Below are 45,472 nucleotides of genomic sequence, written 5' to 3'. Positions count from 1 at the left end.
AAATATTAAAGTGACGGAAAATAGCAAGTAACTTGGACCAGTGTTGATCATTTAGCATTGTTCGAGGCATAGCGAGTGTAAAATTGGGTTTGGCGATTTAATTTTACTATCTCGCTATTTTTTTAATCAACAAATGTCAACAGACCCTAAACTAGATATTTAAAATAATTATAATTTGGATGACTTTCGACATAGACATAATTCTGTTTTTGATAGAATTTTGCAGCATTTTTAAGCTCAGTATTTAAGCACAGTGCAGAAAAGTGTTTTTTTGCACCCTTTTCCAATTCCACCAATAGCTGCTTACCCACGCCATGCTGACGATACTGCGGATGCACATAGAAACGGCGAACTCGTCCAATCCGTTCTTCTACACCAGTATCACCCCATTGCTGATTTAAACCGCCACAAGCAATTAATTTATCGCCATCATAAGCAAGCAATAATTGCTCACCCGTTTGGTCAAAACGATTTTTACCACTTTGATATTCTTCAATTAAACGGTGTATAAATGTATAGCCTTCATGCTGCGCCAAAGCAGCAATATTTTCGATTTGAGCAGGAAGTTGCTCTGCTGGACGAATCGTAATTTCCATATATTCACACTTTTAATCTGTTATCTATTTATGATGACCAAATCATCTTGATTCAGTCTGAACACCCTATAGCTCTATAAAAGTAAAATTTTTCGATTTGCACAATAGCAAAGCTGATTAAAACGGCAACTAATTCAAAAAAAATGTAAAAATATAATGGATTTGCCCGATTTTTATACACACTTGTCCTTTAATTGAATTTTTTTCAACAAACTACAGCAATCCTGAGCATTCGTGTAAACTTAGCACTTTCATTTTTTTGATGTGAACATACAACATGGCAACTGTTGACCTTTTTGCAATTGGTAATGCACTTATTGACCAAGAATTTAAAGTCTCTGACGAATTCCTAATTCAACACAATCTGCAAAAAGGTACGATGCAACTGACAGATGGCGATACTCAAGCAGCCCTTTATAACAATCTAAAAGCCACTCAAGAATATAAAGGTCAAGCTTCTGGTGGTTCTGCAGCAAATACAACGGTTGCTTTTAGTGCTTTAGGCGGAACTGCATTTTATGGTTGTCGTGTCGGCAATGATGACTTAGGTCAAATTTACCTAAATGGTTTAAACGACGCTGGCATCCAAACTGCAACTCAATCAATCAGTGAAGGTGTAACTGGCACATGTATGGTATTGGTCAGCCCTGATTCTGAACGTACGATGCATACTTACCTCGGTATTACTGCGGAATTGACTGATAGCCAAATTGATTTTGGCAGCTTAAATACTGCGAAATGGTTATATATCGAAGGTTATCTTTCAACATCAGACAGCGCACGCCTTGCGGTAAAACAAGCACGCCAAATCGCCAAAGCCAATGGTGTACAAATTGCATTGACCTTATCTGATCCAGCAATGGTGCAATATGCACGTCAAGGTCTAGATGAATTACTCGATGATGGCGTGGACTTATTGTTCTGTAATGAACAAGAAGCACTGATGTATACAGAAACAGATCATTTAGATGCTGCACTTACGAAATTGCAATCACTAAGCAAACACATTGTCATTACATTAAGTGCCAAAGGTGCCTTAATTCATAATGAAGCCGCAACATTTACCGTGCCAGGTCGTAAAGTTACCGCAGTAGATACCAATGGTGCTGGTGATGCTTTTGCTGGTGCTTTCCTATATGCACTCAATGCAGGTCATGACTATCAAACGGCTGCTGAACTTGCCATCTTGATCTCAAGTGAAGTTGTGGCTCAGTTTGGTCCACGCCTAGCAGTTGAAGACTATGCTCAGCTTTTACAATCATTTCAGAAGGAATGTGCTTAATGTTTAAAATTTGCATGACGGATGATGTGCCTGAACGTGAAGCACGATCATTCGAAACGCCTGAAGGTGAAACGATTTTTATCACCCAACGTGATGGCATGTTTTACGCTTATCAAAATAACTGCCCACACTTGCACGTGGAACTTGAGTTTCTTGAAAATCAGTTTCTAGATCGTGACCAAGAGTTTATTGAGTGCTCAACACACGGCGCACTGTTTATGGTCGACTCTGGGGAATGTATTTCTGGCCCATGCCAAGGTCAAGCCCTTGAAAAAGTGAACATTAACGTGCATTCTGACGGTGGAATCTACCTCACAGAAGAATAAACACTGGAATACAACCATGTCCGCATTTTTAACAGACTATAACTTAATACCCTTTCATTTAAGTTTATTGGCCGTACTGTTATTGGGCATGGTTGAAACCATTGGCTATTACATCAATATTAGTCCTAGCCAAGTTTTGAAAAGAATTGCCCCACAGCGCATACAAGAATTGGCATTATTGAATGTCAAATTTTCCAAGACTCTGATTTTGTTCTTTCTACTGATGAATTTTAGCTTTGCAGGCTATGTACTTCAGTTCTGTATTCACGCTAAAGAAGGTCAATTCGTTCCCGCTTATTATCTTATTTTACCTGCGTTGATTATTGCCATATTCTTTACGGTATTTATGATTCATTGTTTGGATCAGGTTGTACCGCCCAAATATAAAAAACAAACCGTTAACCTACTGGGTCGTCTAGCAACCATTTCAAGTGGAAATGCCCGTCCCGGCTTTTCGGCTCAAGCGCGTGTGCGTGATGAGTTTGGTCAACTACATTATGTGCAAGTTGAACCAGAGTTTGGTGAGTTAGAATTTCAGTCAAAAATCATTTTGATTCGTCAAAAAAAATCACACTATATTGGCAAAAAAATCAGTGTGTCGAACCGTTTATTTAATCCATCTTAGCGTCACATTGTTATCATTTTTCAAATCATAAAAAAGCCAGAATTCTCTGGCTTTTATTCAATCTAATACCATCAAATAATATTGTGATTAACGCTTAAGAAAACCTGAGACCAAATTCATCACTTGTTGAATATCAGCATTCGCTTCTTGCTGATTGGTTTGTCCAGCTTGTGGCGTCAATGAGTCAATAATTTGTGGCAATACCGTTGAAATTGCACTATACACATCTTGTTTCTGAGTTTGTGTTTCTTGTGCAACTTGCTCCACTTCGGCATCATCAAATAAATTTTGTACTTGTTGATTATTCACAGCAGCATTATCGCCAGGGCCTGTAGATACCCAATCATCAACCTGACTGCTCAAGCCCTGTCCACGTAATTTATCCAAAGCACCTTGTAGGCCACCTTGTTTTTGAATCCAAGCCAGCACCAGAGGTAACACTGCTACTAAAATGGTTGAAGCATTGCCACCACTACTACGTTGCTGCGGCTGCGCTGCACCACCTAGTTGGCCCAACACAGAGCCAAGAATTCCACCCAAACCACCCGCTTGGTTTTGAGCATTGTCTTGGGTATTTTGAGTGCCTGCATTTGCACCCAATTGACCCAGCACCGAACCTAAAATACCGCCCAAGCCACCTTGTTGATTTTGATTGTTTGCACCACCAAGGGCCTGCTTTGCTAAAATCTCAACAATATTATTTAAATTTGTCATTTTATTTTTCCCAGTGAAACCTAGATAAACTTAATTACAGCATACGTGGGAAAAGACAAATTTTTCATAAATGTTTGTTAATTTTTTGCAATTTTTCACAGGCTAAGTATTTGTTACCAACGGAATTTATCCCAGTTTTCAGGATTTGCCCAAAATTTAGAGTTAAACCAATCTGGAATATGTTTATAAGTCAAAATATTAAACTGCCATAAAGCAAAATCACTTTCATGCGTGGTTTTATCAATGAGCTGAGTAAAGCCTAAAGCACGTAATAATTGTTCATCGTGTAATTTACTCACCACCACGATGCGTTTAGCAAATAGGTCTCGTAATTTTACCAACATCTGCGTTTTCTGCTGCTGATCCAAACTCAACATGGTTTCAGTATCAAGAATCACAAATCCAAGGTCAAAACGCTGGGTAAAAGGCAGATTTAAAAACTCAGTTACGTTAAAATGTTGCCATTGAATTGGATGAAATTGATTGTATTGCTCAAGATCTTGACCAATGCAGATTGCGGTTGAAATGGGCTGCTCTTTTGACAAATCGTCTAGCATAGAAGTGATGACATTTTGTTCAGCCATTGACCGCATCCTTAATAATGAAGTGAGTATTCGTATGGAACTACAAGGCATTTGCCATAAAATGCATGCAGGTCTTAAAGACCTTAGTGTAACTGATCAACATACACACAAGGCAAATGTTGAGTATAAATTTATTCTAGATCGCTCAGAAGTTGATCTACCGTTTAGCCTTGGCCAAGAAATTGAAATCGAAGCCACGGGAAATATCTACTGCATTTCTTGCGGCGCAAAAACGCCTAAATCGTATTCACAAGGTCATTGCTTCAAATGCATGAAGACTAAGGCTTCTTGTGATATGTGCATTATGAAGCCTGAAACCTGTCATTATCATCTCGGGACTTGCCGTGAGGATGATTTTGCCCATGAAGTTTGCTTTCAACCGCATATTGTCTATTTAGCCAATTCGAGTGCCCTAAAAGTGGGGATTACCCGCTTGGGTCAAATGCCTACACGTTGGCTAGACCAAGGTGCGACGCAAGCTTTGCCTATTATGAAAGTTGGTTCACGTCGCTTATCTGGTAAGCTTGAAGTCATGTTTGGTACGCAAGTGGCCGATAAAACCGATTGGCGTAAATTGCTCAAAGGTGAAGCAGAACCAATCAACCTGATCGAAATTCGCGACCAATTGGTAGAAGAATTCGCACCAAAAATTCAAACCATTCGCGAAGAATTTAGTCAAAACTTAGAGTTTAATGAAACTGTTGAACTGCTAGAAGATGAGTTGCCACGCCAATTTATCTACCCGGTAGAAGAATATCCTGAAAAAATCAAATCGCATAATTTGGACAAAACACCGATTATTCGCGGAAAATTACAAGGGATTAAAGGTCAGTATCTGATTTTGGATACCGGTGTGATTAATATTCGAAAATACACTGGCTATGAAATTAAAGTACGTACTTAAATCGACTCAAAGTATCTAATTAAGTTTAAAAAAGCGAGATATTTCTCGCTTTTTTACACCTACTCTACCAATCTGATTCATTGAACAGTTGAAAGAAACTTTAAATATGGCAACGCCATTAACTGCTCCGCTTCTAAGATTGGCATATGACCAACATGGTCTAAAATCAGAGGCTTTTCGGCTTTTTTAAATAAGCTTTTCAGTTCTTCTACCACTTCAACATTGATAATCTGATCTTGCTTCCCCCAGATAATGAACACAGGTGCATCAATGCCTCGTGCAGCCAAAGCAAAGGACTCTGGTGTATACAAGGTGGCCATTTTTTGCAGTTGCTCCACCATTTTATTGGTTTGCTTAGACTGAACTATCATCAGCTTTTCTTGCCCAGTTTTTAATTCTTGTGGAATAAAAGGCGGAGATTGCATCACGATCTTCATCACGCGATCAAAATCACCAGTTTTTCTGACCACTAGCTCTGCAAGCTTTGCCGTATCTTTTAGATACGCTGTATTGCTCGACTTAAAGACACCAGCCGAATCCACCAACAATAAAGATTTCACTTCTAAGGGATACTGAGCGCTATAGAGCATGGCAATTGCACCACCCATCGAATGCCCTGCGATATGTAAATTTGGATCAAACTTTGCAGCATCAATAAATCGTCGTAATTTTTCAGTTAAATTTGGAATTGATAGATCAAATTGATCTGCGACAATAGTTTCTCCATGTGCTGGCAGATCTGGAATAATGACATGATAATTGGGCGTTAAATAACGGGCAACTCGGTTCCAATTATCACGCGTGCCTGACAAACCATGCAGCAACAGTAGCGTCGGTTTTCGTGGATCTCCTCCTTCACTGTATGTCCATTCGATTTCATTATTTTTGACTTTTTTACTACTCAAGCCCGCCCAAGCTCTTTCCTGCTCTAAAACTTTTTGAAAGTTTAGTTCTGCAGCTTGAATACTACTGGCAACGCAAATCGTTAGTAGCATCTGTATCATGTGTTTAAAATAATGATCCATCCATCGCAATAACGGGTTCTTTAAACGTTTACATTGAGGCATATACAGAGATATCATCCACTTAATCCTTTGTCGTGATGAGTTATTTTTTTCATATTATTTTTTGAGAACACCAATCTACGATGCTAGAGTCAATATTTCATTTGCCAAATCTTTTAAATAAAAATTATATCTGTCAATTTAAACCAAAAAAAACCAGCTCGGAAGCTGGTTCATATTTCTAAGCAAGCCAATCAGACGGTGTCAGTGGAGCTTCAATGAGTAAGCTTGGATATTCAAGCGCAGGAAGTATAGCGGGCGGATTTGAAACGTCGCTGCCCAATGCGATCAAATCCTGTTCATCGGTGTGCAATACAATTGGGACTTCATTCGCATCCTGTAAAAGCGTATCTAGATTGATCACAGATTGAATCGGCTCAATTTGACTGTCATTTTGGTTTTCACTTTGCTCATCACTTGCCAATAAAATCTCTGTAAGTTCAACAGATGATTCAGGTTGTGCAAGAAACAGTTTAGCTATTGAGATTTCAGGCGATTGAACACCACGACTGTCCTCCGCCACGATTGTTGCAAAGCCACCATTTTGAATCGGGTTATCCATCGACCAAAAACCACTTTCATTGGCATACGTCACGTACTCTTGACCATTGGCTGTCACAATGATTTTAGCCTGTTGAAATGCATTGCCTTCGAGTTTTTCAGTATTTAGCGTCACTTCTGGCGCCGGCAGTAGATAGCTTGGATTTTCAGGCGAGGTCTGAATAAATGGAAATACCAAGCCAATCGCAGGAGATTGCTGACCAAATTGATCTTCCACAACAATCATCAACATGCCACCATTTGCCACTGGATTTTCTATTGACCAATCACCATTTTCATCGACCTGAATACGATAGACCGCTTGATCCGACTAAATCACAACAGTCGTATTTGGTGCGGCAGTACCTGATATCACCGCGCCAGACTCTAAAATCGTAACAGCTTGCGGTAAAATGATTTGCGCTGTATGCAACGCCTCAGAACGATTACCGTCCTGATCAATTGCCACAACACTTATTGCACCTGTGGTCGTTAAAGGATTGAGCATCGACCAATCGCCATTTACATCAGCAACTGTTATAAACTCTTGCTCACCATAGGTCACAACCACCGTATTTCCTGCATCAGCTTTACCAACCAAATATTCGCCTTTTTCAATTATTTCCGGCATCTTGGGTAGCACACTTGGCTCTGCAATTGGAGCAATCATTATTGCCTCTGAGCGTAAGCCATGATGATTTACCGCATAAATTGTGGCAACTCCACCATCCTTCAGTGGATTATCAATCTGCCGATGTCCTTGTTTATCCACTTTGACACGTGTAACAGTTTCACCGACCGAAATGATCACCCATGTTTTTGGCTCTGCCGTGCCAGTTAAAAGGTCATTTAGTCCTGTCACTTCTGGTGTTGAGGGAATATGCTGATGCTGTGATTTTCCCTGAATCAGCAACTGCTTTATTTCAACTTGTCCCAAAATGTTTTTTAAAATACCGTTTAAATCTCTCATCTTTTGCATAATACCCTCAAATCACATCATTATATTTATTTGGGAAAATGCCTTCCCAAACTCAATTTAAGAGAATTATTTAAATAGTCAATTTTATTTAATCTTTGTTTTTAAAAGTTTTTCTTAAAGTGTGATGCATTAAACTTAAACATAAAAAAACCAGCTCGAAAGCTGGTTTTTTTTAAAGCTGCCTTAATTATTTAATTTTGGCATGATCTTTTAGATAACGTGTGTAGTCATCAAATTCTTGTTGACCACGAAGCTGTTGATAAAGTTTTGTTAACTCATCTAACTGCTCACCCGTTAATGCCGCATCAGATTGTTTGTTCACTGCAGTCACAGCAACCACAACCAATTCATTTGGTAGATTAGTCGTAGTAACAGACCAATGACCTGCTTTCGGCGCTTTTACACTAAATGCAGCACGTTGAATTTCGCGTTTTAACAAACCATCCGCACGAGTGAATGTACCCGCATTTTCAAAGTTTAAACTGCCTTTTGCAACTGAAGCAGCAGGTTTTGCAGCAAACTCTTTTAATGTCGCTTGAATCTGGGCTTTTGCAGCATCAGACGCTTTCTTTTCAATCAACTGAGTTTTCACATGCGCTTTCGCTTCAGCTAAGGTTTGAACACCCGCAGCATGATAGTTACGCACTTTCACCCAAACCACATCACCGTTTTTCAACTGAATGCTCGATGAAACATTACGTTCACCATTTTTAACATCATCGTTAAACAATTTAACTTTGACGTTTGCATCACTTAAAACTGGATGTTGCGATGCTAATGTTAAGCCATTCAATGATTGTACTTTTACGCCTTTCACTTCTTGACCCACGACATCAAGGGCATCACTGCTCACGACCATGTCATTGAGGCTGTTTACAGTGTCAGAAAAAACATTGGCTTTTTTCGAAGCAGCAACTTCAGCTTGTAGACGTGCCTTTTCCTGTTCAAATGAAGCCACTTTTACAGCTGGTGCCACTTTTTCGATCAAGTGATAACCACTGTCTGTTTTCACTGGAGCAGTCACTTGACCAGCTAGAGCACCTTCAACTGCTGCATCAAATGCATCACCAAATACACCTTTTTCATAAGCAACCAGTTCACCACCTTTTGCTTTAGATTCCGGATCTTCAGAGAATTGCGCTGCAGCTTGGTCAAAGCTTAAACCCGCTTTAATTTTAGCTTGAACACTTTCAGCCAGTTTTTTAGCTTCGGCATCTGAACGATTGTCCGCAGTGATCATGATGTGCTTAACGAGTGGTTTAACTGACTTCTGTGCATTCTCAACAAAGCTGTTATACGCTTCTTTCAATTCAGCATCAGTTGCAGCTTCTACTGGTGCAGTAATATTGGCAGGTGTTAATACGACAAAATCTGCATCAACACTGGTTGCTTGCTTAAATTTGTTTTTATGCTGCTCATAATAAGCCGCAATTTCAGCATCAGATACTTTTACATTTTTCTTGTAATTTTCAAGATTAATGCTCGCCAACTGAATACTACGTTGTTCCGTTTGTAAGTTCGCAATTTGCAAGATATCAAGCTTACTCACCAATGCATATTCCATAAATGTTGTAGACAACATTTTTAAAGCATGGTCTTTACGTAAATTATCAATGAATGTGCGATTCGTCATACCAATCGATTCGAGGTATCGCGCAAACGCTTCATCAGAAAATTGACCATTGACTTGAAAGCTTGGCTGTTGATGAATCATTTGCACAATTTGTGCATCACTCAAGCTAATGCCTAATTTATCAGCTTGTTGCAATAGCAATTGGCGTGAAACCAAAGTATCCATCGCTTTATTGCTAATGAAATTTTGATTCAATAATGTTTCATCACCCTGAGCATATGCCAGATATTGTTCTTTTAATGAGTTCGTCAGTGCTTCGAGTTCTTTTTGAGAAATTTCAGTACCGTTTACAGTCTTTGCTGCATCTTTAGATCCACCACTAAAATATCCTTCAATACCTACAAGTGCTAAAGGGGTCAAAAACAAAACGAGCAAGACCTTGCCCAGCCAACCCTTAATGACTTTACGAAACGATTCCATAAGTATTCCAATATTTTATTTGCGGTGAATTTTAACCGAAAACCCGAGATGAATGAATGCGATATATCAATTAATCACATTTACCAATAAAAAACGCGCCAAATAATGGCGCGTCTCATGTGCTTAATAAGATTAAGCTACAGAATCTTTCAAGCCTTTACCAGCTTTGAAGCTAGGAACTTTGCTTGCTTTGATTTCTAAAGTCGCACCAGTTTGTGGGTTACGACCAGTACGTGCAGCGCGTTCTTTAACGCTGAAAGTACCAAAACCAACTAAAGTAACTGTATCACCAGCTTTCAATGCATTGGTAACTGCAGCAATTGTAGCATCTAAAGCTTTACCGGCATCGGCCTTAGATAATCCCCCATTTTCGGCAATTGCATCAATTAATTCTGATTTATTCATGAAAATTACGTCCTCTTAATATCGTTTATTTAAGGTTCAAGAATTTGTATAAAACGCCATAACGCCTTTATAGCAATGCTTTAGGGTTAAACGCAATACTCCTCAACCTCTTTTTATAGAATTTTTTGACGAAAAAAACCTTGAAAATTCGATAATAGTAAAAAAGTTAGTGTTTTTTTAGTATTTCGGCCCTCAGTTGGGCATTTTCTTCGGCCAATAGGTCAACTTTAGTATGTAATTGAAGTATAAGCCTTTCTACGTGCTGTAAATCCTTTACAGTCACCAATCCTAAACGGTTTAAGGAATGATTAACACCATTATCTAAAATTTTTTCTACTTTATCTTTCGTATCAGTTACAGATTCTTTGGCTTTTTCTGAAACTTTTTCGACAGTTTGATCTGCAATATCAATCGTTTTGGACTCAAGCTCCTCTCCAACTTTGACTAAAGAGTCAAAAAGCTTATTTCCTTCACCCTCAGCACGTGAAAAAGCACCTAATCCAGCCAACCAAATCTGTTTGGTATATTTGCGAAAATCCATTTTAGAGCGACGGTCAGAATGACTACGTACGCGAGTTTTAGCCGGCTTTTCTGCTTTTTCTTGTGCATCATCAATTATGCTTTCTGTATTTTCCATAATCCGCACTTCTCCTGATTATTTTATGTGCACAGCAACATGTGATTCTTCATTTTAACAACATAATAGCAAACATATGACTTGATAGATTGATTAAACTGTTCTACAAAGCTGGTGAATTACCAACTTTTTGGTATATTCTAAGTTCCTCTAGAGCAGGATGCTCAGTTTCCAGTGCTTTCAGATTTTAACAAGGACATTTTTTTTATGAGTGATACGCAACAAACACAAGCTCAACCACATTTGTTGCTTACTATGACCCTGATTGTTTTAGAAACGATTTTTACTTTCATTTTAAAACATGACCGTGTTGTAGCATTACAAGCTAAAAAATTTGTTGATCAAAAAGTCGCACTGAAAATAAATAGCTACATCCCTTATTTTGACTTTTATGTTCAGTTTACTGAGCACGGTATTCTGTTCGACACGAAATCTCCAGATAAAGCCATCGACCTTGATGTCCGCACGACATTAATGGATTTGGTGAAAATTTTTGTATTTGGTAATCGTAAAAGCATCAAAACCATGCGGATCGATGGTGATGTGGTTCTGAAAGATGAATTTCGCGATCTGGTTTCATCATTTAGTGTGCCGAAAATTTTATCTGACTGGAAACACTGGCTGTCTGAACCTGTCGAAGAAAACGATATCGTTGCGTCTAAAAAACGTATTGCCCCACTTTTAGAAAAAATTGAACAGCAACGCTCTAAAATCAACACACTGCAAGTTGAAGTTAAACAATACAAAAACCGTATTAAGCGTATCGAACGCCGTCAAAAGCGGATTAATTTCGCTTTTAGTCTAATATCTGTTCTTTTAATAACGTTATTAGTGTATAATGTGTGGTTCAAATAAATATATAATTTTTCAGACAAAATAAAACAAATAAACAATCTCAAAAAAACTTGACTATTTTAGTCAGGATTCATAAAATCTGCACATCTAGACTTAACATGTGTATCGAATCATGCGCTTAACAACTCGCGGTCGCTACGCAGTGACTGCTCTACTTGATCTAGCTTTGCAGCCAACTGAACAAACGATCACTCTTGCAGAAATTGCAGCTCGTCAAACCATTTCAGTGGCCTATCTTGAGCAGTTATTTGCAAAATTAAAGCGTCACGGCTTAGTTTCCAGCATCCGTGGAGCAAACGGTGGTTATCACCTTGCTCGTAGTGCTGAAGACATCACTGTTTTGGAAATTATTGAAGCTGTAAATGAAACAGTTGATGCAACCCGTTGTGACCACAAAGGCAACTGCCAAAATGGTGCAATGTGCTTGACTCATGATTTATGGCAGGAACTCTCCCACCACATTGCCGATTATCTTGCAAAAATCACCCTTGCTGACCTTGTAGCACGCGATAACGTTCAAACCGTATCTATTCGTCAAAATTCAGCAAACTTTGATTCAGCCCTTTTATCGGTTACAGGTATTTGACATGAAGCGTCCTATTTATCTTGACTATGCAGCAACTACACCTGTAGACCCTCAAGTCGCAGAACGTATGATGGAATGTCTAACGTTTGACGGTACTTTTGGTAATGCAGCTTCTCGTTCTCATGCTTACGGCTGGCAGGCAGAAGAAAAAGTAGAATATGCACGTGAACAAGTTGCTAATCTAGTAAAAGCTGATCCACGCGAAATCGTTTGGACTTCTGGTGCAACTGAATCTGACAACCTTGCGCTTAAAGGTATTGCTCAGTTCTATGCATCTAAAGGCAAGCACATTATTACAAGTAAAATTGAACATAAAGCAATTCTTGATACTTGCCGCGAGCTTGAAGAAGAAGGCTTCGAAATTACTTATCTTGAGCCAGAAGCAAAAACAGGTTTAATCACACCTGAAATGGTTCAAGCAGCCCTTCGTCCAGATACAATTCTTGTATCTTTGATGATGGTGAACAATGAAATCGGTACAACTACAGATGTAGCTGCAATCGGTGAATTGACTCGTGCAAACAAAACTTATTTCCATGTAGATGCTGCGCAAGCTGCTGGTAAAGTAGAAATTGATCTTTCAACAATGAAAGTTGATTTGATGAGTTTCTCTGGCCACAAAATCTATGGTCCTAAAGGTATTGGTGCTCTTTATGTACGTCGTCAACCACGTGTACGTATTAAAGCGCAAATGCACGGTGGCGGTCATGAACGTGGTATGCGTTCAGGTACGCTAGCGACTCACCAAATCGTGGGTATGGGCGAAGCGTTCGAACTTGCAGGCAAAAACTTACATGCCGAACAAACTCGTATTCGTGTACTTCGTGACAAACTTTGGAATGGCTTGCAAGGTCTTGAACAAGTCTTCCTGAACGGTCACCCAGAATACAACGTTGCAAACTATCTAAACGTCAGCTTTAACTTCGTTGAAGGTGAATCGTTAATGATGGCACTTAAAGATTGCGCAGTATCTTCTGGTTCTGCATGTACATCAGCAACTTTAGAACCATCCTATGTACTTCGTGCATTGGGTCTTTCAGATGAATTGGCTCATAGCTCGATTCGTTTCAGCTTTGGTAAATACACCACTGAAGCCGATATTGACCATGTACTTGAAATTACCAAAGCAGCAGTTGAAAAACTACGTGATCTTTCACCGCTTTGGGATATGTACAAAGAAGGTATCGACCTTAATTCTGTAGAATGGGCTGAACACTAATTCATCCCGGTGAGATAGCTTTTATTTTAAGGCTATCTCATTGATTAACGTAATTTCACCCCCATATTAATCTTAAGGCTGACCCCGAGGTTTGGAGAAGCGTCATGGCTTATAGCGAAAAAGTAATTGATCATTACGAAAACCCTCGTAATGTTGGTGTTTTAGACAAAAATGCAGAAAACGTTGGTACAGGTATGGTCGGTGCACCAGCTTGTGGCGATGTTATGCGTCTACAGATCCAAGTTGATGACAACGGCGTAATTGAAGAAGCTCGCTTCAAAACTTACGGTTGTGGTTCAGCAATTGCATCTAGCTCATTAGTAACAGAGTGGCTAAAAGGCAAAACTCTTGATGAAGCTCAAGCAATTAAGAACATTGATATTGCAACTGAACTTGCACTTCCACCAGTAAAAGTACACTGCTCTGTACTTGCTGAAGATGCAATCAAAGCTGCTGTAGAAGACTACCGTAGCAAGAAAGTAAAAGCTTAATTGTTTACGTGTTTTAAAAAAGATTAACGGAGTTTTCATGATTCATTTAACTGAAAATGCTGCAACTCATATCAGCAATTACATCAAGAATCGCGGTAAGGGTGAAGGCATTCGCGTTGGCGTGAAAACTTCTGGCTGTTCTGGTTTAGCTTATGTACTTGAGTTTGTCGATGATATTGACACGCATGACCAAGTATTCGATCAGTTTGGCGTAAAAGTATTCGTTGACCCAAAAAGCTTAGTTTATCTCGAAGGTATGGAGATGGACTATGTGAAAAATGGATTAAACGAAGGTTTTGAATTTAATAACCCAAATAAAAAAGGCGAATGTGGCTGCGGCGAATCGTTTACGGTTTAAGCCTTTTCCACACTCCTTTTTCGCATTAAAACAGTGTAAAATTCACTGTTTTAATTGCATTTAAAGCAACACTTTTTGCACCTCTATTGCGGACACCATCTCCCATGAATCATTTTGAGTTGTTTAACTTACCTGTAGCACTCGATATTGATTTAGCAGTTTTAAAAGCTGAATTTTTAAAGTTGCAGCAACAATATCATCCAGATAAAGCCGAAGACAAAGATCTAGCCCTGATTAAATCCAGTGAGATTAATCAAGCATTTAAAGCTTTATCCAATGTTGATAGCCGCGCTGCATATCTATTAAGTCTCAAAAAACAAGATTATCACCTTGATCAATCAATTAGTGATTTTGAGTTCCTACAAGATGCCTTAGAAATTCGTGAACAGTTAGATGAGGCATGCTCTGCTGATGACCTCACTTCACTTAAAACTGAAGTTCAGCAATGGATAGACGGTTTGGTTCGTGAATTTAAGATTGATTATGACGACGAAGACTGGGCAGAAGCACGTGATACCGTACGTAAATTACGCTTCTTCCAAAAAGTTATGGCTGACATCGATAAAGCTGAAGATCGCTTCTTAGACGACGATAGCTTTGATTTAGACGATGATTTTTAATTTATTTTTTATATTTGACGTTCAAAGGATGTAACACACATGGCTCTCTTGCAAATTGCAGAACCTGGTCAATCAAGTGCGCCGCATGAACACCGCATTGCAATTGGTATCGATCTTGGGACTACACACTCTTTAGTAGCCACGGTACTTTCTGGTAAAGCGAAAGTGCTTAACGATGAGCATGGTCGTGTGTTACTCCCTTCTATTGCACACTATGGCGAATCCACTACGCAATATGGTGACGACGCAAAGGCATTCTTAACGACTGATCCTAAAAACACCATCGTTTCTGTAAAACGCTTTATGGGTCGCTCTAAGGCAGATATCAAATTCCAGCATCCGTACAACTTAGTCGGTGAAGCGAATGAAATGCCTGCTTTTGAAACTGCACAAGGTCGTAAAACACCCGTTGAAATTTCTGCAGAAATTTTAAAACAGCTTAAAGACCTTGCAGAAAGCAGCTTAAATAATCCTGTTAATGGTGCTGTGATTACTGTACCTGCCTATTTTGATGAAGCACAGCGTCAAGCAACGCGTGATGCGGCTCAGCTTGCAGGTTTAAATGTACTCCGTCTATTAAATGAACCGACTGCTGCTGCAGTGGCTTATGGCTTAGACCAAGACACCAATCTTGCACATGATCAAAACTATGTGATCTATGATCTGGGTGGTGGTACTTTTGACGTTTCAATTTTACGTTTCTCTCAAGGCGTTTTTGAAGTTCTAGCAACGGGTGGCCACACGGCGCTTGGTGGTGATGACTTAGACCGTCTGATTGTAAAATGGGCAAAAAAACAACTGAACATTGAAACTTTAGATGATGCTGAATATGCGCATTTCATTGTTTCTGCACGTAAAGCAAAAGAAGCTCTAACCGAGGCTAAATCTGTAGAGCTTAAAGTTCTTGATCAATCATTGACTTTAGACCGCCCTACTTTTGAATCAATCATCAAAGTTGCTTTGGATAAAACCATCAGCGTTTGTAAACGTGTCATGCGTGATGCCAAGCTTGAGCTCAGCGATATTCAAAATGTGGTATTGGTCGGTGGTTCTACCCGCTCGTATGCTGTACAAAAAGCCGTTCAAGATGTCTTCAATCAAGAACCTCTTTGCACCATAAACCCTGATGAAGTTGTTGCCATTGGCGCGTCGATTACAGCGAACCAACTTATTGGTAACTCTAAAGATGGTTCACTGCTTTTAGACGTCACGCCGCTTTCTTTAGGTTTAGAAACCATGGGCGGTTTGGTTGAGCGCCTTATTTCGCGTAACACAGCCATTCCTGTGGCGCGTCGCCAAGAATTCACAACCTATCAAGATGGTCAAACAGCGATGTTGATTCATGTTGTACAAGGTGAGCGTGATTTGGTTGAACATTGCCGTAGTCTAGGTCGTTTTGTACTTCGTGGTATTCCACCGATGACTGCAGGTCAAGCACGTATCGAAGTGACTTTCCAAGTTGACGCAGATGGTTTATTGACGGTGTCAGCCAAAGAAACCACTTCTGGTGTGCATGCTCAAATTGACATCAAACCTTCTTATGGTTTATCTGATGCCGACACTGAACGCTTACTGATTGATGGTTATAAGTTTGCTGAAGAAGACAAAAACTTACGCCATCTTCAAGAAACCAAAGTGGAAGCAAAACGTGAACTTGAAGCACTTGATCAAGCACTTAAAGTGGATGCTCAACTTCTCAGCCAAGAGCAACATAGTTCCCTCACTGCAGCACGCACTGTTTTAGATGCTGCACTTGAAACGACAGATATTAAAGCTATTGAACATGCTGTAGAACAGCTTAAAATACATAGCGATGCATTTGCTGCAGCTCGTATGAATCAGCACATTGATGCCGCATTGAAAGGCACAAAACTCGATGACTGGTCAAACTCAAATTAATTTATAGGTCAAGATTATGCCACGTATTAAAGTACTGCCTCACGCAACAATCTGCCCAAACGGCGCTGAGTTTGAAGTCGAAGCAAATGCTAACCTTTGCGAAAGCATGTTAAAAAACGGCATCAAAATTGAACATGCATGTGATATGTCTAAAGCATGTACCACTTGCCATGTGGTTGTACGTAAAGGTTTTGATGGTCTAGATGAAATGGATGATGTCGAAGCAGATCTTCTCGATCGTGCTTGGGGGTTAGAACCAGACTCTCGTCTGTCATGCCAAGTAAAAATTGAAGATGAAGATTTAGAAATTGAAATTCCCAAATACACCATCAACCATGCTTCAGAAAATCATTAATTTATAGATAATTTTCTATAATCAAAAAGCCAGTTCATCGTAACTGGCTTTTTATGCATAAAACTATTCAACAATTCAAAAAAAAGAAGACGTTTTGATAAAAGAATGAATTGAGTTATTTTTACAATTTAAGGCAATACGATTAGATCTAATTTTTATAATGTATATGTGAAATTAAGAGTGAGATTCAGTTTTTTTGACTTCTTCGATCACTTCGTCTTCTAAATTCAGTTTAACAATACCAGCAGAGTTGGTCATTTTTTGCTGAGTTTGTAAGCGTTGAATCATACGTTCTAAAACATGTATTAGTTCAGGATATTCAAAGTTTTGTACTTCATCTAAGTTCAACAATAGATTAAAGCCTTTATATTCGTAATCGAACCAACGTTGATAATCTGTTTTCTGTGAGGTGTATTTTTCCATCACTTGCCAAGTACGTACTGGGCCTTTGATGCCTTTTAAGAAGATCGGTGCTTTAGGTGCACATAAATAGTCATTTTTCACTAAATGATGCGTATCGTCTGAAATCAAAATTTCATCGACTTCGGCCGCACTTTGCAATCGTGCAGCCAAATTCGCATCACGACCCACGATGGTATATGCCATACGGTGAGCTGCACCATAGTTCCCAACGTGGCAATACCCTGTAGAAATACCCATACGAATGTGTAGCGGCGGATAACCCATTTTAATCCAGCGTTCACGCAGTAACTTCATTTGCTGACGCATGACCATTGCCATCTCTAAACAGGTTTTTGCATCTTGCTCTACGCCTTGGCTATGTGGATCACCAAAGAAGATTAGAATTGCATCCCCCATAAATTTATCGACAGTCGCTTCATACTGCTTGGCAATTTCAGTCATATGACTCAAATAGTCATTGAGTAGAAATGCTAAATCGTCTGGGATTAATGTTTCAGAAAGCTCGGTAAATCCTTGGATATCTGAAAAGAAAATCGTGAGTTTTTTACGTTTATATTCGATTTTAGCTTCAGACTCACCTTTCATAATCGATTGCCAAAGTTGCATTGGCGCATAACGACTCAGCTGATTGGCGAATTCCATATAACGATTCATCTGATCATAATAATGGTTCTTTTTATTACTCAAAGACTGAACTTGGGTATGTTGATAAAAAGTCCCCACACTGAAATATGTAATTAAGCACAGAAAGCCAAGAACGGTTAATTCACTACTGGTCGATTCAAAATATTCTTGAAAACCAAATATATAAATATTACATAAATAGAATACAGTGACGCCTACAATCCCTGCCAACGACATCATTAAGAAATTGATCTTGTTATAGATTGTTGTGTATAGCAGCGCAAAAACCGCAAGAAAGGTTAAAACAAGACTTAAATGTACCGCAGACATCAGTACAGCAATAACGATGATATCGATCAGAAACAGCACATTGCGTTTAGTTTGATTGCTATATCGATAAATTAGCCAATGAGAAAACTTAGGAACGACTAAAATCAGAAAAAATAAAAATGCAGGAATATAGATTTGATAATGCGTATCTGGCTGAGTGTAATGATAGACAACAATCACCAAAGACAGCATGATATATCCCATCAAACGATGAAAATATTCAAACTGTTTAGGCTCTTTGCTGATTAAATTGTCTAACGGCACTCGATCGCCCCCATACGGACACTCATTCTTCTACTATCCTGATATTGTCCGTAAATCGGGATTAGTCCATACGCCAATCGAAAGGCATATCGCCTTGACCACGTAGTGCAAGCATTAGTGTTTGGCGCATATGTGCCAAGACATCATTGTTATAAGGAACTGCTGGCGTACCCCAAACTGGTTTCGGCCAAGCTACATCATTTTGATAACGAACAACATGATGAAAATGTAATTGTGGAACCATATTACCCAATGCAGCTACATTCATTTTGTCTGCACGGAATACACGTGACAATTGGCTTGATAACCAGCTTGATTCACGTAAAAACTGCTCTTGGTCTGCCTGACTTAATTCATAAAGCTCTGTAATTCCCGGAACACGTGGAATCAAAATAAGCCACGGGAATTGCATATCATTCATCAAACGACATGTTGACAGAGGAAAGTCGCCTACATAAAACGTATCTTGAGCAAGTTGTGGATGTAAACTAAACATATCTTTATAAATGATGCAAAATTAGAATGATGGCTAATACTATCACATCCTTATGGGTGTGAATATTCTGTACAGAACGTTTCATTACAAATAAACCGCATTTGAATAAAACGTTGCTTGCTTATGACTCTAATAAATTTTTCAAAAAAATCAAGCGTTTCTTCTATATAAAAAACACGCATAAAAATCTACTCATTCTAAACAAGCAATTTATACGCCAAATCTAGTGATTTGGCGCTAATTCCTTCAGTAAACTGTCTAATAAGTCATTTATAAATTGAATGCGTTTGTCATATTCTTCGAGCATGACCATCACTTTTAGACGCTGTCCACCTTCCATTCGGAAGAAAGTCGGATGCTTTTGCATCATTTGGATGATGGATATGGCTTGAACTGGTGTATCTGGCGAGAACTCAATACTGCCGCCATGTGAGCTGATATCAATTTTAGTAATACCCAATTGTTCCGCTTTTAAACGCAACTGATGGACAGAGAATAACTGCTTAACTGCTTGTGGTGGTAAGCCAAAACGATCGATCAACTCCATACGAATGTTATCGAGTTTCTCTTGAGTATCCGTATTACTAATGCGTTTGTAGAACAATAACCGTTGATGTACATCACCTAAATAATCATCTGGAATTAAGGCTGGCATATGCATGCTAATTTCAGCCGTTAATGATAATGGTGAGTCAAAATTAGGTGTTTTGCCTTTTTGAATGGCTTTGGTGGCTTTTTCAAGCATTTCCATATATAGACTATAACCGATGGTTTGCATTGAGCCACTTTGCTGTTCACCCAGCAACTCACCTGCACCACGAATTTCTAAGTCTTCTGTAGCCAACATGAAACCCGCACCCAAAGTCGAGGCACGCGAAATGGCATCTAGGCGTTTTTCAGCATCACCCTTTAAGCCTTTGAGCGAAGGTACAAGTAAATAGGCGTATGCTTGATGGTGCGATCGACCAACACGACCACGTAATTGGTGCAACTGCGCAAGCCCCAGTTTATCTGCACGTTCAATCAAAATGGTATTGGCGTTTGGCACGTCAATCCCAGTTTCAATAATGGTTGAACACACCAGCACGTTATATTCTTTGTGATAGAACTGCTGCATGATTTGCTCTAGCTCACGCTCACGCATTTGACCATGTGCTACCGCGACTCGTGCTTCAGGAACCAATTCACGTAAAGTCTCTGCCGTGCGTTCAATGGTCTCGACTTCATTGTGTAAGAAATACACTTGCCCGCCACGTAATAGTTCACGCAAGATGGCTTCTTTAATCGAATCCCCAGTGTGTTCTTGCACAAAAGTTTTCACGGCAAGACGACGTGCAGGTGGCGTTGCAATAATAGATAGATCACGCATACCACTAAAAGCCATATTCAGCGTACGTGGAATAGGCGTTGCAGTTAGCGTTAGCATATCAACATCGGCACGTAAAGCTTTAATTCGCTCTTTATCACGCACACCAAAACGGTGCTCTTCATCCACGATCATGAGACCGAGATTTTTAAATTGCACACTTTCCTGCAAGATTTTATGTGTGCCAATCACGATATCCACTTTGCCTTCTGCGAGGTCTTCAATGGTTTTGGTATGTGATTTTGATGAACCAAAGCGTGATAGGACTTCAATACGTACAGGCCAGTCCGCAAAACGGTCTTTGAAAGACTCGTAGTGCTGCTGCGCCAACAACGTGGTTGGCACAAGTACAGCCACTTGTTTGTTATTTTGTACTGCCACAAATGCAGCACGCATGGCCACTTCTGTTTTACCAAAACCGACATCACCACAAACCAAGCGATCCATCGGCTTCGCTTGTTGCATGTCATACAGTGTCGCTTCAATAGCATTGGCTTGGTCTAAAGTTTCTTCATAGGCGAAGCCACTGGCAAACTGCATATACAGACTTTGATCCAGTTCAAATCCATAACCCGGCTTCGAGTGACGACGGGCTTGAATATGTAAAAGTTCGGCCGCCACATCATGGATTTGCTCTAAAGCCTTGCGTTTGGCTTTAGACCATGCATCTGTGCCCAATTTATGTAATGGTGCTAGATCTGGGTCACCACCACTGTATCGGCTAATTAAATGTAGGTTTGTTACAGGGACATACACCTTAGCTGCATCGGCATAGTCTAACTGCAAAAATTCATGGTCTTGCTCATCGATACTCAAGGTAATTAAACCTGCATATCGCCCCACACCATAATCAATATGAACCACAGGTGCGCCAATACTTAGCTCGGTTAAACTACGAACAAGGAACTCTTCTGATACTTCCTGTTGGCGTTTACGACGACGTTGAACCACACGGTGTTCATAAAGCTGATTTTCAGAAATTACACTGAGCTTGTCAGTTAACAATAAACCACGATCTAAGGGCGCATTGGTGATCGCAATCGCATGCATAGAATGCATAAAATCATCAAAACTTTCGACCGTTGGGATATCACCCAAACTTGGACGCAATGCATCTTTTAAAGTTTCACGTCGACCAGCGCTTTCAGCCACCAAAAGCACTGGATAATTTGCCGCATCTATATATTGCTTAACCGCAGAAAATGGCTTTTCACGTTTTGGATCGACAGGTAAACGGGGTGGAATCTCAGCTGCAAGATTGATCACGCCATTGCGTTCATCAAAAGCCTCAGGCGAAGCCACGATACGACGACAGAGATTTAATTGTTCTAACACTTGATTTGGTTGTAGGAAAATCTGCTCTGGCGGCAAAATCGGTTGGTCGACATTATGACGACGGTCTTCATAACGACGCACAATGTCTGACCAAAACTGAATCAATGTGTCATCTATGGCTCTGTCTGTAATGACAATGCCATTCTCAGGTAAGTACGAAAACAGGGTACTTTGCTCTCTCATGGCTTGTTCAGAGAAGAACAACGGAAAATAAAACTCAATACCCGGTGAAGCTATACCATCTTGTACATCTTGATAAATTGGGTTTTTCTTTGGATTTGCTGTCGGAAAATTTTCCGCATATCGATCACGAAACAGTGAACGTGCTTCTTTTAATGGAAATTCTTTTGCAGGTAAAACCGTAAAATAATCTAAGTTTTGGGTGGTTCGCTGAGTTTCAGGATCAAAGAATTTGAGGGTATCGATTTCATCATCAAATAAGTCAATACGAATCGGTGAACTTTGCCCCGAAGCGTAAATATCCATGATGCTGCCGCGTACTGCAAATTCACCATGATCATAAACGGTATCCACCAAGTGATAGCCCGCTTGTACTAATCTTAATTTTTGTTGTTCGATATCAAATTTTTGACCCACTTTAATATCAAAGTGTTCACCTAATACCCAAGATGCCGGTGCAACTCGCTGCGCTAAAGTTGTTGCTGAAACCAACAACACACCTTGCTGTGGCATATTGGACAAAATCGCCAAGCGTTCAGAAACAATGTCTTGATGTGGCGACAGCCGGTCATAAGGTAAAATTTCCCAATCTGGGAAAATAGTTGGCTTAATTCCGTAAAATTCCAGCTCACTTTCTAACTGCCCGAGATGCTGATTATTACGTGCAACAATCACAAACAACTGTTTGGATTGTTTGCTAATTTCTTTAAATAATAATGCAGCAGATGAGCCTTGTAAGTTTCCGACCCACCGCTTTTCGCCAGCTTTAAGCTGTTTAAGATTGAGTTGTGAAATTTCTTGCTGGAACATGATGTAAATAGCTTTTAATGTTTTAATCACTTGGTGATCATATTAACACGATGCTTTTTACATTCCGAGATTTAAGCAACTATATACAGTGTTTTAACCAATATGGATTTGCGATTGTATTTTCTATTGATGAGTACCCTTAACGCACCCATCAAACTCAAACACTGCAGTCCATTCACTTACTTACGATCACGGATGAATTGACGATAATAATCATTCAATAGTTTGACATAATGTTTAAATTGCAACAGATTTTCTTCAGTATTGCCTAATCGTGCAACAAAGCGTTGATTTGCAATTTCCAAGTCTATTTTTTCATTGATAATCATTGCAGTCGCATAGAGCTGTTTTAAATCATCGAAATTTGTCATTTTTCTATTCGACAAATATTCCATACGTTCAGACAAAGTATTTAAAACTACGCCTTCAATGATATAGCCCTGAGTTTCATCATATTGAATGTGGTATTGTTCTAAGTAAAGTTGCTCAGGCGACTCTTTAGCGCCTTTGAATAAATCGACTAACTTATTAAACATCTGACTATCTACAACATGATAAAAAACCTATTGTACTTCGATTACATCCTTTTTTGGGCAAGTTAAAGCTTTTCTGACTTTATCTATGCACTAAATTTTTCATCCAAACCTTCATGACTATATATAGAACAATAATTACAATCCTAAGCAAATATAGCGTTTTATTCTCAACCTAATACTTTCTTTTAGAAATCTAAAACATCACTGCCATCAGATTAGTTTTCTAGATTTACCACTAATTTCTTCAAATAAAAAACGAAGGATTAACCTTCGTCATTTACTCATCATTTACTATTTAAAAGTCTTAAATAAGCATTTAACTCACTTGAGCGAGTGGCATACTAAATGGTGTCACTTCAGAAACTAAATTTTCAATCGAGAAAATTTCATCCAATTGACTTACAGTTAACAGCTCTTGCTCTAAAACCACTTGGCGAATGGTTTTATTTTCGGCAATACATTGCTTACCGATTTCATCACATTTTGCATGACCTAAATATGGATCAAGTAAGGTCACAATACCTACACTACGCATCACAGCATCAAAACATGCTTGCTCATTTGCCTGAATCCCTTGAATACATTTGCTGTCTAATGTTTTTACTGCATTCACCAAAAGCTCAATCGATTCATTCATGGACAATGCAATCACAGGCTCCATGACATTTAATTGTAATTGCCCTGCTTCTGCAGCCAAAGTGATGGTTAAATCATTCCCCATTACTCGAAATGCAATTTGGTTGACCACTTCTGGGATCACGGGATTGACCTTTGCAGGCATGATCGACGAACCTGCTTGTAACTCAGGTAATCGAATTTCCGCTAAACCTGTACGTGGCCCAGAACTTAAAAGACGTAAGTCATTACAAATTTTAGAAAGTTTGACAGCTAAACGTTTTAAGCAACTCGATAATAAAATAAATACGCCACAATCGCTGGTTGCTTCGACATAGTCTTCTGCACCTTGCAATTTTAGACCGGTCAAATGAGCTAGATTTTCAACGGCCTTGGCTGCATAACCCGCAGGAGAATTCACGCCAGTGCCAATTGCCGTCGCACCTAAATTAATTTCCAATAGAAGCTGTCGATTTTGCTCAATCAACTTCAAATCTTCTTTTAATAATGTTGCAAATGCTCGGAACTCTTGCCCCAAAGTCATCGGAACTGCATCTTGTAACTGTGTACGCCCCATTTTGATGACATGTTTAAACTCATCAGCTTTGAGATGTAAGCTTCCTATAAGTTGATTTAGCACCACAAATAAAGCATTAAAAGCACTATATGTCGCTAGACGCAGCGCTGTTGGATAGACATCATTAGTCGATTGTGACTTATTGACATGGTCGTTGGGATGAATCCTTTGATAACTGCCTTTCGCATCTCCGAGCAACTCAAGGGCAATATTGGCAATGACTTCATTGGCATTCATGTTAATAGAAGTGCCTGCTCCACCTTGATAAATATCAATTGGAAATGAATCTGCCCATTGTTCAGGATGAACAATCAATGCATCACACGCCTGCTGAATCGCTTGGCGAATATCATCTTGTATTAAGTTAAATTGATAATTGGTTTCTGCTGACGCTTTTTTTACCTGAGCAATAGCGCGTACAAAGTTTAAATTTTGTCCGACATGCTGCTTTGATATTTGAAAGTTTTCGATGGCACGCAATGTATGTATACCGTAATAACATGACTGCGGGACTGCTTTATCCCCCAATAAATCATGCTCTATTCTCGTTTTTTCCATTTGAACCGTTGTCACTGCGCATTCCCTCTAATTACGCACCAAGACTGTGCATACCTCATATTCGACCTGTTCAAATCATCTCACTACAGATGATGTGATGCACATTTGCAACCAAATATTTCAAATGCACATTTCTTGTTCACTATGTAACATTGTGTAATTTTTACCTAATTTCATTAGTTCTCTTTTTGTGATGAAAAGTCTTAGGTAGATTTACTTAACAAAATTTAAATTCCCTTCTGGACAACATTTCAACAGTACAATAAAAAATTCGATTTGTAATAAGAAAAAATAGTGTTTACACAAAATATACATAAAATATGCTTAAAGGTTACAGAGTGTAATTTTTAAATCGTGCTTGAATCTGCGACTTACGACAGAAGTACAAATTTTCATCTAGGACAGAGATGATTTGCTTTCATTAAGGACGAACCGCCTATGAGCCATTTAAACCCGACATTAGTCACCTTTATTTTTTATATTCTTGCAATGCTTGCCATTGGTTTGTATGCCTACAGAGCTACGCATAACTTTGACGAATACATTTTAGGTGGACGAAGTTTAGGAAGTGTTGTGACTGCACTTTCAGCAGGTGCATCCGACATGAGTGGTTGGCTACTCATGGGTCTCCCTGGTGCAATTTATCTATCTGGTCTTTCCGAAGCTTGGATTGCAATCGGCTTAATTATCGGTGCTTGGTTGAACTGGTTGATCGTTGCTGGTCGCTTGCGTGTTCATACCGAATATCAAAATAATGCCCTGACCCTGCCCGATTATTTCACGAGCCGTTTTGCAGACCGTAAAAAGATTTTACGTATCATTTCAGCTGTAGTGATTTTAGTGTTCTTTGCGATTTACTGTGCTTCTGGCATGGTGGCTGGCGCACGACTTTTCGAAAGTTTATTCGGTTGGAACTACACAACAGCACTGTGGATTGGTGCAATTGCAACCATCAGCTATGTCTGTATTGGTGGATTCTTAGCGATCAGTTGGACCGATACTTTCCAAGCGGGTCTGATGATCTTTGCACTGCTGATCACACCGATCATCACCTACCTTGCTTTAGGTGATAACAGTCAAAATCTTGCTGCTATTTTGGAAACAGCTCGCCCGCAAGCTTCCAATTTATTTGAAGGCTTAAGTACAGTTGCGATTTTATCCAGCATGGCGTGGGGCTTAGGCTATTTTGGTCAGCCGCATATTTTGGTTCGCTTTATGGCAGCCGATTCTGTTAAATCCATTCCGAATGCACGTCGCATTGGTATGACATGGATGATCCTATGTCTAGGCGGTGCTGTAGCAGCCGGTTATATCGGTATTGCTTACTTCCAAGTTCACCCAGAACTGGCAAGCGTCGTTAATGCAAACCCTGAAACGGTATTTATGGAATTGACTAAAATTCTATTCAATCCGTGGATTGCTGGGATTATTTTGGCCGCAATTTTAGCTGCGGTGATGAGCACACTTAGCTGTCAGTTATTGGTGTGTTCAACCACCTTGACGGAAGATTTGTACAAAGGATTTATTCGTAAAAACGCATCGCAAAAAGAATTGGTTTGGATTGGACGTGCGATGGTCTTGGCAATTGCCGTATTTGCAATCACCTTTGCAATGAACCCTGCAAGTAAAGTTTTAGGCTTAGTGGCTTATGCATGGGCAGGTTTCGGTGCTGCATTTGGCCCGCTGATTATTCTTTCATTGCTGTGGAAACGTATGACGCTTAACGGAGCTATCATTGGCATGATCGTGGGTGCTGTGACTGTCATCGTGTGGAAAAACTACTTAGGCCACCTTGGTTTATACGAAATCATTCCAGGCTTTATTTTCTCTGCGATCAGTATCGTTGTCGTGAGCTTATTGGGCAAAGCACCAGAGGCGGATGTGGTTGAACGCTTTGAAAAAGCCGAAGCGCAATATCAAAAAGAAATGTCTGAAATCTAAAATTTTTGACACTAAAAAGGGGCTAAATGCCCCTTTTTAGTACTCAATTATTGATGATTAGCTACTTCGGCCGAGCCGCAGGTTTCAGCTTAATTTGCATACTTTCTTTGATTACTTCCATCACAGGATAACTGCGCGTTTCCTTGATGCCGGGTAGCTGCCAAAGCACCTGCCCTGAAATTTTTCTAAATTCTTCCATATTTGCACAGCGTATTTTCACTACAAAATCAAAACCACCGCTGATCATATGACATTCTACGATTTCTGGAATTTGACGCACTGCATCCGAAAAATATTCCAATACATTGGGCGTGGTTTTATCTAGTAAAATCTCTACAAAAACCACAAATCCATTGTTGAGTAAGACCGGATTTAAACGTGCTTCATAGCCTAAAATAAAGCCTTCTTTCGATAACTTTTGCACACGTGCCAACGCCGCAGTGGGTGATAAATTCACCATTTCTGCAAGCTTAATATTGGACAATTTTCCGTCTTCTTGCAGCAGCTCTAAAATTCGAATATCTATTCGGTCTAAGCTCAAATATGGGCTAGTCATCTGAATTTTTCTCTAAATATTATTAAAACTATAGTGAGTTATTCGCTAAATATTCTGTGATGATAAATTAAATAAAGGATCAAGCTCAAGATTTATTTGCTCGTCATAGAACTTTGACACGGAAAATTGAAACATGAATGGAAAAGTATTTGAAGTCACGGGAAGCGATGACTACATCACTGAATTTAAAGACAAGAATAGCTTTGAACAATCGATTAATACAGCATGGCGTCGTGCTGAAACTGAGTGCATTGAAAACTTATTAGCACACAGTGAAATCCCTTCCCCGATCAGCGATCAAATTCAACAATTGGCTTTTGACTTAGCCCATTCATTACGTGAACGTAAAAGCGGTACAGGTAAAGCAGGCATTGTACAAGGCTTGCTACAAGAGTTTTCATTGTCTTCTCAGGAAGGCATCGCGCTCATGTGTTTAGCTGAAGCGCTACTCCGTATTCCAGACAAAGCAACACGTGATTTACTGATCAAAGATAAAATCAACCAAGGTAACTGGAAAGATCATGTTGGCCAAAGTAGCCTCATGTTCGTAAATGCCGCTGCTTGGGGATTAATGCTGACGGGCAAACTGATGGAAACCCCTCAACAAAAAAGTCTGTCTAGCCTACTCACCGGTATTTTAGCACGCAGTGGACGTGGCATTATCCGTAAAGCTGTAGACGTGGCTATGCGTATGATGGGCGAACAGTTTGTTACAGGTGAAACCATCAATGAAGCGCTTAAACATGCAGAAGTATTAGAAGACAAAGGCTTCCGCTATTCATATGACATGTTAGGTGAAGCAGCATCAACTGAACCTGATGCAGAACGTTATTATCAAGACTATACCGATGCGATCCACGCGATTGGTCAAGCTTCTGAAGGAAAGGATGTTTATAACGGCGCAGGTATTTCGATCAAATTGTCTGCCCTACACCCACGCTACCAACGTTCACAGATCGACCGTGTGCATAATGAACTTTATGGCAAAGTGCTAGAACTTGCTGTATTAGCTAAGCATTACAATATTGGTTTAAACATTGATGCTGAAGAAACTGACCGTTTAGAAATTTCTTTGGAACTACTAGAACGCCTGTGTTTTGAGCCTAAATTAGCGGACTGGAAAGGTATTGGATTTGTGATTCAAGCCTACCAAAAACGCTGTTTCTATGTGGTCGACCATATTATTGACCTCGCTAAGCGTAGCCAAAAACGTTTAATGATCCGCTTAGTGAAAGGTGCATACTGGGACAGCGAAATTAAGAAAGCGCAAATTGAAGGTATGAGTGACTATCCTGTATTTACGCGCAAAGTTCATACCGACCTGTCTTATATTGCATGTGCTAAAAAGCTCTTGGCAGCACCTGAGCAAATTTATCCTCAGTTTGCAACACACAATGCGCAAACCGTAGCTACGATTTACCAACTAGCACAGCCAGAGCTTTACTATCCAGGCCAGTATGAATTTCAGTGCCTTCACGGCATGGGTGAACCCCTCTATGAACAAGTGGTGGGTTCGAAATCTGACAACAAACTGGGTGTGCCGTGTCGAATTTATGCACCAGTGGGTAACCATGAAACCTTATTGGCCTATTTGGTTCGACGTTTACTGGAAAATGGTGCGAATACGTCTTTCGTTAACCGTATTGCAGATAAAAATTTAAAAATTGAAGATTTAATTGAAAATCCAAGACAGACAATATTAGCGACGGCTGAAAAAGAAGGTATCACTGGAGCGAAGCATCCTTCTATCCCATTTCCGCAAGATTTGTATGGCACAGAACGTCGCAACTCAAAAGGACTCGATTTAGCCAATGATCGCGACTTATCTCAGCTCAATACCACGGCAGTACAGCATGCACATACCCAGTGGCATGCTAGTGCAATCGGCGCTAATTTAGAAGAAATTCATACTGCAAGTATCAACATTACAACCCCTGCAAACCGTAGTGATGTGGTCGGTAGTGTCAGCGAAGCCAGTTTAGAACAAGCTGAAATCGCTCTCAATAATGCGGTAAATGCCCAAGCTTCATGGAAAACTTTAGCCAAAGATCAGCGTGCAGCATGCTTAAACCGTGCGGCAGATTTGATGGAAGCACAATTGCAATCTCTCATGGTGTTGTTGTCACGTGAAAGTGGTAAAACTTATGCCAATGCTATTGCTGAAGTCCGTGAAGCTGTAGATTTCCTACGTTATTATGCAGCTCAAATGATTGATCTAGCAGAAAATACGCAAATTGAACCTCTTGGCACTGTGCTGTGCATTAGCCCATGGAACTTCCCGCTTGCTATTTTCACAGGTCAAATTGCTGCAGCCTTGGTTGCAGGTAATACCGTGATTGCCAAGCCTGCTGAACAAACGCCACTGATTGCTGCTCAAGCTGTACATATTTTATGGGAAGCAGGTGTTCCCTTCGATGTATTGCAACTCCTTCCTGGCCGTGGCGAAACCATTGGTGCCAAACTCAGCGCGGACTCACGTGTCCAAGGCATCATGTTTACTGGCTCAACGGAAGTCGCACGTATCTTGCAAAAAACCGTGGCACAGCGCTTAAACCAATTTGGCGAAAGCGTGGTATTGATTGCTGAAACTGGCGGTCAAAATGCCATGATTGTTGACTCATCAGCATTGACAGAACAAGTGGTATTGGATGTCGTTAACTCTGCCTATGACAGTGCAGGTCAACGCTGTTCTGCCCTACGTATTCTCTGTGTACAAGAAGATAATGTGGACGTTGTCCGTACCATGTTACAAGGTGCGATGAAGCAACTTCGTGTCGGAAATCCCGCACTATTAGCAACTGACATTGGCCCAGTGATCGACCTTGAAGCACAGCAAAATATTGAAAAACATATTGAGAAGATGCGTAGCAAAGGCTATCCAGTACATCAAATCATGTTTAATGCTGATAGCAATGCCTTAAGTACGGGAACCTTCGTTGCACCAACTTTGATTGAACTGCCAAATTTAAATGATTTAGAACGCGAAGTTTTTGGGCCAGTATTGCATTTAATCACCTACAAATATGGTGAGATTGAAAACCTATTAACACAAATTAATGCCAAAGGTTATGGTTTAACCATGGGCTTGCATACACGTATTGATGACACGATTCAAAAAGTTATCGGTCATGCAGAAGTCGGTAACCTGTACATTAACCGTAATATTGTAGGTGCTGTGGTTGGTGTACAACCCTTTGGCGGCGAAGGCTTATCAGGTACAGGTCCAAAAGCGGGCGGTCCTTTATATCTCTACCGTTTAATGCATCAAGTGTCTGTGAAAAAACTGGCTACACCTTATGCGGCTCAGGCAGAAACGCAAGCTACACACTTCCCTGCATATGAAGCTTTTAACACTTGGGCGAAGCAGCATTTTTCAGGCATTGCGATTCAAGCACCGCAGGCCATAGCCGCTGGACAAAGTTTTGAGCTACAAGGCCCAACCGGTGAAAACAACCAATATGCCATTTTGGCACGTAAAGGTGTACTTTCACTAGCCAATAATGATGCAGATCAACTGAATCAAATTGCTGCGATTTTATCGGTGGGTAGTCAACCCGTGGTACTTGCAGACAATACTTTTGTGTTAAAACACTTAAATAGCATGCCGAAAATCCTCGTGGACCAATTTAAAGTGATCACGGATATTTATCATGGCAATTTTGATGCGGTTTTACACCATGGTGAACAAACTGAGTTATTAAAAATTCAACAAGTCATCGCGTCTCGTGAAGGTGCAATTATTGGCATTACGCATTTAGCTTCTGGCCAATATGACATCCCTGTAGAACGTTTCGTGATTGAGCGTGCAACTAGTGTCAATACAGCTGCAGCCGGTGGTAATGCCAGCTTAATGACAATGAATTAAACACTGAATTGAACTCCAACTAATCAGTTCCTCACTTAGCTCAATCTTTATGAATGTTCCATAAAGATTGAGCGTTTTTTTAACTTCCCCTCGATAAAAGTTCTGTTTAGCGTATTCAGATTCATCTTCTCTACAGATAAATACAGCCAAAAGTGGAATTAATTTAGTCTTATAAGGTGAATTTTGCTAACATGACTTTTTTAATATGTTTGCGATTTTTTACTGCATATGACTTCAACTTATCAGCAACAACTTGATGCCAAAGTTGCCCGCATTACGGCTCAATTTTCAGAATACAACCCTCCCTCTTTAGAAGTTTTTCCTTCTGCTGAACAAAACTTTCGTATGCGAGCGGAATTCCGAATTTGGCATACTGAAAATGATATGTTCTATGCAATGTTTGAACGCAATGCAGACAATGAAAAACAAGTTGTAGAAATTAAAGATTTCCCTATTGCAGATAAAAGCATTAATGACTTAATGCCAATATTATTAAATGAACTCAAGGCACAAGAGATCTTATCGAGCCGTTTATTTGAGGTTCATTTCTTAGCAACCCTGAAAGGTGAAATGCTGGTTTCATTGGTTTACCGTTGCCCACTCAATGCTGAATGGGAAATTGCTGCCAAAGCCCTGTCTGACAAGCTCAATATCAAGATTTATGGTCGTAGTCGTGGTCAGCGTGTGATTTTAACTGATGACTATGTGGTTGAAGAACTCCAAGTATTTGACCGTAAATATCAGTACAAACAAATTGAAAGTAGTTTCACTCAGCCCAATGCTGGCGTGTGTCAAAAAATGCTGGAATGGGCGTGTCAGGCTGCCGATCACTCAGACAAAGACTTACTTGAGCTCTACTGTGGTAATGGTAATTTCACACTGCCTCTTTCTACACGCTTTAATCGCGTTTTAGCAACAGAATTAGCTAAGTCTTCAGTCTATGCAGCACAGTGGAATATTGAGCAAAATGGCATTGATAATATCCAAGTAGCTCGTCTATCTGCTGAAGAGTTTACCCAAGCCTTCAATGCTGAACGTACATTCCGCCGCCTTGAAGAAGCCGAAATTGAAATTTCAAGCTATTACTTCGATACGGTATTTGTCGATCCACCGCGTGCAGGTATCGATGATGAAACACTAAAACTGTTGCAACGTTTTGAACGCATTATCTATATTTCATGCAACCCAGATACTTTGCATGACAATCTCAAACTACTTTCACAAACGCATAAAATCAGCAAATTTGCCTTGTTTGATCAGTTCCCTTATACACACCATGTAGAGTCTGGCGTGTTTCTTGAGAAGATTTAAACAAATTATTTCAAGTCATGTTGTTGTCATAAAAGGAGCTTTCTAAAAGCTCCTTTTTTATATACTAAAAAAGCTTTATATTCTCGCCACATGCGGTGTAATGGATACCTTTCTATATCAATTAAGCAAAGATTCTAAAAGTCCAATCGAAAAAATGATCATTCAACTGGCTAAAATTTCACTTTAGTAGTCTTGCTTTATTTATTGGATTGGTTATATTTCGTTCTATGTTAGGTCGCAAATGAAGGCTCTATGAGTTTTTGGCATAAGTTGTTCGCTAATGAACAGCAAAACGGGCATAAGAATCAAATTGCCTGTGTTGAAAATGATTGCTCTTGTAAAACCAATGAACAGCTTATTGCTGCTCTTACAAAGGCAACGGATGAAGATGTTATCCTCGGTATTAAAAAAGTACTCGCTTCGCGCGGTTATAGCCGTAAGGAATTAAATGAAATCCAGCATCTACCTCTACAGTAGAGTCTGAACATTCAATGTTCAAACAAGGCATTCTGTTTTACAGAGTGCCTTTTTCATTTTTAAAATAATCATAATGATGCCGCTTATTTACAGATCAGGTTTTGTGAGTCGGCCACATCGTAATTTACAACTTTTATGCTATGCTCCAAGGTAACTCAGTGATGTCTAATTTTTAAACACACGACAATAAAACCTAATATTGCATCAAATATGATGCCGAAGACCTCTAAACAGCATTGATATAAAAATTAAAGGAATGAACATGAATAAATTAACAAGTTGCCTTATTGCCTGCTGCATACTTAGTCTAAGTGCTTGTAGCCAAATTCCCAAAGAATGCGAAGAATCTTGGGACAAACTCGAAGCCTTGTCGAAACAAATGGGCTTAAACGAAGAACAAATCAAAGAACAGAAAAAACAGTTTGAAGAAAGTATCAAGCAACAATCTAAAGAACAAGCCATTCAAATGTGCCAAACCCAAAGTACCTTTTTAGGTTTAGTCGGCAAATAAACAGTTGTTTCTATCAATCTAAACACTGTACAGATGAAGCCCGACCATTCGGGCTTTTATTGTTTGCATTGAGATCCTGTTGTATACGCTACAATTGGCCCTAAAGCTTTCAAACTTGAATCATGTCTATTCAATGCTTGAATATCTGCACTAGACACAGATCCATCTAAATACAAGGCATTGTTAATCGATAATTGCTGCTTAAAATATTGTGCAAATGCATAAAACGACACGCCTTCACGACTGATCACAAAATACAACTTACCGTTTTTGATCCCCACACCATTGCGGATTTTCAATGAATCTGACTGTGGGATAAAGTTTGAATTGATTTTTCCATCTACCACTAGCATCGGGCCTGACTGCGTCGCATAACGTGCATTAAAATTTGTGGAAGCATATTTTTGTGTAGTTAATATCACCGCTTGCTTGCCATTCCATGCTAGAACACCATTCGGCTGAATTAAAAAATTACCAAAGCCTCGTGTTGCACGATTCAAGGCTTTTTTCTGCACTCCATTTTCAACGTATAGACCAACAGGTGCTAAGTCTGCATGATACATCCCGGCATTCATTGCGAAGTTCATCGTATTACACTTACGCGCTAATACCTGCTTTAGTCGCTGTAGGTCTTGATATGGCTGCTGCTGTGTATCATATAAATAGAGCTTCAGTTGACTCAGATCGGAAATTTCAACCACATCCACGGCAATAGGCTGACTGACACGTTTCGCTTGAATATTGGCATAGGAAATACTCGGTGAGAAAATCAGACCGAGCAGCATCATAAAGCGCATTTTTTTAAACATTGAGGTTAATTGAAGACCAAGCATGACCCTATCCATAGCGCACGTTAAAAATCGAACAAATTTTAGCTAAATCATCGCTAAAATAGTCGATTAATTCACAGATTAAAAGTAGACTAATCTTTAAAAATAATTCGGATTTAAAGTAGGACTGGTAAATTCATGCACGTGCAGAAAGATGGTTTTCCTCTTGGAACACATCTTATTGTTAAACACTTCGGTTATAGCCATCATGGCATATATGCCGGCCGCGGTAGAGTCATTCACTACTCTGGTTTTGCACACCTTTTCAAAAAACATCCAATTGAAATGACTTCGATCGAAAAATTCAGCCACGGCAAAAAAATTATCGTTCAGTCATATAGCAATCCAAAATTTAAAGGTCGTAAAGTGGTGCGTCGCATGCGCTCACGTATGCATGAAAACAACTATCATCTGATTATTAATAACTGTGAACACTTATGCACATGGGCTATTACCGGCGTTGAAAGTAGTCCTCAAGTGTTCCGTATGATGAACCGACTCACCACGATTGGCTATGTCAGTTCTCTGATGAGTTTTATGAGCAGTATGATGCTGACCGTGACCACTACTTGCTTTGCACTGGTGTTCTATATCAAAAAGAAACTGCGCGAAAAAGCCAAAATGCAGATGCCGGTTTATACCTATTTAAAGCGTGAAGAACATAAAAATCGTTAATTCACTGCAGCAGCATTGAACCGTGGCTTTATCAAATTTCAATACATCAGCACATTGCTTAGAAATACTGCGCTAATACACAAGCTTTTCCTTACGGCGTATCAGATGTCATGCTTAATTTTGGTCACGCTTCACATTGCTAAAAGTTCGCATTGCTAAAAGGTGGAAATTTATCTTCAACCAAATTGCTTTGCAGGCCATGTTCTAAATAAATTTTGGCTGCATCCAAAACCGTTGTAAAACCACCTGTACTATCGATAATAAAATCAATCAATGCCTGACCTTGCAGAGGAATCTTTGAATTTTTGATGCGGACATAGGTTTCCATCGGGCTAATTTGCTCAAAAATAAAATCGACCTGAGTTTTTGGTTCTCCCCACTGTATTTGAATTAATTTGTTTTCCTTAATACTCAGCACGTCTACATCGGCGACTGCATTATATTTTTGCCAAGTCCATTGCACCGTTTTACCTTCTTCTAGATATCCACTCGATGCACTAAACCAAAAATGCTGTGTTATTAAAGGATCAACAAAAGCATTAAATACGATATTGATGGACTTACGAATTAACATCTGGGTTTCAATCACGACACTCATCAGCATTCCTACAGTATTTTAATTTTATTCAGTGATAGCACAGAGAACTGATCATTGCCTACCACTGAATTGTTATTGCCCTATTATGCTGTATGTTCTGTAATAAATGCTGATGTCACTAGCGTGGGATTCTTCTCTGTAAATTGCCCATTCCAATAGGGATAGTATGGATAAGGTGGATACACTGCACTGACTGCGTCTAATCGGGCTAACTGCTCTACGCTTAACACCCAATCTTTCGCCGCAAGGTTATCCAACAGTTGCTGTTCATTACGTGCGCCTATCAAAATACTAGACACAGTCGGTCTGGTTTTCAGCCAATTCAATGCAATCTGCGGGATAGAGTGCCCTGTTTCCATGGCAATTTCTTGCATTACATCTAACACTGCAAATAACTTTTCATGTCGAACTTGCGGTGCGAATTGTGCTGTTTCATGCAGCCGACTTTGTTTTGGAATCGCATGCTCACGATCAAATTTTCCTGTTAATCTCCCCCAGCCCAACGGACTCCAAACTACTGCACCAATGTGTTGATCATGCTGCGCAGGCATCAACTCCCATTCATAGTCACGTCCAATCAAAGAATAATAGACTTGATGCACACTTAGCTTTTCATAGCCATGCTGTTGGGCAATCGACTGTGCTTTCATAAGCTGCCAGCCTGAAAAATTCGATGCACCGATATAGCGAACTTTTCCACTATGTACCAAGTCATCTAAACTGCGCATCAGCTGCTCAAGTGGCGTCGTGCTATCAAACTGATGCAGCTGCAGCACATCAATATAATCTGTGCCTAACCGTTTTAAACTCGCCTCCACGGCTTGTATTAAATAGCTTCTAGAATATCCACCTTGATTGATTCCATCATTCAATCGGATACCCACTTTGCTGGAAATAATCACCTCTTGGCGTTTTGAATGAAGTAATGCACCTAGCATCTGCTCTGAGGCACCATTTGAATAAGCATCTGCGGTATCGAAATAATTCACGCCTTGATCAATACAGAGATCAATCATGCGCTGAGCATCATTTAAGCTCGCTTGCCCCCATGCAGAGAAAATAGGGCCTTGCCCGCCAAATGTACCTGCACCAAAGCCGAACTCTGAAACTTGTAAGCCAGATTGCCCTAGGTTGTGATAGTTCATGGTGATTTCCTGTGTTTAATTTATACACAGAATAGGCACAGATATTTATCAGAAAAACCCTGAATATCGAGAAAGACTTTCTTGATTATATTGATAATGCTGACTGAAGATTTCGACTTATTCACACGAATGGCGACACTGGGTTCAATCAGTCAAGCCGCCAAAGAAGCCAATCTCTCTGTTTCTGTCGCTAGTAGCCGTCTACACAGACTTGAACAAAGTTTAGGGCTACGCCTATTTCATCGCACCACACGGCAACTACATTTAACACAGGAAGGTGCTGTTTTATTGCAACAAGGATTTCCCTTACTCGAACAATTTAATTCGCTACTGAGCCAATTTCAGCCTGAACCACAACAACTCAGTGGCGTATTAAAAATCACATGTTCAGAAGTTTTTGGAAATCGTATTTTAGGGCCAGTATTTGCAGCCTTTGCCAAGTTGCATCCAACATTGACTTTGGATATTGAACAGACCGATCAAAATTTAGATTTGGTCTCGGCAGGTATCGATGTTGCGATACGTATTGGTCAACTAGAAGACTCATCGCTGATTGCTAAACCACTTAGCTTAAACCGTCGTATTTTGTGTGCCTCGCCAAACTATATCGAGCAACATGGCGAACCTCGCTCTCTAGAAGAGCTCTCTATACACCAATGCATTTTACAGAAATACCCTAAGGGTGTTTCGCAGCTTTGGACATTCGTCCAAGATCAACACAACATAAATATACCTGTTTCAGGACAAGTTCATATCAACTCAGGTGAAGGCGTACGCCAAGCAGCACTTGCAGGTTTAGGCATCTCAAACCACTCCATCTGGCATGTGGATGAAGATTTACAATCTGGCCAGCTCATCCAAGTTCTACCCAAGATCCCTGTTCAAAGTACTGCAATCTATGTGGTAATTCCGCATCGACATTTTGTTCCGCCTAAAGTACAGGCTTTTATGCGACACTTGGACGATTTTTTCCAGCATCAATATGCGTGGTATGTATCGCCCAATTTATCTGAAAATTAGGCCAAAACTTATCTTAGGTTACTGTTAAAAGTCTTAATCAGCGGTGGCAGATCCACCTCTAAACTACTAAATATTTCACGCTCAATATTCCGTACAATCGAATCCAGCGGTAAATCATTTTCCTGCAAACCAAAAGGCTCCTCCAGCTCTGCACTTAACGCATCCAACCCTAAAAATAAATATGCAATCAATGCCACAATGACAGGTGTCCATATCCCTAAACTGGCCTCTAAGCTAAATGGTAAAATCAGACAAAATGAATACACCGCGCGATGTAAAAGCACCGAATACGAAAATGGCAATGGCGTGGTCATAATACGGTCACAGCCTGCATGGATATCACCCATCGCTACGGTATGACGTGTGAGCGTGCTGTAGATAATGTCTGTAATCTGACCTTGTTTATAGGTTTTGACTAAATCTTTTTGAATAATTTCAAGTAAATACTGTGGTGCATTGATATTGTCTCGGCATTGCTGCCATTGCTGCTCCGTTAAATCTACACCGTCTTTAAAATGTACAATATCTTGTGATTCATAGCGTAAGCGATCACGTAACAAATTGCAAAACAGCATGATGCGGTACATCAACACGGTTCTTTGCTCATCTTCAAGTACATGACTATCCCGAATCATGTGGCGTGTATTGGCAATCAATGTGCCCCAAAGCTTGCGACCTTCCCACCAACGGTCATAACAGGCAGTATTTCGAAAGCTCAAAAAAATCGACAGAATTACCCCAAAGATAGTAAACCCGATGGCTGGAACTTCGGGCGTATTCAGGTAATGTGCAGCACTTAGATACACCAAAATCGCCGACAAACTCACGACGACAGCCAACGCAGGCATGACTTTTGGGAGTATCGTGCCATGCCATGCAAATAAAAGTTTAAAGCTATTATTTTTATTTCGAATGATCACTTATTTCCCCTCTGTACTGCCTTAATGAACCATCTCAAGCATGAAAAAAGCCCAACCGAAGTTGAGCTTAATCTTAACCTACTTGATCTTAACCTATTGGGGATTCAAAGATGAATCCCTTTAAAAACTAAGATTTTATTTACCCGGTTTAAAACTGTCTTTCAAATCTAAGATGCGGTTAAACACTGGTTTTTCAGCTGTATGATCAAACTGATCTGCAACAAAGTAACCTTCACGTTCAAATTGGAAACGATCTTCAGGTTTTGCTTCTGCCAATGCAGGCTCAATGACCGCTTGAACCACTTTAAGTGATTCTGGATTTAAGTTTGCAAGGAAGTCATCACCCACTTCAGGGTCTGATTCAGTGAATAAACGGTCGTAGATACGAACTTCCGCTGCAATACCCTTGCTTGCAGAAACCCAATGTACAACACCTTTCACTTTACGGCCTTCAGGGTTTTTACCTAAAGTTTCAGGGTCAATTGAACATTTCAATTCAACCACTTCACCGTTCTCGTCTTTAATCACTTCATCACACTTAATCACATACGCATGACGTAAACGCACTTCACCGCCCGGAATCAGACGTTTAAAGCCTTTAGGCGCAACTTCTTCAAAGTCTTTACGATCAATGTAAATGTCTTGAGTTAACGGAATGATACGGTCACCCATGTCTACGTTTGGATGACGTGCATGCACCAAATCCATCGCTTCAGGCAAGTTAGTTAAAGTCACTTTGAGTGGATTCAACACAGCCATGCCACGCGAAGCAGTATTTTCTAAAGACTGACGGATGCAGTATTCAAGCATTGCAACATCTACGATACTGCCATCAACTTTCGTTACACCTACACGTTTGCAGAAGTCACGTAGACCTTCTGGAGTAAAGCCACGACGGCGCATACCCACAACGGTCGGCATACGTGGGTCATCCCAACCATTCACAAATCCACCTTCAACCAATTTACGTAATTTACGTTTAGAGGTAATGGTGTAATCCACATTTAGACGGCTTGATTCGTACTGACGTGGTACAGATGGGGATTTAACTTTCTCTACAACCCAGTCATAGAACGGACGATGATCAACAAACTCTAGTGTACACAGTGAATGCGTAACTCCTTCAATGGCATCTGATAATGGATGCGCATAATCGTACATTGGGTACATCTTCCATTTATCACCAGTTTGGTGATGTTCAGAATGCAAAATACGATACAAAATAGGATCACGCATATGAATGTTAGGTGAAGTCATGTCAATTTTGGCACGTAGTACTGCCTGACCTTCTCCCAACTCACCATTACGCATTTGTTCAAAACGCGCTAAGTTTTCTTCTACGCTAGCATCACGTTGCGGCGAGTTTTTACCCGGCTCAACAAAATTACCGCGGTTTAGTTTGATTTCTTCAGGGCTTTGCAAATCCACATAGGCATCACCTTGTTCAATCAATTGAACTGCCCAAGCGTAAAGCTGATCAAAATAGCTCGATGCATAACGCGGCTCGCCGTTCCACTCAAAACCTAGCCATTTCACGTCATTGGCAATACCATCTACATACTCTTGTTCTTCGGCATCTGGGTTTGTATCGTCAAAACGGAGGTTACATAGACCCGCGAATTCTTGAGCAATACCAAAGTTCAGACAAATGGCTTTTACATGACCAATATGTAGGTAGCCGTTTGGCTCTGGTGGGAAACGTGTTACAACTTGTTCTGTACGACCTGCAGATAAATCATCGGTAATGACTTGACGTACAAAATCTAAGCCTGGCTGTTGTTCCTGCTGCGCAGCTTCGACAGGGGCATTGTTCTTGGTTGTCGGATTGTTAGGCAGGGATGAAACAACATCGTTTGGCTTCATGGTAATAAAATCACTTCTATAAAGATAAAATTAGGATAATTAAAACGCTTTTCTTTATTTTTAACAAAGAAAGTAACGTTTTTACTTGCCTTGTAGTTTACAGTTTGCTTATGCTTCTCACAACCAAAAAACCCATGGCTTTCATGTCCATGTACAGGAGATTACACAATGAGTTTTCCTCAAGTCGAATTAAACACCAATAAAGGTCGTATTGTTCTTGAGCTTAACACTGAAAAAGCACCTAAAACTGCTGAAAACTTCTTACAGTATGTTCGCGATGGTTTCTATGACGGCGTGATTTTCCACCGTGTTATTGATGGTTTCATGATCCAAGGCGGCGGCATGGATGAAAACTTCAAAGAAAAAACAACTCGTGATTCTATTGAAAACGAAGCTGACAACGGTTTAAGCAATGATGTTGGTACGATCGCTATGGCACGTACTCAAGCACCTCACTCTGCTTCAGCTCAATTCTTCATTAACGTGAAAAACAACTCTTTCCTTAATCACACTGGTAAAACAGCGCAAGGTTGGGGCTATGCAGTATTTGGTAAAGTAGTTGAAGGTCTTGACGTTGTTGACGCAATCAAAAGCGTTCGTACTGGTAACCGTGGCTACCACGCAGACGTTCCTCTAGAGAACGTTGTAATCGAATCAGCTAAAATCATTTCTGAATAATTTTTAAATTCTCCCTGAGTAGCATTGCTGCGCAAGTCCCTTTAATAAAGGAGGGAGTTTCAATATGAAATAAATGTCGGAACTCCTCCCTTTTCCAAAGGGAGGCTGGGAGGGATTTTTAGAATAAGGAAAAGATTCGTGACCTATCTGTTTATCGCTGATTTACATTTGTCACCTGAACACCCTCGACTCGTTCGGGGGTTTTTAGCTTTGTTAGAACAATACAAAACTCAAAATACCCAGCTGTATATTTTAGGTGATTGGTTTAATGCTTGGATTGGTGATGACTTTACTGCCCCATGGTTAGACGAAATCATTGCAGCGCTTAAAGATTTTACTGCTTTGGGAAATCAAATTTATTTCCAAGTAGGTAATCGTGACTTTGCATTGGGTCAAAAGTTTTTAGATAAATTTCACGGTCAATTATTACAAGACGTTGATTATCTCCACATTAGCAACTATAAAATTCGCCTCGAACATGGCGATTTACTTTGCACCGATGATGTGTCTTACCAAAAGTTTCGTAAAGTGATTCGTAATCCTTTGCTTTTAGGTTTCTTAAAGAGCTTACCGCTTAGCATTCGACAAAAAATCGCCAATGGCTTCCGCAAAAAAAGTACAGAAACCAAGCAAGTTAAATCTTATGAAATCATGGATGTAAATGCCGAAGCTGTAGAAAAAGCTTTAGAGCATGCCGATCTACTGATTCATGGACATACCCACCGCCCCCAAATACACGATGTGCATGGCAAACCTCGTATCGTTTTAGGGGACTGGCGTACAGAACAAGCTCAAATATTAGAGATGGGTGAAAACCCATCTGTGAGTGATTTAAAATTAAAAATATGGTCTTACTAGTCCATAGCTTTCTAATCGTTAGACTTTAGAAAAACTTACCATCATATCTGATTAATGTACGTATCCAGACCATGCAAACGTAGACTTTTAATTAAGCAAAAAAAAAAACAGCAGATGATCTGCTGTTTTTTGCTTTTAGGCTAAGCGATATAGCTGGTTTGGGCCAGTATAGAAGCTTTTTCCATCTAGATTCAGGTTAAAGGTCTCGCCTGTTTCTAATTCAATCATTTGCCCAACATCAACCCAAATTAAACCAGCATTGGTATTTTGTTGACGTTTCAAAGGCACCAGTTTTACATTAATTTCGTCGCCATTTACGGCTTTGGCAGTTTGCCAAGTATTTAAAATATTCAAAAGATTTACTCAACATGTGAGCTTTTTGTGACAGAACAAAGAGATTAATCAATCGGGTTTGGAATAATAATTCTGTAGTTACAAAGATATGATTCAAGTCAGAAGCTTGAATACAGATAAATCACAATCAGCTAAATAAAAAAAGATAAGCAGGAACATTACCCGCTTCGAGTTAAGCAGAAGTATACAATATTGCGCTTTGATTAGCAAAAGTAGGGCTTATATACGTTATAAATACCTGCTTTTTCAATAGTATTCAAAAATCTGTGTCATTTCAATAAACTGAATCAAACAAGAAATGACACATCATGGCAAGCAACTTTGATTTCAAAGCTGTTTTTAAAAACAATTACAGTCAAGCCCTCCTCACTGGTGAAAACGGTATCTTAACCCCACCCCTCAAACAACTGACAGAAGCAGCTTTAAATGCTGAAATTGAATTTAGAAGCCCCCACTAGCCAATTGTAGGAATAGCTATTCTCGTAAGACTGTAAAATCATCTTACGGTTCATTTGAACTGGAAATACCTCGGGATCGTGCTGACGATTTTGAGCCTCAACTCGTCAAGAAAAATCAAACCTAACTCCATAAATAGATCGACAACAAAGTCATTTCGCTATATGCACTCCGTACGGGCTACCGCAATATTCAGAAACAAATTACCGATATGTATGCACTGGTTCTTTCCAAGGGTGGCATTACCAATATTACAGACAAGTTAATCCCTGAATTACATGCTTGGTAACGGCGTCTTCTCGATATTGCCGTATATCCATTTGTGTGGCTCAATACCATTCATTACAAGTATTATTCACCAATTAAAATGTCGTGTTTTTAACAAAAAAGATCAAGAATGAAGGTATTTCTGTCAACAAAGCCGTTTTACCATTCTGGGATTACATGCCGAGGACCATAAAGAACGGCTAGGTCTTTACCTTTCAAAAAGTGAAGGTGCTAATGAATGTTCAGCGTATTCACAGATTTGCAGAATAGTGACAGACATTCTGATCGCCTGCATTGATGGACGTAAAAGCTTCCTGAGGCAATTGCTGCGATATGTCCGCAGACAGAAGTTTATACACTGAAGAATGCGGCCCACATCAAAACAAGCCTCAATTTATCATGATATATCTGGGCTTATTCATGATTCGGGTTATTTAATAGCGAGGTGGTGTCGCACTTCAAGACTTAACCTACTTATATTTAATTAGTAAAGATTCTCATTATTCACAATGTAAATTTTAGTAAATATAGTAAATTAGTCAGAATTTAAATTAGATACATAAGCAATTTAGTCGGGTTTAAAAAGTTTAAATATAAGTATTTTAGTCAGGTATTTAAATAACAGAATTAGTTTATTTTTAAATCATTAAAACGATTAAGTTATTGTATTAAAACACTTTAATAATATATTTTTATTTTAACTGTTCAACCTATTTGCTTTTTGTGTATATTTGTTAATAATATAGTACAAGTTTAAAGAATAGGCTTATCTCCATGAGCTTAAAATTCAAAGATTTAAATCGTCGTGTGGTCAGAGAAATAACCGCAATACTAATAATTAAAGTGATTATTTTAATGATCATTAAGAACATCTGGTTCGACGCCCCTACCATCCCTAAAAACTTTGACAATCAAGTTGCCGAGCATATTGCTGGCAGTCCTTCCCAAATCAAGGAGACACGTTGATGATTTCTGAAAGCGTGGTCGATCTTTCGCGGTTCCAATTTGCAATGACCGCGATGTATCACTTTATTTTTGTTCCGCTGACTTTAGGTCTGGCTTTTATTCTTGCCATTATGGAAACCACCTATGTGATTTCTGGCAAAGAAATTTATAAAGACATGACTAAATTCTGGGGAAAACTCTTCGGTATTAACTTCGCATTAGGTGTTACTACTGGTTTGACCATGGAGTTTCAGTTCGGTACTAACTGGGCGTATTACTCGCACTATGTCGGTGATATTTTCGGTGCACCATTAGCCATTGAAGGTCTGATGGCATTCTTCCTTGAATCAACATTTATTGGTTTATTCTTCTTCGGCTGGGATCGCCTATCCAAAGTTCAGCATTTGGCTGTAACTTGGTTAGTTGCACTTGGCTCGAACATGTCTGCACTATGGATTTTAGTAGCCAATGGTTGGATGCAAAACCCTGTTGGTTCTGCTTTTAACTATGAAACCATGCGTATGGAAATGGTGGACTTCGGTGCGCTGATTTTCAACCCCGTGGCTCAGGTTAAATTCGTGCATACCGTATCTGCAGGTTATGTGACTGGTGCTATTTTCGTACTGGCAATTTCAAGTTACTACTTATTGAAAAAGCGTGACTTGCCATTTGCGCGTCGCTCATTCGCCATCGCTGCTATCTTTGGTTTAGCGTCTACACTTTCGGTGATCTTACTGGGTGATGAATCTGGTTATGAAATTGGTGACGTACAAAAAACTAAACTAGCTGCGATTGAAGCTGAATGGGACACTCACCCAGCTCCAGCGCCATTTACTTTGTTCGGTATTCCAAATAAAGAAACCATGTCTACTGACTACGCGATCAAAATTCCTTATGTCATGGGGATTATTGCAACACGTTCAACTGACAAAGAAGTGATAGGTATTAAAGACCTGATCGTACAACACGAAGCGCGTATTCGTAACGGTATGGTGG

45 protein-coding genes and 1 pseudogene (1 of these 46 running past the window's edge) are annotated in these 45,472 nt (G+C 39.8%); 25 read left to right on the top strand and 21 right to left on the bottom strand.

Annotated elements, in window-relative coordinates:
- Positions 1–146 precede the first annotated feature (146 nt).
- Positions 147–596: a GNAT family N-acetyltransferase gene (locus tag FTV38_RS07965; protein ID WP_078188654.1), complete on the bottom strand. Its 450-nt coding sequence runs from the start codon at positions 594–596 to the stop codon at positions 147–149.
- A 277-nt stretch (positions 597–873) separates the two neighbouring features.
- Here FTV38_RS07965 and FTV38_RS07960 point away from each other — a divergent pair, with 277 nt between their 5' ends.
- Genes FTV38_RS07960 through FTV38_RS07950 form a run of 3 tightly spaced genes read left to right on the top strand, consistent with a single transcriptional unit; the run spans position 874 to position 2,829 of the window.
- Entirely contained in the window at positions 874–1,878 is a 1,005-nt protein-coding gene (locus FTV38_RS07960) for an adenosine kinase (RefSeq protein ID WP_180004657.1), read from the top strand.
- Positions 1,878–2,204 (top strand): Rieske (2Fe-2S) protein, encoded by a 327-nt coding sequence (locus tag FTV38_RS07955; RefSeq protein ID WP_180004656.1) that lies wholly within the window; start codon positions 1,878–1,880, stop codon positions 2,202–2,204. The genes FTV38_RS07960 and FTV38_RS07955 overlap by 1 nt, the downstream gene beginning before the upstream one ends.
- 16 nt (positions 2,205–2,220) lie before the next feature.
- Positions 2,221–2,829: an OB-fold-containig protein gene (locus tag FTV38_RS07950; protein ID WP_168378601.1), complete on the top strand. Its 609-nt coding sequence runs from the start codon at positions 2,221–2,223 to the stop codon at positions 2,827–2,829.
- 87 nt (positions 2,830–2,916) lie between these two features.
- Here the strand turns inward: FTV38_RS07950 and FTV38_RS07945 are convergent, their stop codons facing one another.
- Entirely contained in the window at positions 2,917–3,543 is a 627-nt protein-coding gene (locus FTV38_RS07945; protein WP_180022149.1) for a YidB family protein, read from the bottom strand.
- Between the two features lie 113 nt (positions 3,544–3,656).
- The gene (locus FTV38_RS07940) at positions 3,657–4,127 is read right to left on the bottom strand and encodes a DUF6231 family protein (protein WP_078188659.1); all 471 of its coding nucleotides are present in this window, start codon (positions 4,125–4,127) and stop codon (positions 3,657–3,659) included.
- A 34-nt stretch (positions 4,128–4,161) separates the two neighbouring features.
- Between FTV38_RS07940 and FTV38_RS07935 the strand changes: the two genes are divergently transcribed.
- Positions 4,162–5,031 (top strand): DUF2797 domain-containing protein, encoded by an 870-nt coding sequence (locus tag FTV38_RS07935; protein WP_180022155.1) that lies wholly within the window; start codon positions 4,162–4,164, stop codon positions 5,029–5,031.
- A 77-nt stretch (positions 5,032–5,108) separates the two neighbouring features.
- Here the strand turns inward: FTV38_RS07935 and FTV38_RS07930 are convergent, their stop codons facing one another.
- The 6 genes from FTV38_RS07930 to FTV38_RS07905 form a co-directional block, all read right to left on the bottom strand.
- A complete protein-coding gene (locus FTV38_RS07930) occupies positions 5,109–6,026 on the bottom strand; it encodes an alpha/beta fold hydrolase (RefSeq protein WP_373887009.1) in 918 nt (305 codons plus the stop codon).
- 250 nt (positions 6,027–6,276) lie between these two features.
- Positions 6,277–6,888: a hypothetical protein gene (locus FTV38_RS07925; protein ID WP_180022148.1), complete on the bottom strand. Its 612-nt coding sequence runs from the start codon at positions 6,886–6,888 to the stop codon at positions 6,277–6,279.
- A 78-nt stretch (positions 6,889–6,966) separates the two neighbouring features.
- Entirely contained in the window at positions 6,967–7,614 is a 648-nt protein-coding gene (locus FTV38_RS07920) for an Ig-like domain-containing protein (RefSeq protein WP_180022147.1), read from the bottom strand.
- A gap of 187 nt (positions 7,615–7,801) precedes the next feature.
- Positions 7,802–9,667 (bottom strand): SurA N-terminal domain-containing protein, encoded by a 1,866-nt coding sequence (locus FTV38_RS07915; RefSeq protein ID WP_180022146.1) that lies wholly within the window; start codon positions 9,665–9,667, stop codon positions 7,802–7,804.
- A gap of 132 nt (positions 9,668–9,799) precedes the next feature.
- Positions 9,800–10,072, bottom strand: a complete 273-nt coding sequence (locus tag FTV38_RS07910) for an HU family DNA-binding protein (protein WP_078188662.1) — start codon at positions 10,070–10,072, stop codon at positions 9,800–9,802.
- A 166-nt stretch (positions 10,073–10,238) separates the two neighbouring features.
- Positions 10,239–10,709, bottom strand: coding sequence for a phasin family protein (locus FTV38_RS07905; RefSeq protein WP_180022145.1), 471 nt, complete (start codon positions 10,707–10,709; stop codon positions 10,239–10,241).
- A gap of 207 nt (positions 10,710–10,916) precedes the next feature.
- Here FTV38_RS07905 and FTV38_RS07900 point away from each other — a divergent pair, with 207 nt between their 5' ends.
- From FTV38_RS07900 to fdx, 8 genes are all read left to right on the top strand, one after another.
- On the top strand, positions 10,917–11,564 hold the full coding sequence (locus FTV38_RS07900; protein WP_180022144.1) for a hypothetical protein: 648 nt from the start codon (positions 10,917–10,919) through the stop codon (positions 11,562–11,564).
- Positions 11,565–11,676: 112 nt separating this feature from the next.
- Positions 11,677–12,150: an Rrf2 family transcriptional regulator gene (locus FTV38_RS07895; protein ID WP_078188665.1), complete on the top strand. Its 474-nt coding sequence runs from the start codon at positions 11,677–11,679 to the stop codon at positions 12,148–12,150.
- Position 12,151: 1 nt separating this feature from the next.
- Positions 12,152–13,369, top strand: a complete 1,218-nt coding sequence (locus tag FTV38_RS07890) for an IscS subfamily cysteine desulfurase (protein ID WP_078188666.1) — start codon at positions 12,152–12,154, stop codon at positions 13,367–13,369.
- A gap of 104 nt (positions 13,370–13,473) precedes the next feature.
- On the top strand, positions 13,474–13,860 hold the full coding sequence (iscU, locus tag FTV38_RS07885; protein ID WP_078188667.1) for a Fe-S cluster assembly scaffold IscU: 387 nt from the start codon (positions 13,474–13,476) through the stop codon (positions 13,858–13,860).
- Between the two features lie 37 nt (positions 13,861–13,897).
- On the top strand, positions 13,898–14,218 hold the full coding sequence (iscA, locus tag FTV38_RS07880) for an iron-sulfur cluster assembly protein IscA (RefSeq protein WP_078188668.1): 321 nt from the start codon (positions 13,898–13,900) through the stop codon (positions 14,216–14,218).
- Between the two features lie 104 nt (positions 14,219–14,322).
- Positions 14,323–14,838: a Fe-S protein assembly co-chaperone HscB gene (gene hscB, locus FTV38_RS07875; protein WP_180007824.1), complete on the top strand. Its 516-nt coding sequence runs from the start codon at positions 14,323–14,325 to the stop codon at positions 14,836–14,838.
- Between the two features lie 39 nt (positions 14,839–14,877).
- Positions 14,878–16,737, top strand: a complete 1,860-nt coding sequence (gene hscA, locus FTV38_RS07870) for a Fe-S protein assembly chaperone HscA (protein ID WP_180022143.1) — start codon at positions 14,878–14,880, stop codon at positions 16,735–16,737.
- 16 nt (positions 16,738–16,753) lie between these two features.
- Positions 16,754–17,092 carry an ISC system 2Fe-2S type ferredoxin gene (fdx, locus tag FTV38_RS07865; protein WP_078188671.1) on the top strand — a complete coding sequence of 113 codons (339 nt, stop codon included), beginning with the start codon at positions 16,754–16,756 and terminating at the stop codon, positions 17,090–17,092.
- Positions 17,093–17,266: 174 nt separating this feature from the next.
- On the opposite strand, the gene FTV38_RS07860 is transcribed toward fdx, so the two are convergent.
- The 5 genes from FTV38_RS07860 to aspA all read right to left on the bottom strand — a co-directional run bounded on the left by FTV38_RS07860 (position 17,267) and on the right by aspA (position 25,221).
- The gene (locus FTV38_RS07860) at positions 17,267–18,733 is read right to left on the bottom strand and encodes an adenylate/guanylate cyclase domain-containing protein (protein ID WP_180022142.1); all 1,467 of its coding nucleotides are present in this window, start codon (positions 18,731–18,733) and stop codon (positions 17,267–17,269) included.
- Positions 18,734–18,794: 61 nt separating this feature from the next.
- Positions 18,795–19,229, bottom strand: a complete 435-nt coding sequence (locus FTV38_RS07855) for an HIT domain-containing protein (RefSeq protein ID WP_067762788.1) — start codon at positions 19,227–19,229, stop codon at positions 18,795–18,797.
- A gap of 223 nt (positions 19,230–19,452) precedes the next feature.
- Positions 19,453–22,920 carry a transcription-repair coupling factor gene (gene mfd, locus FTV38_RS07850; RefSeq protein ID WP_180022153.1) on the bottom strand — a complete coding sequence of 1,156 codons (3,468 nt, stop codon included), beginning with the start codon at positions 22,918–22,920 and terminating at the stop codon, positions 19,453–19,455.
- A gap of 179 nt (positions 22,921–23,099) precedes the next feature.
- Complete coding sequence (locus FTV38_RS07845; RefSeq protein ID WP_180022141.1) at positions 23,100–23,456, bottom strand: hypothetical protein; 357 nt, start codon at positions 23,454–23,456, stop codon at positions 23,100–23,102.
- 316 nt (positions 23,457–23,772) lie between these two features.
- Positions 23,773–25,221: an aspartate ammonia-lyase gene (aspA, locus tag FTV38_RS07840; protein WP_180007828.1), complete on the bottom strand. Its 1,449-nt coding sequence runs from the start codon at positions 25,219–25,221 to the stop codon at positions 23,773–23,775.
- A gap of 423 nt (positions 25,222–25,644) precedes the next feature.
- Between aspA and putP the strand changes: the two genes are divergently transcribed.
- The gene (gene putP, locus FTV38_RS07835) at positions 25,645–27,147 is read left to right on the top strand and encodes a sodium/proline symporter PutP (RefSeq protein ID WP_180022140.1); all 1,503 of its coding nucleotides are present in this window, start codon (positions 25,645–25,647) and stop codon (positions 27,145–27,147) included.
- 61 nt (positions 27,148–27,208) lie between these two features.
- Here the strand turns inward: putP and FTV38_RS07830 are convergent, their stop codons facing one another.
- Complete coding sequence (locus FTV38_RS07830) at positions 27,209–27,703, bottom strand: Lrp/AsnC ligand binding domain-containing protein (protein ID WP_180022139.1); 495 nt, start codon at positions 27,701–27,703, stop codon at positions 27,209–27,211.
- Positions 27,704–27,836: 133 nt separating this feature from the next.
- Here FTV38_RS07830 and putA point away from each other — a divergent pair, with 133 nt between their 5' ends.
- The 4 genes from putA (at position 27,837) to FTV38_RS07810 (ending at position 33,867) form a co-directional block, all read left to right on the top strand.
- On the top strand, positions 27,837–31,568 hold the full coding sequence (putA, locus tag FTV38_RS07825; RefSeq protein ID WP_180022138.1) for a trifunctional transcriptional regulator/proline dehydrogenase/L-glutamate gamma-semialdehyde dehydrogenase: 3,732 nt from the start codon (positions 27,837–27,839) through the stop codon (positions 31,566–31,568).
- Between the two features lie 228 nt (positions 31,569–31,796).
- Complete coding sequence (trmA, locus tag FTV38_RS07820) at positions 31,797–32,879, top strand: tRNA (uridine(54)-C5)-methyltransferase TrmA (protein WP_168378612.1); 1,083 nt, start codon at positions 31,797–31,799, stop codon at positions 32,877–32,879.
- A gap of 252 nt (positions 32,880–33,131) precedes the next feature.
- Positions 33,132–33,356, top strand: a complete 225-nt coding sequence (locus FTV38_RS07815) for a hypothetical protein (RefSeq protein ID WP_168378613.1) — start codon at positions 33,132–33,134, stop codon at positions 33,354–33,356.
- Positions 33,357–33,618: 262 nt separating this feature from the next.
- Positions 33,619–33,867: a hypothetical protein gene (locus tag FTV38_RS07810; protein WP_168378614.1), complete on the top strand. Its 249-nt coding sequence runs from the start codon at positions 33,619–33,621 to the stop codon at positions 33,865–33,867.
- A gap of 56 nt (positions 33,868–33,923) precedes the next feature.
- Here the strand turns inward: FTV38_RS07810 and FTV38_RS07805 are convergent, their stop codons facing one another.
- A complete protein-coding gene (locus FTV38_RS07805) occupies positions 33,924–34,700 on the bottom strand; it encodes a phosphodiester glycosidase family protein (RefSeq protein ID WP_257228742.1) in 777 nt (258 codons plus the stop codon).
- A gap of 135 nt (positions 34,701–34,835) precedes the next feature.
- Here FTV38_RS07805 and FTV38_RS07800 point away from each other — a divergent pair, with 135 nt between their 5' ends.
- Positions 34,836–35,372 carry a lecithin retinol acyltransferase family protein gene (locus FTV38_RS07800; RefSeq protein ID WP_078193494.1) on the top strand — a complete coding sequence of 179 codons (537 nt, stop codon included), beginning with the start codon at positions 34,836–34,838 and terminating at the stop codon, positions 35,370–35,372.
- 139 nt (positions 35,373–35,511) lie between these two features.
- On the opposite strand, the gene FTV38_RS07795 is transcribed toward FTV38_RS07800, so the two are convergent.
- Positions 35,512–35,970 carry an SRPBCC domain-containing protein gene (locus tag FTV38_RS07795; RefSeq protein ID WP_372491103.1) on the bottom strand — a complete coding sequence of 153 codons (459 nt, stop codon included), beginning with the start codon at positions 35,968–35,970 and terminating at the stop codon, positions 35,512–35,514.
- A gap of 83 nt (positions 35,971–36,053) precedes the next feature.
- Complete coding sequence (locus FTV38_RS07790; protein ID WP_180022136.1) at positions 36,054–37,115, bottom strand: aldo/keto reductase; 1,062 nt, start codon at positions 37,113–37,115, stop codon at positions 36,054–36,056.
- Between the two features lie 96 nt (positions 37,116–37,211).
- Here FTV38_RS07790 and FTV38_RS07785 point away from each other — a divergent pair, with 96 nt between their 5' ends.
- Positions 37,212–38,135, top strand: a complete 924-nt coding sequence (locus FTV38_RS07785; protein WP_180022135.1) for a LysR family transcriptional regulator — start codon at positions 37,212–37,214, stop codon at positions 38,133–38,135.
- Between the two features lie 8 nt (positions 38,136–38,143).
- Here the strand turns inward: FTV38_RS07785 and FTV38_RS07780 are convergent, their stop codons facing one another.
- Positions 38,144–39,055 carry a bestrophin family protein gene (locus FTV38_RS07780; protein WP_180022134.1) on the bottom strand — a complete coding sequence of 304 codons (912 nt, stop codon included), beginning with the start codon at positions 39,053–39,055 and terminating at the stop codon, positions 38,144–38,146.
- Positions 39,056–39,190: 135 nt separating this feature from the next.
- A complete protein-coding gene (locus tag FTV38_RS07775) occupies positions 39,191–40,918 on the bottom strand; it encodes a glutamine--tRNA ligase/YqeY domain fusion protein (protein ID WP_180022133.1) in 1,728 nt (575 codons plus the stop codon).
- Between the two features lie 168 nt (positions 40,919–41,086).
- On the opposite strand from FTV38_RS07775, the gene FTV38_RS07770 reads away from it, so the two are divergent.
- Both FTV38_RS07770 and FTV38_RS07765 read left to right on the top strand, forming a co-directional pair.
- Positions 41,087–41,596: a peptidylprolyl isomerase gene (locus tag FTV38_RS07770; protein WP_078193500.1), complete on the top strand. Its 510-nt coding sequence runs from the start codon at positions 41,087–41,089 to the stop codon at positions 41,594–41,596.
- 138 nt (positions 41,597–41,734) lie between these two features.
- Positions 41,735–42,454: a UDP-2,3-diacylglucosamine diphosphatase gene (locus FTV38_RS07765; protein WP_180022132.1), complete on the top strand. Its 720-nt coding sequence runs from the start codon at positions 41,735–41,737 to the stop codon at positions 42,452–42,454.
- A 135-nt stretch (positions 42,455–42,589) separates the two neighbouring features.
- Here FTV38_RS07765 and FTV38_RS07760 read toward each other — a convergent pair whose 3' ends face one another.
- Positions 42,590–42,808 carry a transposase gene (locus FTV38_RS07760; protein WP_111883736.1) on the bottom strand — a complete coding sequence of 73 codons (219 nt, stop codon included), beginning with the start codon at positions 42,806–42,808 and terminating at the stop codon, positions 42,590–42,592.
- Between the two features lie 308 nt (positions 42,809–43,116).
- Here FTV38_RS07760 and FTV38_RS07755 point away from each other — a divergent pair, with 308 nt between their 5' ends.
- From FTV38_RS07755 to FTV38_RS07740, 4 genes and pseudogenes are all read left to right on the top strand, one after another.
- On the top strand, positions 43,117–43,266 hold the full coding sequence (locus FTV38_RS07755; protein WP_168378620.1) for a hypothetical protein: 150 nt from the start codon (positions 43,117–43,119) through the stop codon (positions 43,264–43,266).
- Between the two features lie 59 nt (positions 43,267–43,325).
- Positions 43,326–43,553, top strand: a pseudogene (locus FTV38_RS18380) (transposase).
- A gap of 752 nt (positions 43,554–44,305) precedes the next feature.
- Entirely contained in the window at positions 44,306–44,497 is a 192-nt protein-coding gene (gene cydP, locus FTV38_RS07745) for a cytochrome oxidase putative small subunit CydP (RefSeq protein ID WP_078188513.1), read from the top strand.
- Positions 44,497–45,472 carry the 5' portion of a cytochrome ubiquinol oxidase subunit I gene (locus FTV38_RS07740; RefSeq protein ID WP_180022131.1) on the top strand. It continues 611 nt past the right edge of the window, so the window shows 976 of its 1,587 coding nt (coding positions 1–976); it begins with the start codon at positions 44,497–44,499; its stop codon lies beyond the right edge, outside the window. Before cydP ends, FTV38_RS07740 begins: the two co-directional genes overlap by 1 nt.

The sequence above is a fragment of the Acinetobacter sp. YH16044 genome (assembly GCF_013417145.1).
Taxonomy (GTDB): domain Bacteria; phylum Pseudomonadota; class Gammaproteobacteria; order Pseudomonadales; family Moraxellaceae; genus Acinetobacter; species Acinetobacter amyesii.
Note: the sequence above shows the minus strand (reverse complement) of the source record. Positions and strands in the feature narration are given on the sequence as shown.

Bases quoted from the DNA above. Each gene is read 5' to 3' on its own strand.
- FTV38_RS07965 (WP_078188654.1), bottom strand. From the start codon at position 596: ATGGAAATTACGATTCGTCCAGCAGAGCAACTTCCTGCTCAAATCGAA.
- FTV38_RS07960 (WP_180004657.1), top strand. From the start codon at position 874: ATGGCAACTGTTGACCTTTTTGCAATTGGTAATGCACTTATTGACCAA.
- FTV38_RS07955 (WP_180004656.1), top strand. From the start codon at position 1,878: ATGTTTAAAATTTGCATGACGGATGATGTGCCTGAACGTGAAGCACGA.
- FTV38_RS07950 (WP_168378601.1), top strand. From the start codon at position 2,221: ATGTCCGCATTTTTAACAGACTATAACTTAATACCCTTTCATTTAAGT.
- FTV38_RS07945 (WP_180022149.1), bottom strand. From the start codon at position 3,543: ATGACAAATTTAAATAATATTGTTGAGATTTTAGCAAAGCAGGCCCTT.
- FTV38_RS07940 (WP_078188659.1), bottom strand. From the start codon at position 4,127: ATGGCTGAACAAAATGTCATCACTTCTATGCTAGACGATTTGTCAAAA.
- FTV38_RS07935 (WP_180022155.1), top strand. From the start codon at position 4,162: ATGGAACTACAAGGCATTTGCCATAAAATGCATGCAGGTCTTAAAGAC.
- FTV38_RS07930 (WP_373887009.1), bottom strand. From the start codon at position 6,026: ATGCTACTAACGATTTGCGTTGCCAGTAGTATTCAAGCTGCAGAACTA.
- FTV38_RS07925 (WP_180022148.1), bottom strand. From the start codon at position 6,888: ATGTTGATGATTGTTGTGGAAGATCAATTTGGTCAGCAATCTCCTGCG.
- FTV38_RS07920 (WP_180022147.1), bottom strand. From the start codon at position 7,614: ATGCAAAAGATGAGAGATTTAAACGGTATTTTAAAAAACATTTTGGGA.
- FTV38_RS07915 (WP_180022146.1), bottom strand. From the start codon at position 9,667: ATGGAATCGTTTCGTAAAGTCATTAAGGGTTGGCTGGGCAAGGTCTTG.
- FTV38_RS07910 (WP_078188662.1), bottom strand. From the start codon at position 10,072: ATGAATAAATCAGAATTAATTGATGCAATTGCCGAAAATGGGGGATTA.
- FTV38_RS07905 (WP_180022145.1), bottom strand. From the start codon at position 10,709: ATGGAAAATACAGAAAGCATAATTGATGATGCACAAGAAAAAGCAGAA.
- FTV38_RS07900 (WP_180022144.1), top strand. From the start codon at position 10,917: ATGAGTGATACGCAACAAACACAAGCTCAACCACATTTGTTGCTTACT.
- FTV38_RS07895 (WP_078188665.1), top strand. From the start codon at position 11,677: ATGCGCTTAACAACTCGCGGTCGCTACGCAGTGACTGCTCTACTTGAT.
- FTV38_RS07890 (WP_078188666.1), top strand. From the start codon at position 12,152: ATGAAGCGTCCTATTTATCTTGACTATGCAGCAACTACACCTGTAGAC.
- iscU (WP_078188667.1), top strand. From the start codon at position 13,474: ATGGCTTATAGCGAAAAAGTAATTGATCATTACGAAAACCCTCGTAAT.
- iscA (WP_078188668.1), top strand. From the start codon at position 13,898: ATGATTCATTTAACTGAAAATGCTGCAACTCATATCAGCAATTACATC.
- hscB (WP_180007824.1), top strand. From the start codon at position 14,323: ATGAATCATTTTGAGTTGTTTAACTTACCTGTAGCACTCGATATTGAT.
- hscA (WP_180022143.1), top strand. From the start codon at position 14,878: ATGGCTCTCTTGCAAATTGCAGAACCTGGTCAATCAAGTGCGCCGCAT.
- fdx (WP_078188671.1), top strand. From the start codon at position 16,754: ATGCCACGTATTAAAGTACTGCCTCACGCAACAATCTGCCCAAACGGC.
- FTV38_RS07855 (WP_067762788.1), bottom strand. From the start codon at position 19,229: ATGTTTAGTTTACATCCACAACTTGCTCAAGATACGTTTTATGTAGGC.
- mfd (WP_180022153.1), bottom strand. From the start codon at position 22,920: ATGTTCCAGCAAGAAATTTCACAACTCAATCTTAAACAGCTTAAAGCT.
- FTV38_RS07845 (WP_180022141.1), bottom strand. From the start codon at position 23,456: ATGTTTAATAAGTTAGTCGATTTATTCAAAGGCGCTAAAGAGTCGCCT.
- putP (WP_180022140.1), top strand. From the start codon at position 25,645: ATGAGCCATTTAAACCCGACATTAGTCACCTTTATTTTTTATATTCTT.
- FTV38_RS07830 (WP_180022139.1), bottom strand. From the start codon at position 27,703: ATGACTAGCCCATATTTGAGCTTAGACCGAATAGATATTCGAATTTTA.
- putA (WP_180022138.1), top strand. From the start codon at position 27,837: ATGAATGGAAAAGTATTTGAAGTCACGGGAAGCGATGACTACATCACT.
- trmA (WP_168378612.1), top strand. From the start codon at position 31,797: ATGACTTCAACTTATCAGCAACAACTTGATGCCAAAGTTGCCCGCATT.
- FTV38_RS07815 (WP_168378613.1), top strand. From the start codon at position 33,132: ATGAGTTTTTGGCATAAGTTGTTCGCTAATGAACAGCAAAACGGGCAT.
- FTV38_RS07810 (WP_168378614.1), top strand. From the start codon at position 33,619: ATGAATAAATTAACAAGTTGCCTTATTGCCTGCTGCATACTTAGTCTA.
- FTV38_RS07805 (WP_257228742.1), bottom strand. From the start codon at position 34,700: ATGCTTGGTCTTCAATTAACCTCAATGTTTAAAAAAATGCGCTTTATG.
- FTV38_RS07800 (WP_078193494.1), top strand. From the start codon at position 34,836: ATGCACGTGCAGAAAGATGGTTTTCCTCTTGGAACACATCTTATTGTT.
- FTV38_RS07795 (WP_372491103.1), bottom strand. From the start codon at position 35,970: ATGAGTGTCGTGATTGAAACCCAGATGTTAATTCGTAAGTCCATCAAT.
- FTV38_RS07790 (WP_180022136.1), bottom strand. From the start codon at position 37,115: ATGAACTATCACAACCTAGGGCAATCTGGCTTACAAGTTTCAGAGTTC.
- FTV38_RS07785 (WP_180022135.1), top strand. From the start codon at position 37,212: ATGCTGACTGAAGATTTCGACTTATTCACACGAATGGCGACACTGGGT.
- FTV38_RS07775 (WP_180022133.1), bottom strand. From the start codon at position 40,918: ATGAAGCCAAACGATGTTGTTTCATCCCTGCCTAACAATCCGACAACC.
- FTV38_RS07770 (WP_078193500.1), top strand. From the start codon at position 41,087: ATGAGTTTTCCTCAAGTCGAATTAAACACCAATAAAGGTCGTATTGTT.
- FTV38_RS07755 (WP_168378620.1), top strand. From the start codon at position 43,117: ATGGCAAGCAACTTTGATTTCAAAGCTGTTTTTAAAAACAATTACAGT.
- cydP (WP_078188513.1), top strand. From the start codon at position 44,306: ATGAGCTTAAAATTCAAAGATTTAAATCGTCGTGTGGTCAGAGAAATA.